The organism is Butyrivibrio sp. AC2005 (genome assembly GCF_000424145.1).
GTDB lineage: Bacteria > Bacillota > Clostridia > Lachnospirales > Lachnospiraceae > Butyrivibrio.
Window position 1 is genome coordinate 303534 of sequence record NZ_AUJI01000009.1, and the last position, 42802, is coordinate 346335.

Genomic DNA, 42802 nt, shown 5'->3' on the forward strand with positions numbered 1-42802 from the left:
AGGATGGCGTTTTTTACAGAAAGTATGGGATAAATATCGGTTATTATGAAGATTCAGTTGTAGAAGGCATTTTCTATGCTTATGTTAACGGCTTTGAAGATAATTCAGGTATTGACCTGGAAACCCTTGATAATACTGGTGTAGATATATCAGAGGAACAGAAAAAAGAATATGAGCTTCTCAATAAGTTTATAGAGATAACAGAGGATACGTATCCTGAGAAATTTCAACGTGGGCTTTATTGGCAGGAAAAAGACTGTGCAGACAACAGTATTGGTACCACGCAGGTTCCGATAATTGATGAAAATGGCACCCAGGATATGTCATGGTTCTGCGAAAATATCTGCGACTGGCTGAAAGAATGCCTTGAAGAAGTTCCGTACGAGGATGCACCATGGCTATATAAAGAGATATCCATTGCAATGCCATCTGTATCAGGATCATTTGATCCATCCCCTTATATAAGTGGAAAATATGACAGAGATGCTCTTTATGAAGCACTTTACGATTTTGTCGATGGTAAACTGACTTCTGCTGATTATCCTGTAAAAAATCAGAGCTATGGTATGCTGGAATTTGTAGATAATGGGGGAGATGAGTACCTGCAGAGTATAGAACCTGACTGTACATATACAACCAAGGATGGAATTATCTATGGAATGCTCCCTGTAGACAGAGCTGCTGGAAGTAACTATTACTGCCTGGTAGCTTATAAGAAAGCCGGCGACAAACCATCAGAAATAAACGAGAATCCTTTCAATGGAATGGGTGGAGAGGCAAAATGGATTGAGTTTATCAATGATACCAATCTTGGCTTTGCTTGCCTTACATACAGTGGTGGAGACGAGGGTATGCTATTTAGGACTGAAGATGGAGGTAAGTCTTTTGTCCAGGTTAATTATCCCTCTGCAAAAGTAAAGCTGTCTGATGGAACAATCTACAATCCATTTGTAATCCCGGAAAAGGTCTGGGTAGAGGATGGCAATCTATATCTGCTTGCAAGTCAGAGCCCATGGTCAGGGGACTATTACAACGAAGAACTGGATAAACACCCATCAGGATTATATGTTTCACACGATGACGGTATGAGTTTTGAATATGTTGGGGAACAGTAAAAAGAAATAGTTGATTTCGTTGTTTTGCGAACCAATTAGCTCGAACTTGCATAAATTGCTAAGGCACCGATTCATTGAGGGGAGTAGGCTGATTTTGATAGTAGAAATAATTTTCTCAGATTTCTATAGAACAATTTTGTTATGTATATTATCTGTTTGTATTGCATTTATGGCGCGGAATGCTACTAAAAGAAAAAGAGTATTAGCGTTTTTGGGGTACGAGGCAGTTATGCTGATGCCGTTCATTTGGATATTAGTATTAAGCATAGTTTTTACATACTATGGTGATGGCTCATGGATGTCTCTGGTTCCATGGGAATTAAAATGGATTATATATTTTACAGTTATTACGGTATTACAGTTTCTTTCATATCAATTATTGTGGAAAAAAAAGTAAAGCTCTTAAGGCTTTGGCATTGTTGATAAGCATTATTATTGTTGTGGCTCCATTGTATATACTTGATTTTCAAAAGCTAACTGGTATAAGGTGACTCATGAATATTGAAGATAAAGATATGAGTGAAATTATTGATAGCAATTTTGATGAGCCTGACAAGAAGAATTGGCTGGTCTGGGTATTTACCATTCTGTGCATTGCTATTGGTGCTGCTGTGCTTATTAAGTTCATTTATACGGGAAGAGAATTTTGCTACGGTTTGTGGAACGATGTTTTGATCTGTGTAAGGAATTTTTCAGCTATGGGAGTAAAAGAAGGATATTTATTCCATATCAGATACAACTCGGATGTCTGTTTAGGTGAAAGGGGACGAAAAACAAGCCCGCTCTCTTTGGAGCAGTCGATCAGATGCTCAAAGGTTAGCAGGATCCCAAGCCCTTCCTTTGCAAACATGGAACCGTTATAGGACAGACGGAAAGAGCCCTCAAGATGAAGCTTGTCAAAACTATCCTTTGCCCATTGAGGAATTTCGTTGTTCCAGCTTTGTTCAGAGCAGAATAATGGCCTACCGATAAGATCCTTTACTCTAACGGACTTCTTCTTGGCGAGAGGGTGATCAGCAGGCATGACAGCTCCCCAGACATCGGCTTCCGGAAATTTCAAGTAATCGTATTTTGCAGAGTTTGGCTTTTCACATAATACCGCAAAATCAAGCAGGCCTTTATCAAGTTTTTCCGTCACCTGCTCGGTATCTCCACTGGTGATATGGTAGGTAAAACCGGGATATCGGTTCTTTAACTTGTGGATTTCTTTTGCAAGATGCCGTATCTGAAAGCTTTCTGCCAATCCAAAATAGATATCCCCGCCGGTGATATCGTCAAGGGTGATGAATTCCTGTTCTATACGGTCGGCCATGGCGATGAGATCTTCCGCACGGTCGCGAAGAAGCATCCCCTCATCAGTCAGGGATATGCTAAAGCTGTGGCGTGTGAACAACTTCTTTCCCAGTTCATCTTCGAGTGATTTTAATGTTTTTGAAAGCGTAGGTTGTGTGACATGAAGCATGTCCGCAGCCTTTGTCATATTCTCTTCCCTTGCGACGGCAAGGAAGTATCGCAGGCTTTTGATCTCCATAAGCACCTCCTTGTGATATTCCATTTTGGAATATCACGGTATTCATTTTATTCATTAGCGAAGAATTCGTCAAGTAAATATAATGAGGATACGAGGTAGGACAGATGGAAGTAAAAGCCCTGATAGAAAATCTTACAGACAGTGGATGCTCTGCGGAAGGAACAAGAAGAGCAAAAGCACTTTACGAAGCAGGAGATATGGATGGGCTCGTAAAGTATCTTCGAAAATGTCGATGTGATCTGGTGGAGGAAATGCACGACAGTCAGAGGAAGGTTGATCGGATGGACTATCTGATCAGACAGACACAAAAAGAAGCGGATAAACAGTGATAAGAGAACGGAGGATGCAATCATGATCAAAAAGGAAGAACTGAAACTGGTAACTGAATGGGACAAAACATTCCCTATGAGCGATAAGGTAGACCACAGCAAGGTGACCTTTGTGAACCGATATGGGATAACACTTGCGGCAGATCTGTATGTACCCAAAGATAAAGAGGGCAGACTTCCCGCAATCGCAGTATGCGGTCCCTTTGGTGCAGTTAAGGAGCAGTGCAGTGGATTGTATGCGCAGACCATGGCAGAGAGAGGCTTTCTGACAATAGCGTTTGATCCTTCTTTTACCGGAGAAAGTGGCGGGAATGTAAGATATATGGCTTCCCCGGATATCAATACTGAGGATTTCATGGCGGCGGTTGACTTTCTTTCCCTGAATGACAGAGTTGATCCTGACAGGATAGGGATCATAGGTATCTGCGGCTGGGGCGGAATGGCGATCAATACGGCGGCACTTGATACGAGAATAAAGGCAACCGTGGCATCCACCATGTATGATATGACCAGGGTGAACGCAAAAGGTTACTTTGACAGTGAGGACAGTGAAGAGGCACGTTATGAGAAGAAGAAAGCTATGTGTGATCAGAGGTTGGAGGATTTAAAATCGGGTGATTATAAGCTTGGCGGTGGAGTTGTCGATCCGTTGCCTTCGGATGCACCTTTCTTTGTTAAGGATTACCATAGCTATTACAAGACCGATCGTGGATATCATGCAAGAAGTCTTAACTCTAATGGTGGTTGGAATGTGACCGGATGTGAGTCTTTCATAAACCAGCCCATCCTGAAATATTCAAACGAGATCAGAAGTGCCGTATTACTTGTTCATGGAGAAAAGGCGCACTCATGTTATTTCTCAAAGGATGCTTATGCAGATATGATTAAAGACAGCAAGTATGCTGATAATAAAGAACTTATGATAATCCCTGATGCGGTGCATACAGATCTATATGATGGCGGAGATAAGGATTATATTCCTTTTAACAAGTTGGAGAGCTTCTTTAAGGAGAATCTGAAGTAATGATAACGGTTGAAGAAATACTGGAATATCTTAATTCGAACAGAATAGAGGATATGACAGAGGAAGTGCATGAATGTTCCATGAGACAGAGCCAGGCTGCCATAAAGCAGACCATGGAATTAAATACCAAGTACCATACGCCAGAGGAAATCGTCAATATCATGACTGAACTGACAGGTGAGGAAGTGGATGAAAGCTTCAGATTGTTCCCACCTTTTTATACGGATTTTGGAAGAAACATTCACATCGGGAAAAATGTATTCATCAATTCCGGATGTAACTTCCAGGATCAGGGTGGTATCTATATTGGTGATAATACCTTGATAGGTCACAGAGTTGTCCTTGCCACTTTGGATCATGATTTGAATCCTTATGACAGGCACCTTCTGTGTGCACCGATACATATAGGAAAAAGAGTTTGGATTGGAGCAGGAGCGATAATTACAAGAGGTGTGACAATTGGTGATGGAGCTGTAATTGCAGCCGGAGCTGTTGTAACAAAAGACGTTGAGGAAAACACAATTGTAGGAGGTGTTCCTGCAAAATTTATCAAGAAGATAGAGAATGTTGAACCGATAGAAAAGAAATAGAGGATGGGATGATATGAGTAAAGTGTTAGTGATTTCTACAAGTCTTCGTGCAAAGAGTAATTCCGACATACTTACGGAAAAGCTTATAGAGGGAGCAAAAGCTTCAGGTCATGATGTGGAATATATAGGCCTAAAAGGGAAAAATATCGGTTTCTGTATAGGTTGTCTTGCCTGTCAGAATACCCAGCAATGTGTCATTAAGGATGATGCTGCTGAGATTGCAGAAAAAGTAAAGAATGCAGATACCCTTGTATTTGCAACTCCAATTTATTACTACGAGATGAGCGGTCAGATGAAGACTCTTTTGGACAGACTCAATCCACTGTATCCTTCAGACTATAAGTTCAGGAATGTATATATGCTCTCTGTTGCGGCTGAGGATGAAGAGTTTGTGCCTAAAAAAGCTGAAAGCGGACTTCAGGGATGGGTTGACTGCTTTGAAAAGGCTCAGTTTTCAGGCTCCTTATTCTGCGGAGGAATAGGTGATATGGGCGAAGCTTCAGGTAAAAAAGAGGAATTAAGTGAAGCCTATGAGTTTGGAAAAACATTAAAATAAAGGAAGTTTGCGATGAAAACGAAATTGATTATGATGACACTCTGTGTGTTCATGATGCTTTGTACCAGCGCATGCTCAGGTGATACTAAGACACCATATGAAAACTATGATTCGAGCGCTGCAATTTCTGAATCAGAAGATATAGAAGCAGAAAGTACAGAGGAAATCGTTTTATCAGAAGACGTAGAAACATATCACACAGAAGAAACTGATAATCAAGCTGTTGAGAGTGACACTTCTTCTGATGATACGGGTATTGGAGAAAAAACTATGATAATGAAAATTGGTGATATTAAAGTAAATGTAGATTGGGAAAATAATCAGGCAGTAGACGCACTGCGAAATATGGCTGAAAAAGGCGATGTCATAATTCAGATGTCAATGTATGGCGGATTTGAGCAGGTGGGATCTATAGGTCAGAGTCTTCCAAGAAATGACAAACAGACGACAGCATCATCAGGGGATATAGTTCTTTACTCAGGGAATCAAATGGTTGTGTTCTATGGGTCTAATAGCTGGTCATACACACGGTTAGGTCACATATCTGATAAGGATGAGGCTGGCATGACTGAGTTGCTTTCAAATGGCGATGTTACAATAACTATTAGCATGGGATAGGGATTATTAAAGTAGAAATATATTGGTACAAAAACGGTGGCTATAAGTCGAAAGATTAATAGTCACTATTTTTTTAAAAAATTATTTTGATGTAACTATTGACATTACATCTTGGGAGTGATATATTCGCACTATAAGATGAAACCACGGCGGTTACATCAATGGACTTTTTAACATTCGAGGATAATTACCTCGCAGGGCAGAGCCCGGAAAGGAAAATAATCATGACAAATAAGGAAAAAGCATTAGCACTCATCGGAACATTCACATCAGGAGACACAGCAAAGGCAAAGGAACTTTTTGGGATAGTATGAAACGGATCGGAAATGGAGACATAATAATGCAGATTTCAAGCAGATTTACAGTGGCATTACATATCTTTGCCTGTGTTGATACATTCAAGGATGAATATAAGGTGACCAGTGACTTTCTGGCATCGAGTATCAATACTAATCCCGTCATAATCAGAAAGATACTCACGCAGCTAAAGAGTGCCGGACTGATCAACGTAGCCCGTGGAACCGGCGGGATCGAACTTACAAGAGATTTATCGGAGATTACCTTCTTTGACGTATACGAAGCGATCGAACCTGTGGAGGACGGTGATCTGTTCCGATTCCATGAAGCACCAAATCCGGAATGCCCGGTTGGTAGGAACATTCATACGCTGCTGGATGATAAGCTTAAGAGCATTCAGGATGCGATGGAGACAGAAATGAAGAAGTACACGCTTATGGACATCCGAACAGGAATGCAGGAACTTCTGGCGAAGGAAGCTTAAGAGATTGGACTCCGGTAAACAGCCGGAGTCCATTTTTAAAGGAGCCTCAAATGGAGACCAAAGACTATCTGAATTATATTGTACATGAAATACACAGGACGATCGTAGCAACGGTTGATGATGAAGGTCTGCCTGTTACGGCGGCAATCGATATGATGGACTGCGATGATGTCAGCCTGTACTTCCTTACCGCAAAAGGAAAGGGGTTTTATGACAGACTGAAAAAAAGAGGATTCCTTGCTTTTACAGCCATGAAGGGCGAAGATACAATGTCAAGCATCGCAGTATCCATCAGAGGCAAGGTTCGTGAACTTGGCTACGACAGGATACCGGAACTGTTTGAGAAGAATCCTTATATGCATCAGATCTATCCGACGGAAGAATCTATGAAGGCACTTACGGTATTTCAGATATTTGAAGGAAACGGTGAGTGGTTTGATCTTTCAAAGAAGCCGATAGAGAGAGCTTCATTTACATTTGGTGGGTCAGAAAAGAAAACAGAAGGATATTATATTACGGACAGTTGTATCGGCTGTGGAAACTGCGTGTCGGTTTGTCCACAGAATTGCATCAGGAAGGACAAAGTTCCATTTCGGATTGAGCTGGATCATTGTCTGCACTGCGGTAATTGTATGAATGCCTGTTCGGTCGGAGCAGTGGTCAGGAGATGAAGGCTATGTCAAAGAATACTACACAGGAAGAACGTCTTGATTATCTTGTAGAAGGATTCAAGGCAGATTCTGATGAATATAAGGAATTACAGACTCCAAATAGTACGGAAGATAAAAGACGAATCTTAAGGTCGCTTATGAACATCCGTATGCCGAAAGAATTGTCCTCTGAAGTAATGAAAGTACAGGATGAATATTTATTAGAAAGAGCAGTCGAAAAGGGGATTGTGAATCTGCCGGACATCCCAGTGATCAGGGATGGTCTATCTATATGGCAGGGGGATATCACAAGACTTTCGGTGGATGCCATAGTAAATGCGGCTAATTCGCAGATGCTGGGCTGTTTTGTTCCGATGCACACCTGTATAGATAACTGCATCCATACTTTTGCAGGAGTGCAATTAAGAGCTGAGTGCTACAGGCAGATGAATGAACTTCGAATCAGATATGGAAGAGACTATGAACAGCCGACCGCCGTTCCAATGCTTACTGAAGCTTATAATCTTCCAGCAAAGAAAGTAATTCATATAGTAGGACCAATTGTTCAGTACAAACTTACTCCTGAATTGGAAAAGGATTTGGAGAATTGCTATAGAAACACTTTGGATATGTGTGCTGAAAATAGCTTGAAGAGCGTTGCTTTTTGCTGTATTTCAACAGGAGTATTTCATTTTCCTAACAAAAAAGCAGCTGAGATTGCCGTTGAGACTGTATCAGAATGGCTCAGTGATAATCCTGGTAAGGTAGAAAGGGTGATATTCAATGTTTTCAAAGATGAAGATAAGGCCATTTATGAAAAACTTATATGATGATATGCCTAATGGTTATCAGGAAACTATAGAGAAAGGAATGAATGCTGTGAGATACTTTACTACAAGCATGTCCTATGGTAAGGGAAGCAAAGAAGAGCAAATAAAAAGGCTTTTGCATGAAATCAAGGAAGCAGACGCAATTGTCATTGGAGCAGGAGCGGGACTATCAACATCTGCTGGCTTAACATATAGTGGCAAGCGCTTTGAAAAATACTTCTATGACTTTGCCAAAAGATTTGGAATAAGAGATATGTATTCAGGTGGTTTCTATCCGTTTCCGAGCGAAGAAATACGCTGGGCCTGGTGGGCGAGACATATTTATTTTAACAGATATATTGATGCTCCAAAGCCAGTGTATAGGGATCTTCTTAAGATGGTTTTCGATAAGGATTATTTTGTTATCACAACAAATGTAGATCACCAGTTTCAAAGAGCAGGTTTTGACAAGAAAAGACTGTTCTATACTCAGGGTGATTATGGTTTGTTTCAGAGCGTGAATCCTGCTATTCAGAAAACCTTTGATAATGAAGAGTGGGTAATGAAAGCTATGGAAGCACAAGGTTTTGTAAGAGATGATCAGGGAGTATTTCAGGTACCGATTGATGGTAAGCTACTGATGGAAATTCCTTCTGAGCTGATTCCAAAGTGTCCTGATGACGGCTCTGATATGACTATGAATTTGAGAGCTGATGATTCTTTTGTCGAAGATGAAGGATGGCATAGGGCATCTGCGGCATATTCTGATTTTATTCGCAGACATGAGAATCTTCACGTTCTTTATCTTGAACTTGGAGTGGGAGCCAACACCCCTGTTATAATAAAGTATCCATTCTGGCAGATGACGCTGGCAAATGAGAAAGCGGTATATGCCTGCTTAAATTATGGTGAATCATTCTGCCCAGAGGAAATTGCAGATAGAAGTATATGCATTGATGGTGATATAGGAGAAGTATTTGAGACGCAGATTTCTTAAATGTCTGCAAAATGTCCGCATAATGTCTGCAAAATGTCGGCTTGATGTCTGTTTTCAAGTAATTTTGGGTGTGTTATATTTACAATGGACAAAGAAATGAGGAAAACAAAAAGCACCTCACCTCCGAGTCCATTTCTTTTGCAAAAGAATATCGGCTGATTTAGCGTCAGCTCATGAGAATTAAAACTCATGGGTCTGGCGCTTTTCTTATGTCAGTAACCAGCCAGCGGATGACGATCCAAGGCTAAGCGCAAACAGAAAGAGAGTTTGACACCTGTAACGTTACAGGTTATAATAATAACATGATAAAATCGTTTGCACATAAAGGTTTAAAAGACTTCTATGAAACTGGTTCAAAGAAGGGAATTCAGCCAGATCATGCACCGAAATTAGCGAGAATGCTTGACCGATTGGATGCCAGCACCAGTGCTCAAGATATGAACTTGCCTGGGTATAGATTACATACACTTAAAGGTGATAAGCAGGATATGTGGTCTGTTACAGTAAATGGTAATTGGAGAATGACTTTTTACTTTGAGGGTCAGGATGCATTTCTTGTAGACTACATGGACTATCACTGAGGAAGGAGGAAAAATACATGACTAGAAGACCGACACATCCAGGAAATGTATTCTTGGAAGATGTAATGAAACCATTGAATCTCACAGTCACCGATGCAGCGAGAATGCTAGGAGTAAGTAGAAAAGCATTGTCAGAGTTTGTTAATGAGAAAGCTTCTCTTAGCCCGGAAATGGCCATAAGGATAAGCAAGGCAACTAATACATCTCCGGAAAGCTGGATGAATATGCAGCAGAAACTGACGCTATGGATAGCACAGCAAAATGAACCATCAAATGTAATACCCTTTCCTCTGGACGCAGTAAAAGAGGGATGATTGTAATAGCTCTGGAATCAAGATTTGATTAGTTGATGTCCGGAGCTATTTTATTTTTGTCTAAAAAAGGTATGATAATCCATAAGTTGTCGGAAAGCGCCGGTGGAATCAGGGGATTACATCTGAAGCATTAAAAGCAGTCATAGATTTCTTTTTTGACAAGGTGGAAGCAAATCGTATTGAATCAAGGCATGATGTTAATAATTCACACTCCGGTATGGTCATGAAAAAATGTGGAATGAAGTACGAAGGGACACTCCGTAGCTCAGATATTAACAACCAGGGACTTAATGATTCCAGTTGGTATGCAATTCTAGGATCAGATAGGTGAGATCCCGGGAATACAATCTATGAAAGAAGACAGCGCAAGAAGCTTGAAGAGAAAATAAGTAACTAATGATTTTAGAATATATTTATTGGTTCTTTAGGTTGGATTAAGTTAACTCGTCTATAATGAGACTGTAAGTTGAGAACAGGGCACGTTTTGATACAGTGAATATGCTTACTGCGAATGGTAGCTCGCAATATAAAATACTCCAAAACTTTTATGATGAACAGGAACAAATATATGGAGGATTTTTATAATGTTCAAGAAATTAGCAACTATTTTGACAACATGTGCGATAACCGTATCTGCAGTAGCTTGTGGAAGCCAGGCTCAGCAGGTAGACAGTATCCAGACCGATTCATCGGAAAGTACTCAGGAAGAAAGTGCTTCTTCTGAAGAGGTAAAAGAAGAAGCTTCAGATTCTGCTGCAGAAACTGAAACAACTACAGATACCGGTTCTGCTGTAGAGCTGGGACTTGTCAGTAACACACTTGCTGAAGATGAAGAGAGTCTAGTGGAAACATATACAGATCTTTTTGATCAGCTCACCTATACTGATGAAGAAACAGGTCTTTCTATTACATATAATCTGTACCTGCCTGAAGGATATGATGTAAATTCAGAATACCCCATGGTTGTGTTCATAGGTGATTCGACAACTGCAGGAACCGATGCTGAGTATTCGCTTACACAGGGGCTTGGCGGCCTTGTATGGGCGACCTCAGAGTGGCAGTCAGTATATCCGACCATAGTAGCTGTACCAACATATCCTGAAACAATTCTTGATGACCATGATGGATATAGTACAACAGAATATGTTGAGCTCACCAAGAGATTTATTGATTACATGTCAGATGAGTACGCAGTAGATACTGATAGAATCTATGGAACAGGTCAGTCCATGGGATGCATGACGACACTCATACTTGCATCGGAATACCCGGATTTATATGCTGCGTGTATGTTTGTTGATGGTCAGTGGGATACGGAACTTCTTTCAAATCTGGAGGGGCAGACCTTCGTTTATTTTGCAGCTGAAGATGATACAAGTGCATGGACCGGAGCGCAGGACCTTATGGCCAGATATGACGCAGATGGCGTCACCTACACATATGCACAATGGGACGGAACATGGTCGGCAGATGAGCTTTCAGCAGCTGCATCAGAATTACTCAGTGGAGAAGCTACAGGAGCATACTTCATATCCTGGAAAACAGGAACAATTGATGCAGGAACAGGCAATTCACCCATGGGCGGTGGAGATGGCAGCTTTGGCGAAAGAGGAAACGGCGGGCAGATGAGTTCTTCTGAAGAAGGAGGCCTTTCAAATCCCGAGGCTGCTACAGACGCTTCTTCAGATGTAAGTGAAGATAAGCCGGCAATGGAAATGACCGGCGAGAGGCCTGAAGGAATGATGGGCGGAAATGGTGGAGGCGCCGGAGGCGGAGCTACATACCATATGGCTTCATTTGATTACGCCTATAACTGTATAGCAGTTATGGAATGGTTGTTCCAGCAGTAAGAGAGCATAATATTTTAATACGGCACATTACAGCAGCTATGGAGAAATCTGTAGCTGCTTTTATTAAGTAAGGTAAATTGTGATATCATTTTAGTATGAGTCTACAGGTGTTAGGAGTGCTTTGCTATGAACAAGAATGAGAGCAAGTATTTTAAGTCAGCGGAAAAAATGCATACAGCGTTACTGACACTTCTTGACAGTAAAGATTTTGAACTTATTTCTGTTAAGGAGATATGTGAAACCGCTGGCGTTAACAGATCCACCTTTTATCTTCACTATGATAATGTAAATGATCTTCTGCATGAAACGGTGGAAGCTGTATATAAAGATTTCTTTGGGCGCTTTGGTGCTGTGGGGCCGGGAGCACTTGATGTTGATGAAAAAAATGAGGATGAGCTATTTCTTGTAACCCCCAAGTATCTGATGCCATATCTGGATTTTGTGGAAGAGAATCGCAAGCTCTTTTACCTGATGTATGAAAAGAATGAGATGATGGGCGCTGAAAAGACCTATGAAACATGGTTTAAAACTATATTTGGCCCCATTCTTACAAGGTTTGGAGTTCCCCAAAAAGAACAGCCACTTATCATGGTCTTTTATCTTAAGGGCATTATCGGAGTTGTCACTGAGTGGGTACGAGGTGGATGCACCGAGTCAAAAGATGAGATCATAAGCGTCATACAGAAGTGTATCATCAAGCCATAACGCAGTAAAAACACTATATCGAATTTACAAATCAACACTTTTTACAAAACGTGTCGGGACCTGTACTCCCGAAATCAACACATTTTGCAAAAAGTGTTGTTCTTTTTTGTGTGCTCATTTTCCTATAATGACTTCAAGCTCAAAGCAAAGAGCAAAAAAACAAATTGAGAACAAGAAAGGAAAAGATAAATGAGCAAAACAAATAAGATGTATCTGGTAACAGGAGCAGCAGGATTTCTTGGAAGCACAGTCTGCAGAAAGCTTGTTGAAAGAAATGAAAAAGTAAGGGCGTTTGTCCTTGAAGGCGACAAGTCAGCAAAATATCTTCCTGAGGAAGTTGAAATAGCATACGGCGATCTTTGTAACAAAGATGACCTGGAAAGATTCTTTGAGACACCTGAAGATACGGAAGTAATTGTGCTTCATATAGCGAGCATCGTAACAGTAAATCCTGATTATAGTCAGAAGGTTATGGATGTAAATGTCGGAGGAACAGAAAACATCATAGAGATGTGCAAAGAGCACAAAGTATCAAAGCTTGTCTATTGCTCATCAACAGGAGCAATACCTGAGGAAGAAAAAGGAACCATAAGAGAGTGCGAAGGATCTATTCCCCTTGATCCTGAGAGAATCAAAGGCTGCTACTCATTGTCAAAGGCTATGGCAACAAACGTGGTGCTCAAAGCTGCAAAGGAAGGCCTTAACGCCTGTGTGGTACACCCGTCAGGAATCCTTGGACCTGAGGATTTTGCAATGGGCGAGACCACCAAGACTTTAGTTGACATCATCAATGGCGAGATGCCTGCAGGAATCGATGGAAGCTTTAATCTGTGTGATGTAAGAGATTTGGCTGACGGACTCATTGGAGCAGCGGATAAGGGAAAAAGCGGAGAGTGCTACATTCTTGGGAATGAGCCTGTCAGCTTTAAGGATTTTACAAAGCTTGTTTCAGAGGAGAGCGGTTGCAAGCAGATGAAGTTCTTTTTACCAATATCAGTAGCAAACCTGATTGCCGGGGTACTTGAGAAAAAGGCTAAGAAGACTGGAGAAAAGCCTCTTATGACAACATTCTCCGTTTACAACCTTGCAAGAAACAACCGATTTGATTCAAGTAAAGCAAGTAAGGATCTGGGTTATACCACAAGGTCATATAGAGAGACCATACGTGACGAGATCAGATGGCTCAAAGAAACAGGAAAGATCGCATAAAAAGGACATTCAAGAGAAAAGAAGGAGAAGAATACGATGAACGATTTAGATAAGGTTTATGCAGAAAGTGTTGCAAAGGATTACATGCCAAAGGAAACAAATAAGGTAAGGCAGCTTAAAAAGCTTGATGAAAGAGCAAAGCTTCCGGCTTTCATTTCGGCAATGACACTGGGGATCATAGGAACTCTGATTTTTGGCACAGGAATGTGCTTTGGGCTGGGCGTCTTTGGAACAGGAGCAGTTTTCATGATCGTCGGAGTACTGCTGGGACTGGCAGGTGCTGCAATCTGCATCACTAACTATCCTTTATACAAGAAGCTTCTGAAAAAGGGCAAGGAAAAATATGCCTTTGAAATTCTGGAACTTGCCAAAGAGATAACAGGAGAAGCACAATGACTGAAAATAAGAATGTAGAAACAATACTTAAGAATGGTGACAAGGCTTTGTCTGGAATGCCTTGTAAAAAGAAGTACGAGCTAAATGGAAAAAGCATGAAGATTGAAGGCCTGTCCGACAAGGGATATAAGCTTCCTGAAACAAAGAATAAAGATGATCATAGGCGTTATGAGATCAGTTTTTCACAGAAGCAGTTTATGGATGCCTGCAAGAGCATCGGCGCATCTCCGATCACATATCTGAGCATACTGATGAGCAGAGGGATAAAAGAGATTTCTTTAGACTGTGATAAGACTATAGTAAGTAATTTCCCTATGGACGCAAGACATATATTAGGTTGTGATGACACCTTCAAAAACTGTGTTAAGAGTATGACTCTGCCTTACGGAAGAGAAGAGGAGAACCTTTCAGACAGTGAAATAGCTGCGAAATATAAAAGGCTTCTCAATGCTCAGAAAGAGCATGATCACTGTGCAAAGGAATTTAATAATATCAATATGCTTCTGAGTGTCATAGGACATTTTCATTCATTTGCAGGAAGACAGAAACTCCTTGGATTCATGGAAAATCTTGCGCTGGACACTTATCTTATAAGTTACATAGGTCAGTTTGATATGCCGGGTGAACTTGTGGATGAGGTACACCTGTATTCAAACTGTTCAAGCGGTCTTGTGCTCAATATGACATGTCAGAGTGGGAAATTTATCATTGATCTGACACAGGATTTTTCGACTGACAAATATGTAAATGCACTTAGGAAGCAGTTTGAAAAGGCAGGAATAGATCTGGTAGTATCTGATGAGATCATATTTGAAACGCCATTTGATGAACTCTCAGAAATCATAACATCACCGGCAGACACTGGGGAACAGGTAAGAGACTGGCTTGATAAGTTTGTTGCTGCTGCAAAGGCCTCATCGCAGGCTGCAAAGGAACGTGCAGAAGCTGCCAGAAATATGAGCCCTCAGATTACTGCGCTATATTATGATGCTGCATCAGGTACAATGAAGAGCTTTGATCCAACTAAGAATACTCAGGAAGAGATGCAGAAACTAGTGGAAAATGCCCCCTCATTATTTATTTCGTAAATATTCAATAAAATAAATTCAGGAGGATATATAAATGAGCGATGTCCTTTTATCTGCGATTTCGGGAACAGGGTGAAATTTGGAAAGGGCGTTTTCATAAATCATTCAGCAATACTGTCTGCATCCGGCGGTATTGAATTCGAAGACGGATCCATGGCGGCCCCCGGGCTTCGGATCGCAACTATTAATCATGATATGAATGAACGTCATGCGATCTATACCTACGGTAAAGTTACCATTAAGAAGAATGCCTGGATCGGGATGAATGTGACCATCTGCCCGGGCGTGACCATCGGTGACCTTGTTCTTAATTATTACGGTATTCACGAGGTGAACAGTGGAACAGTTCCTTAAATGATTTAGAGAAATAACTGTTGTTATCAAATCCACATAACTCATAAATTGTTTGAACTGAGTAAGTGCTGCTTTTAAGCATATATGCCGCATTTTGCAATCTGAAATTCTTAAGATATTTAATTGGTGAAATATTGATAATTGACTTAAAGCACCTAAGAACTTCACTTTTACTAACATTTGCAGCATTAGCCAGGTCATCTAACGTTATATTTTTAGAATAGTTTGAATGGATGTAGTTTAGGATTATCTGTACGCGCTCCTCTAACAGTGGATTTACTGTGTGGGTAAGCATACTTTCTGTTAGATTCATATGATTTAGTACAGCAAAAAAATCAGATAATTCATTTCTGACTGATATCTCGTAATCCTCTGGTTCATGATTTATTATTTCCCATACGGTTTTGATAATATTGTCCAATTTGCTAAAGAATATGGAATCTGACTTCAGTATAAAATCTCTAATACTTGCGCTATGGATGATAGGATGTAAATACTTTTTATAATAAATACTTTCTGTATTGCTGCTTATAACAGAGCTGTCAAATATGACAGATTTAAAAATTGCTGCATTGACGGGGGTATGATTACGCATGGAATGCAAAACATTGGTATTTATGAAAAATAAGTCTCCTTCTGAAAGTATATATTTTCTGTTACCGCATTCTAAAAGAATAACGCCCTTTTCGACATGGCCTATCTCAATTTCAGCGTGCCAGTGCCAGTTGACAAAATCTTCGGTGATATCATCTCTATATATGGCAACTGGAAACTCTACAGTTCCATGGGTTCCAGTTTCATCTATATTGAATGGAGTTGCTTGTTTTGATAATGATATACATGATGAGAGTGCCATAATTATTCCTTTTGGAGATATAGTTATACTATTTGACCATTTTATTCCTTTTATTATATTAACAATACGATATAATTACAATAATTTCTTTCGACTAACAAAAAGCACTAACAAAAAGAGGAGGCTGTAGATTATGTTTGATAATTTTAAATGGATCAATAAAGGTGAGATAAAAATTGAAGAGAATAAGGTTACAATAAAAGCACCGGCTTTGACAGATTTCTTCTGTGGTGGAAGTACAACAAGTGAAGAAGGAATTCTTCCTGAATCACTTTGTAATGCTCCATATTTCTACACAGATGTTAAGGGCGACTTCGTTCTTAATGTAAAGGTATCTCATGATTTTAAGGAAACTTATGATTCTGCATCTGTAATGGTTATGCAGGATATGGACAACTGGGCTAAATGCTGTTTTGAACTTACTGACTTTGGAACACACGCTGCTGTAGTGTTGTAACTAAAGATGGTGAATCCGATGATGCTAATGGATGCGATATTGAAGGACAGAATTTTGCATATCTTAGAGTTTGTCGCGTGGGCAGAGCATTTTCTTTTCATTACTCCCTGGATGGAGTGCATTTCCACATGACAAGATATTTCTTAATGAAAGATGCTGAGTCTGTGAAAGTAGGTTTACTTGCTCAGGCACCTACAGGCCAAGGTGGAGACAGAATATACGAGAATCTTTCTATTGAAAGCAAAACGGTAAAAAATATCAGGGCCGGGGAATAAAAATGGAAGTAGAAAAGAATTATAAAAAAACACAGCTTGCATGCTATCTGGGATTTGTAACACAGGCCATCTGCGCTAATTTTGTACCGCTATTGTTTATAACATTTCATAATACATACAATATATCATTTGGAAAGCTGGCCGCTATTTCAACAGTATTCTTTGTTACACAGCTTGTAGTTGATTTTTTATGTGCAGGTATAGTAGATAAACTGGGTTACAGAGTATGCGTAATAGCTGCAGAGATTACATCAGGATTAGGACTTGCAGGACTTGCTGTATTACCTGACTTATTGTCAGTACCATTTTGGGGAATCCTTGTGTGTGTATTTATATATGCTGTTGGAAGTGGATTGACAGAAGTGCTGGTAAGTCCAATTGTAGAAGCATGTCCATTTGAAAATAAGGATACAATGATGAGTCTTCTCCATTCCTTTTATTGCTGGGGATGGGTTGGAGTTGTCTTGGGCTCCACAGCCTTCTTTACGGTTTTTGGTATAGAAAAATGGAGAATAATGGCACTTATATGGTCGGTCATTCCGCTTTATAACATTTTCAATTTTGCAACCTGTCCAATTGAACCACTGGTAGAAGATGGTAAGAGCATGACAATGCCCCAACTGTTGAAAACAAAAGCATTTTGGATTTTTATTATACTCATGATCTGCGCAGGTTCTTCAGAAATAGCGATGGGACAGTGGGCATCCGCCTATGCTGAATCAGCACTACATGTTTCCAAAACAGTTGGAGATTTGGCTGGACCCTGCGGATTTGCAGTGTGCATGGGAATCAGTAGACTTCTTTATGGAAAGTTCGGTGAAAAAGTTGATCTGACAATTTTCATGATGGCATCCGGAGTAATGTGCCTTATGTGTTATCTGGTTGCCGGACTGGCAAATATACCATGGGTTGGATTGATTGGATGTGCATTATGCGGATTTTCTGTAGGTATAATGTGGCCAGGTTCAATTAGTATATCATCACAGATACTTCCAACTGGAGGTACAGCAATGTTTGCACTTCTAGCGCTCGCAGGAGATTTAGGGGGAGCAATGGGCCCTGCTATTATTGGAAGTATATCTGAAAAAGCGGCTAATAATTTGCAGGCAGGAGTATTGGCAGGGATAGGGTTTCCTATCATTTTAGTAATTTCAGTATTCTATATTCGAAATAAGTATCGATAGATATTCAAATTGGTGGAAGTAATATAGCAGGCAATATCGTCATATTATAAACTTTCGTTGCTAACAGCCTCGCACAGTAGCCCTGAGCTTTCTACCGTACGCAGCAGGTAGGATTATTGAATTGGCAACGTGATAGAAAGCATTCATGGGAGTTTATACTTGATAAGGATGTTGTTCTGGCGGATAAAATTGTCAGATGTCTTTTTTTATTGTTTAAAAACGGATATAGTAGAAGATAAATATCGTTCTATAGAACCTGAAGGGGACGGCTCTTCTTGAAAAGATCCTAGAGGTTGCAGATAAAAGTGGAGCCAGGATGGCGGTGCTTGGGACATAGAGCTACAATTCCAAGGCTATTTCTTTTTACAAGGGAGGTATTATTTGAAAAAAGCAATTCGCAGTATTTTCATTTTTATAACGCTGATTATTGTTGTGCTGGTGGGACTTTTGATAAAGCTACGGATTCAGACAGAAAGAATTCTAACTGAATATTCGTCTATATATAAAGATGATAAATATAGCACTCCGGTATATGTTGATGGAGTAGAGGTAATAATTCAGGATGTTTCCTGTGGTTATGCTTGTATTGAGATGTTTTCTGCATGGAATGAGGGGCATCTGACAGAAGAGGATCTGTACAATGAATATGGCAAGGTCATAACCTCAACAGGAGATAAGTTTTGCGAAGAAATGAACAAGCGCTTTCCGGAGTATACTACGTCCATCCATAAATACATGGCAAATACGGAACTGATAGATGTAGCTTATGAAAACCTGGCAAGAGGAATCCCTGTGCCATTTGAGTGGGCAGCTAAGTATGGTGATGTGTGGACGCTACATTATTCGTTGCTTATAGGAATGGATATTCCAAATAACAAAATTACTGTAGCCAATCCATATGGCTACATTGAGGAGATATCCATTGAGGAGTTTTTAAAGCGAACCAGTTTCGAAGCCTATGAGAATATGCCTTTTTATTTTAAATTGGCATTTGCTGTAGGGATGTTTGAGAAAAATACAATCTTTACTGTTTACTGATTGAACGATAAAATTTCAGAACCGCTTTTAGTTTGTCAGAGTGACTTAGTTCAACAAATAAGGCACATTCACTTCATTAATCGTTCTCAAAGAGATAATCAATCTGCACCGCAGATTTCATAACCCCAGAGTTTATCTGGGGTTCTTTTTTGTCCCGAATTGTTTATAAATAATTTATACTTTTTTTGAAAAATGGGGTTAACATTATGATAGCATGTCCGATATAATGTATGTAAGAACACAAAGCTCGCTTAATTGTGGCACGGAACACAAGGGAGCGTGCTTGTGATATAGTAGGATACCAGGGAGAGAGCAGCCTAGGAACTCCGCTCACCGGATATCCGAATCTATGACACACAATTCAAAATTTTTAACTACGGCAAAAGGATTTGCCGCGTACACAAACAAGGAGGTATATTATGGTAGTACAACACAACGTCACAGCGATGAACGCTAACAGAAATCTTGGAGTAACAACTGGTTCACAGTCAAAGTCAGCCGAGAAACTCTCATCAGGTTATCAGATTAACCGTGCAGCAGATGATGCAGCAGGTCTTTCAATTTCCGAAAAGATGAGAAAGCAGATCAGAGGTCTGGATCGTGCTTCAACTAACGCCGATGATGGTGTAAGTTCCGTACAGACAGCAGAAGGTGCACTCACAGAAGTACACGATATGCTGCAGAGAATGAATGAACTTGCAGTTCAGGCAGCTAACGGAACAAACAGTGCTAATGATCGTACATCAATCCAGAACGAGATTGATCAGCTGACAACCGAGATCGATCGTGTTGCTGAGACAACCAAGTTCAACGAGACATACTTGCTGAAAGGCCAGACAGGTTTCAGACAGAAAGTTATGGCAGCTCATGATGCAGGTCTTGAAGGAACACTTTCTGACAATCTTACTGAAAAAGGCGGAATAGCTGGTGGTGCAGCTACATTTACTGCTGAGGTTAAAACTGATACTGATAAGACTATTGCTGGTAAGACATATCATATTTATGATAAGTCAAAAGATACCATCGACAAGATGCAGGGTGATTTAGATACAGAGTTTAACAAGATTAAGAATACAGATGGAAAACTTAGTGCTAATCTTAGTATTACCATTAATGGAGCTTCCTATCAGGCAGCAGCAGCTTCTCAGGATAAGACACAGACTGTATTCAAACTTGGAGAAGAAGAGTTTACACTTGATCAGATTAAAGCTAAGATCGTTGATGGTGCTAAAGTTGATATTAGTGTAGATGGTAAGGCATCAGCAAATGGTACAAGAACAGCGGTTGACACAAGTCTCGACAAGAATATCTCTGTTGCTACAGCTGTAAACAAGATGGCTGCAGCACTTCTTCAGGCCAACAGAATTGGTGTTGACCAGACTGAATCCGGAGATAATTCCGTACCTCAGAACAAGGTTGAAGTAAGAGCATATAACACAAGTGATAAAGATGGTAAAGGCAAGCAGATAAGTAAGAATGGTGCAGATGGCAAAGATGTAAAAGATGCTTTGGAAGGAACATACACCTTCTCAATCAGCAAAGGTACTGCACAGGTTGCTAAGGATCTTGGTCTCCAGCTCCATGTTGGTGCTGATGCAGACATGACAAACAAGATCACTATCGGTGTAGAAGCTATGACAGCTAAGAACCTCGGCGTTCAGAATCTGAACGTAGTAGATAACACTGGTATGGCAGCTACATACGCAATCGATGCTATCGAGGATGCTATTAAGACAGTATCTTCTCAGAGATCCGCACTCGGTGCTGTTCAGAACCGCTTAGAGCACACAATTAAGAACCTGGATAACGTTGTTGAGAATACCACAGCAGCTGAGTCCCGTATCCGTGATACAGACATGGCTGATGAGATGGTTACATACAGCAAGAATAACATTCTTGCTCAGGCTGGTCAGTCTATGCTTGCACAGGCTAATCAGAGTAACCAGGGCGTTCTTTCACTCCTCGGCTAATCCAGTTAGCGATACTAGAGTACATTACGTACAACCATAGAAAGAGCTCTCCCCGAAAGGGGAGGGCTCTTTTCGTGAAAGTGATATATTAAGTTTTTTTATGTGACGCCCGATAACCATATTGTAGCAACAGATGATTTGCAAACAGAATGATGAGATTACTATATGGTTATTCAGCACAACTTACAGTCATTAAATGCAAACAGACAGACCGGGATGGTTACAGGCAGCAGGCAGAAGTCTGCGGAGAAACTGTCATCCGGTTATAAGATAAATCGTGCAGCGGACGATGCGGCAGGACTTTCTATTTCCGAGAAGATGCGTCGTCAAATGCGAGGACTTGGACGCTCTGTGAAAAATGGTAAGGATGGAATATCCTTTGTTCAGATAGCTGATGGTGCACTTCACGAAGTACATGACATGCTCCAGCGTGGCAACGTACTTGCTATTCAGGCTGCAAACGGAACATTGTCTGAGGGCGACAGAATAGCCATAAATAATGAGATTGTTGCTCTGAAAAAAGAGATTGATTCTATTACTTCCAGGACAAAGTTTAATGAGACCAGCGTTTTTGTTAAGGGTGGAGTAGTCCCTGAAAAACCTACTTCAAATATTCCTGAAAAAGTAAAGACATCATTGGAACTACTTGCAAATAAGGTTACAAATGAGTATTATCCCAACGCCATTGAGCAGATAATGAATAGCTTTTCTTCAATCGGGAATAAGCTAAGTGAACTTGCCAAGGGTGATACCAGTAAATATAATACAAAGCTTAAGGTTGACTATATTGATGGTGTTGGTAACACGCTTGCCCGTATGTGGGCAGCCTTCTCGATACCCGGACAGGGATTCTATTCCGGATCACTTCAGATGGATGTGGATAATGATGATTTTCCATCGCTTGACCTTGGTTCATATAAGATGCAGCAGCTTGAATCTACTATCGCACATGAGACAATGCATGGTGTAATGGACGTAGTTTTTCCTTCCAGAATGCATAGCGATAGTGGAGCTGAGGATTTTCCTAAATGGTTTAAAGAGGGGACCGCTCAGCTTGTAGGTGGCGGATATACAACAGGTTGGAATGATGAGTTGTCAGGAATCGTCAAAGGACTGGAAGGCGAAGATGATAATAGTAAGGATAGTGAGATAGTTAATTATCTGGGCCAATATACAGTTGATGACAGAGAATACGGACATGGCTATCTTGCAGCAGCCTATGCCAGCTACCTGGCAGCAGATGGAAATGAGGTAACAACAGCCAATCTTCAAAATGGCGCAAGTAAAATGTTCCAAGGGTTTATAGATGGCGACTCGAATGGAAGAAACGACAGTTTTGATGATGTAATTAAGGCAACGACAGGGCTTACAGAGGCTCAGCTTAAGGCTGAGATAAATGGCGGGAGCACGACTTCTCCTATCGCAGGAAAATACAGCGCTGTTGAATTTGTAAGAAGACTTACATACAACAGTCTTGGTGGTGCAGGTTCACTTATTACACCAAGCCTTAGCACCGGAGGAACAAGCATACTTGCTGATACAGCAGATAAGGACGCCCAGCCTTTCAAGATAACCAGTCAGTCTGTAAAATATGTGGAAGCTACGGAAGAGGTCGATGAAGAGGAAAAGGCGAGAGGCCACTATTATACTGTGGATCTGCATGTTGGTACTGATGCTGATATGAATAATAAAGTGTCTATAAAGAGATATGATATGAGTACCAAAGCGCTTTTCCTTGAGGATACGAATGTGCTTAACGAAGAAAGAGCGACTGATGCAATAGATGCTTTCGGAGATGCGATCATTATGGTCAGCTCAGTGCGCAGCTACTTTGGTGCAATTCAGAACAGACTTGAACATACACTACTTAATCTGGATAATGTTGTGGAAAATACCACAGCATCCGAATCGCGTCTTAGAGACACAGACATGGCTTCTGAGATGGTAAGGTTGTCTACGTTGAATATCCTTTCCCAGGCCGGTAATTCAGTACTTGCGCAGGCAAATCAGAGTGCTCAAGGTGTGATGTCACTCCTACAAGGATAACAAAAAGCCTTCCCCCACAGGGGGCGCTAATCGTCCGGGGGACGATTGTTCAGCGCGGACCGAAGCGGAGCGAAGACAGGTGGCACGAAGTGCCGGATGAGGGGGCAGAAAATGGCGAGATTGCAAAGGTTCTTCAGCAAGGAGAGCCTTTTCTATTGCTTAATCAATATGGTATAATTTTCAGTATATTAGATAAAATGTGTGACGATTTATTCCGGAGGTGATAGATATGCCATTACCTATTGAACATAAAGATTATTATACTGTTAATGAGTTCTATAATTCTGTCGAAGGGGAATTTGTGGAACTCATAGATGGCCACATATATAATATGACACCTCCTAATAGGTTACATCAAAGGATCGCTTTTAATCTATCAAGAAATATAGCTGATTACATTGATTCAAAGAATGGAGATTGCGAAGTATATCCTGCTCCATTTGCGGTTCTTTTGGATGAGACGAAAGACACTATCGTAGAGCCGGATATAAGCGTTATCTGTGATAAAGAAAAGCTGACAGACAGGGGATGCACAGGAGCGCCTGATTGGATTATAGAAGTAGTATCACCAAGCAATTATTCACATGATTATATTGATAAGCTTAATCTATACCACCAAGCTGGAGTAAGAGAATATTGGATAGTTAATCCTATGGATGAAAAAACTACAGTATATAATTTGCAGGAAGAAGTTAGTCCGAAGGTTTGTGACTTTGATGAAGTTATACCCGTTGGTATATATGATGATTTGAAGATTCGAGTAAAAGATTTTGTATAAGCTTTAACTGGTTTAAAGAAGGTGCAATTATGGAGAGCATAAAAGATTTAGGGAAGCAAGTCATTAGAAATAACGAGAAAGCTGCAGACACAATATACCAACGTAAACCCGGTGGGGCAGAGATGATTGCGCCTGTTATGAAGCAGCTTGTTACCTTCACTGAACTTCTGGTACAGAGCGGAAAAGCTGATGCAAATCATACTAAGCTGCTCCAGAGATGGCAAACGGATTTTGCCAGGCTGGCAGCAGCAAATGATGCAGGGGATCTGATACTTGCTGCGGATATTATCCATCATGATCTGAATGGTGAAATTGCAGAATGGATTAAATAATACATGGGTTTTCTTTATGGGGGATACAATGCTTCAGAAAAGTGAAGAAATAAGAGAAAAGAATTTTTCTGCATTTGAAAAGCGCTATGGATTCAGACCACATATTAATGCAGATGAAGATGAGATTTACAGGATGGATATCGCAAAAAACGGCGACCCCATCCTTTTTATTAAGGGAGCTGGTTACAATGGAACCGACCTTCGTTTGAACAGTGAGTATGATCCGGAGTATGAGGCTGAGCGCTGGGCAGAAAAGTATGAGAGTAAGAACAGAAGAACTACCATCACACTCCTTGGCTTTGAAGCAGGGTATCATCTTGCTGCGCTGATTAAAAAATTCAGGCCTGATACCATGTTCTATGTGTATGAGCCTCAGGAATCACTTTTTTCTTTTGTTTGCGGATGCGTTGATATAACCGGATTCATTAATCATCCGAGAGTTTTTTTGTTTGTGAATGATGAGCAAAAAGGGCTCTATGTCAATGAGTCCATGCAGGATATGGTGACATTCAATTCCGAAACGGTAGGAATATACACGCCATTTTATGCAATTGATGTCACTTTTGATGAATGTTGCACAGCGCTTGCGGGAATAATGAACGGACAGAAGAATTATCAGAAAGAACGCGGAAGAGCCAGTTTACGTTGCAGACTCTATGCATGGAACCATATGAGAGAAGCATCCCTTCTAAAGGATCTTTGTAGCGCACTTCCTGAAGGAATACCTGCAGTTATAGTTTCTGCGGGACCATCTCTAAATAAAAACGTAGATGTATTAAAGAAAATAAAAGGACACGCATTCATCATGTGCAGTGACAGAGCATTAAATGTTCTGGATGCGCATGGTATTGAACCCGATGTAGTTCTTTCAGCAGAACCTGTAAAGGATCCGTCATTTCTGCAATACAAGGTGGCAGAAAAAATACCACTCTTATGCTCCATGCAGACCAACTGGCAGTCACAGAAACTTTTTGAGGGAAGGTGCATATACTTTCATGCACTCCATTATGAGGACACATTATTTGGTGACAGGGTAGAGGCAGACTTTGGAGCCCTTGATCTTGGAGGTAATGTCTCAGGAGCCTGCTTTGTAGTGTGCGAAAAACTGGGAATAAACAATATTATTCTCATAGGTCAGGATATGGCTTATCTTGACAGAAAACATCATGCGGATAATTCTGATTCAGGCGGAGACGATGCCAGAAATCTTAGGACTATAGAACTTCCCGGCGCTCTTGGCGGAACAGTTCAGTCCTGCGGAATGTGGAGAGAGTTCAGGGACTTCTTCGAAAGAAGAATTAAGCTTAATCCCGCCCTTAAAGTAATAGATGCTACTGAAGGCGGTGCACTGATTCATGGCTCTGAAGTAAAGACTTTGGAGGAGGTTGCTGAGGAATTAAGTGAAAACAGTTACGACTTAGGTGAGACACTTCTGAATCTTCCCAAGGCACAGACAGATTCTGAACATCAGGAAATGGTTACTAAGCTAAAGAGCTGGTGCGATGATCTTGATATGATAGCAAAGAATTCTGAGGAAGTGTCCGGAATTTGCTCTCAGCTCCTTAATGTATGTAAATATCAGGATATCAGGGATAAAAAGAATAATAACAAATTAAAGAAACTGGATAATCTCAGAGCAGAGATTTATAGGACAACAGCCAATGCACTGCTTGAGGAATACTGGGTTGAGGACCTCTATTCCATTCCTGATTATCAGTTTATGATTAGAAATAACGAGGAAGCAATTCCGGTGTTTGAGAGTGCTATACTATATTATTCACATTTACCACAGGACTGTGCCAGCCTTAAGGAGGCTATTCTTGAATCGATTGCAGAATAGAATTATTGCCTTCCCCTTTGGGGGCGCTAATCGTCCGGGGGACGATTGTTCAGCGCGGACCGAAGCGGAGCGAAGACAGGTGGCACGAAGTGCCGGATGAGGGGATTTTTTTCAAATTTGTGAAATTTTTCAAACACATTCAAAAGCTCGAAATGCAGATAAATACTGCGTTTGCGGGCTTTTAATTTTGCTCTGAAATCATTTTTGAAATAAAAAATCAAAAAAAATTCAAAAAAGGGGTTAAGTAATCGAAAATCCGAACGATATATAGAGTGTAAAACAAATAAAAACATCGTCAAGGATGATCGATGTGGGAGCGCACTCAACTTAATAAGAAACTTTTGGATTTGAATTTTTTTATCAAGCAGGCAGTCTCTGACTATACGGATTATAGGATGAACTGCACCCACATGGAGGTATAATATGGTTATCCAGCATAATTTGACGGCGATGAATTCTAATAGAATGCTTGGCATTACAACAAGTGGTCAGGCAAAATCTTCTGAAAAACTTTCCTCAGGATATCAGATCAATAGAGCAGCAGACGATGCAGCAGGACTTTCAATTTCAGAAAAAATGAGAAAGCAGATGAGAGGTCTTGACAGAGCATCAACAAACGCAGACGATGGCGTAAGTTCCGTACAGACAGCAGAAGGTGCACTTACAGAAGTACACGATATGCTTCAGAGAATGAACGAGCTGGCAGTACAGGCAGCAAACGGAACCAACAGTGAGTCAGATCGTACAGCTATCCAGAATGAGATCAAACAGCTCACAACAGAAATCGACCGCGTAGCAGAGACAACAAAATTCAATGAAACCTATCTCCTTAAAGGATCAACAGGTTATCATAATGTATATATGAAGGCACACGACGCAGGTCTCGAAGGTGTTCTTGGAGACGCAGGCGTAAAGGCATCCTTCAGAATGGATCTTAAGGACGATTCAGACGTTAAGATCGCAGGAAAAGAATATCACATCTACACAGATGATGACAGCATAGCAAGTATTCAGCAGGCAATCCAGAGAGTAGCAAACCTTGCAAAAGAGCCTCTGGAGAAGATCAGAGACAATGGTAAAGAAATAGATGGTGCTACAGTTCAGGCAACAGAGCAGGATCGCAAAGACGCTGTGCAGAAGGTTGTTATAGATGGAACAGAATATGTTACAGCACTGGATTCTTCATCTCAGACAGAAGTAGTATTCAGATTCGGTGAGCAGGAGTTCTCTGTAGAAGAGATTAAGGCTAAGGTTAAGGATGGAACAATAGTATCCGTATCCGATGGTGATGACGAGTGGCCCAGAACTGCAGTAGATACGACACTTGATAAGAATATACATGTAAGTACTGCAGTTGCAAAGGTTATGGATGCACTTATCCAGGCTAACAGAGTTGGTGTAGATTCCAATAATCTCGAGAAGGTAAAGGTAACATTAAAGCCTACATTGTCCGGTACAAATGCTAATAAGACAGGTAAATATACCGATGGCGACACGACAGAAAAAGATGCGGTTAATGGTGTTGACGACAGATTTAATAGAGACCCTGATGAGAACAGCACAGAGACATGGACAGAAAAAGAAGGAGCAAGAGTAAAGGGCTACGTTGGAGCAAAAGGTGGCACATACGTATTCAGTATCCAGAAGAGCACAGCACAGGTTCCTAAGGATCTCGCAGTAAGTCTCCATGTAGGATCTGACGCAGACATGAACAACAAGATCAGCGTTCTGATCAAGCCTATGACAACAGCTTACCTCGGAATCCAGAATCTGACAGTAGCAGACAGCACAGGTATCTCCGCAACATACGCAATCGACGCAATAGAAGATGCTATCAGACAGGTATCAGAGCAGAGATCAGAACTCGGTGCAGTACAGAACAGACTTGAGCACACAATCAAGAACCTGGATAACGTAGTAGAGAATACAACAGCAGCTGAGTCCAGAATCCGTGACACAGATATGGCAGACGAGATGGTTACCTACAGCAAGAACAACATCCTCGCACAGGCAGGACAGTCCATGCTGGCTCAGGCAAACCAGAGTACACAGGGTGTTATGTCACTCCTTCAGGGCTAATAAGCTCAGTAAAAATAAAATCCAAAAATTATCAAAATCAATTATGCTGGGGCGCTTTCCAGGAGGGAAGGCGCCTCTTTTATAGCATATTTTCGCTAATAGTTGGCACTGGAACAGAATTTTGATTATAATAGTATTTAACAACATTTCAATGATTAGCTTTTTTCTTGTGAGGGATAGAAATGAAGAAAATCATTACTTACGGGTCATTCGACTTATTCCACGAAGGCCACTACCGAATCCTGGAGCGTGCAAAGGCGCTGGGGGATTATCTTATTGTGGGTGTCACCACAGAATACTACGACAGACAGAGAGGAAAACTGAACCTTGTCGATCCCATAATGACGCGCATTCAGAACGTTAAGGATACTGGATTTGCTGATGAAATAATTGTTGAGGATCACGTTGGACAGAAGATAGAAGATGTCCAGAAGTATGGTATTGATACCTTTGTCCTTGGGTCTGACTGGACTGGAAAATTTGATTATCTTAAGCAGTATTGTAATGTGGTATACCTGGAAAGAACTCCTAATATATCATCTACTATTATTCGTGAAGACAGGGTAAAGCTTATTAAGCTTGGCATTGTTGGTACAGGAAGAATAGCAAGACGATTTTTCGCTGAGCTTAAGTATGTATCCGGTATCGAGGCAATAGCAGCTTATAATCCCGACACAGAAAGCTTAAAGAGATTTAAAAAGGATTTTCCGATATTAGCATATAGTAATGATTATGTGAAGTTTCTTGATAAGGTCGATGCTGTTTATGTTGCATCCCCCAACGAAACACATGCAGCATATGTAAGACAAGCCATCATGGCAGGAAAACATGTGATCTGCGAAAAACCCATGACATTTACATATGATGAGGCTGTTGAACTGTACGCCCTTGCAAAGGAACATCAGGTAGTTTTGATGGAAGGTATCAGAGCTGCTTATCTTCCGGGATTCCAGCAGCTACTCTCAGTTGCCAGAAACGGAACCATCGGAGAAATCTGTGATGTTGAGGCATGCTTCACAAGACTTGGAGATCCTAAATCACGAGAAATGGCTGACGCTAAGTATGGCGGAGCCTTTATGGAATATGGTAGCTATACCATGCTGCCTATATTTAAGCTATTTGGGACGGAATACGTTCAGTTCAGCATAGACTCTATATTGGGCAAGGATGGAATAGATAAGTTTACTAAAGTTCAGTTCAGGTACAAGGATGGACTTGCTACATCCAAGACCGGTGCCGGAGTAAAATCCGAAGGACAACTGGTTATCTCAGGGACCAAAGGATATATTCTTGCAAAATCTCCCTGGTGGCTGATCAAGGAATTTGATGTCAGATTTGAGGATCCAAACAAGGTTGAGCATTATGATGCACCCTTTGTTGGAAGTGATGGATTTAGATATGAGATAGCAGAGTTTTTAGGAAAAGTAAATGGAACAGGTGGTAACGACTATAAGCTTACCTCTCAGGAGTCCATTGCTATGGCGAAGGTTGTTGAGAAATTTATGGGACTTCGAAGAACACAGCAAGGATGGTAATGCTGTGGGAATCAATAGGCTAAGGGCTCAGGCTATTAAAGATGCTGAAGAATGTGCTACTGGCAAGTACTTAGACAAATACACCCTATAGGATATAAAATGATAAGAAATATTATCTTATATACCCTATAGGGTGTAATTGTTCAAGTTTAAACGGAAATATACCCTATAGGGTGTAAATATTAGCGCTGAGATTGAAATTATACCTTATAGGGTGTAGTATTATTATATGAATACAATAGCTGAATTTGTAAAAACTGAACGGAAAAAGGCTGGACTTACACAGGAAGAATTTGCCCTACGCTCAGGTTTAGGGCTTCGTTTTGTGCGTGAACTTGAGCAGGGGAAGGAAACAGTCCGCATGGATAAGGTCAATCAGGCCCTTTCTATGTTCGGAATGCAGGCAGTTCCCGGTAGTATCGACAGAGAGGTTGATCTTTAATGGCCAGAGCAGGAAAAGTTTACATACAAAATATATATGCCGGCAGAATATATGAAACTGATGAGGGGTATGGATTTTCTTATGACAAAGAATATCTTGAAAGAGAGGGAGCACTTCCTGTTAGTCTAACCATGCCGCTTACCTCTGATGAATATAAATCAAAGTTTCTTTTTCCTTTTTTTGATGGCTTAATTCCTGAAGGCTGGCTTCTTGGAGTGGTTGAAAGAAACTGGAAAATAGATGGCAAGGACAGGTTTGGTCTTATGCTGTCGTCTTGCAGGGATTGTATTGGAGATGTTTGGATAGAGGCTGATATATGAGATGTCTATGCTGCGATAAAGAAATGGTAAATCCAACTGAATATGAAGTTGAAAGTCAGTGGCATAGTAAATGCATAAAAAAGTTTTTTGACACCGCAGCTTTACCTGATTTGGATATTAGCCATGATGAGATTGAGAAAATAGCGAACGAAGCAGTTAATAAAAAGCTTACGGTTCCCGGAGTTCAGAAGAAACTATCTCTTCATTTAAGTAAGGATGATGGAAAACAAAGGCTAACCATAGTGGATTATCCAACAGACTACATATTAAAGCCACAGTCGCAGGAGTATGAAGCGCTCCCGGAAGCAGAGTTTTTAGTTATGAAAATGGCGGAGGTTGCAAAAATAAAAACCGTGCCAAATGCGCTTATTATGAAAAATGGCGAGTTTTCATATATAACTAAACGAGTTGATCGCATAAAAAACGGGATGCTTGCTATGGAGGATTTTTGTCAGCTGTCAGGACGTGTCACAGCTGATAAGTACAAGAGCTCATACGAAAATTGCGGAAAGGTGGTTAAGAGCTTTTCCAAGAATACCGGATTGGATATGGCGGATATTTATTATAGAATTCTCTTCAGCTTTGCTACGGGCAATTCGGACATGCATCTTAAAAATTTTTCGCTGATAGAAGATAAACCGGGCAGCAGAATCTACGGACTATCGCCGGCGTATGACTTGCTTCCTGTTAATGTCATAGTTCCTGCTGATAAGGAACAGATGGCACTTACGATTAATGGAAAAAAGCGCAATATTAGGAAAAAGGATTTTATTGCACTAGCTTCAAGCATGGGACTTGCTGATAAAACAGCATTGGGATTTATGAAAAGAATTGCAGGATTGGAAAAAACATATTTGCAGATGATTGAAGATTCATATCTCCCTGAAAATATGAAGAAAGCATTTATGGAGTTGGCCATGGAAAGGATAGCTGTTTTTGAATAAGAATAGATAGGTTGTTAAAAGTGGAGTGTTCTTATGATCAGATTGGGAATAATCGGAACCGGGAGAATAGCAAAGAGAGCGGTAAAAGAGATTAGGACTGTAGGTGGGCTAGAAGTTATTGCAGTACTGAATCCTAATCTGGAGCATGCTGAAAATTTTGCAAGGGAGAATGGGATTCCGGAGTATACGGGTAATACGGATGGCTTTATTGAGATACTTGCCCAAAATACTGAAATATATTCGGATAGTAAGAGCGTGGGAAACATTAATGATAGGTTGAATGGCGCTACTGACGCATGTGCTGTATATATCGCCACTCCTCACGGAACCCATTATGATTATGCCAAAAAGATGCTGGAAGCAGGTATTCATGTAATATGTGAGAAACCTCTATGCTTTTCTGCTGAACAGGCAGAAGAACTTTTCAGGATTGCAGATGAAAAGAATCTGGTTTTAATGGAGGCAATAAAAACAGCCTATTGTCCAGGATTTAAGAAGTTATGCGAAGTAGTGGGGAGTGGAATAATAGGTGATGTTGTTGATGTGGAAGCTGCATTTACAAGGCTGACGCCACCTGGATGCAGAGAGTTTACAGATAAGAAGTATGGCGGGAGTTTTACTGAATTTGGCAGTTATACTATGCTTCCGATATTTAGATTTTTGGGGACCGAGTATAAGTCTATAAATGCTTATGTGCGTCTTGCGATATATGAGGGGGCTCCTAATAATGTAAGTGGTTATATTTTTCATGATAATAAGCGGATGGACGATGCCTCTAATGTTGTTAGGGATAACTTAGAATTATCTGCTGTCGATGGCTATACCAAAATCCACTTTGAGTATGATAATAATAAATTTGCAACCGCGAAAACCGGTCTTACAGTAAAGAGCGAAGGTCAGCTCCTTATCTCAGGCTCAAAGGGATATATCCTTGTTCCTTCACCCTGGTGGTTAACTAAATATTTTGAAGTGAGATTTGAAGATCCGAAATGTATAGATAAGTATGAGTGTGAATTTGAGGGTGATGGCCTTAGGTATGAGTTTGCTGAATTTGTGAGCAGAGTAGGCAGTATGCTGACGGCAGATGCACCAGCTGTAGACAAAAAGGAACAAGAGGAAGCGGTAGCAAGAGCTGGGAGTTATGAGTGTTTTTTTAGAACAAAGAATAACAAATAATATAAAGCATAACAAATAATAAAACCATAACAAGCATTAACGAATTATAGCAAGAATGATAGAACAATAAAAATGTCACTTACGAAATATAAATTTGCGGAGTAAGAATATATGTCACTTTGGCAGATTATGCACGGGGACAAGTTAATAGCGGATATTTCAGATAAGGGTACATCAAAACTCTATAATTCTGCCTTTTTGCCCTACGATTTATGGCTAGAAGAAGGGCAAGATGTTGATACGCTTGTAAATAATCTGACCAATTTTTACTACTGGTGTGCAAGCAGAGTTCTTACACTTGATAGGAAATATGCAAAGGAAATATTGAATAGTATCGGTGCAGGACAGGGGACGACTGATAGAGACAGGGCAAAGGTTTCGTTATCTTATCACTGCCTGACGCTGAAGGATATATATTGGGTAAAAGAAGAACAAGAAAATACTTCGTTTAATGAGATCAATATATATGACAATCATCTTGATAATGCCTTTGTGGACCTTTCGCTTCGTGGTAAGAACATGACAGTAGAGAATGCCCATCTGATAGCGGATGATATATCTACAAGTGGAGTTTTTCCAAAGGCATGGGTCAGAAAGGAAGATGGCTTCTGGCTCTATAAGGATGGAGACATAGTAAATGTAAAAAATGAAATCCTTGCAAGTAAAATATGTCGTTGCTTTAAATGTAATCAGGTACTTTATGAAGAGGATGTGTTCGAAGGTACGCCGGTTTCTGTAAGTAAGCTTATGACAGGTAAAGACATGAGTATTGCAACCCGGGCTGCATATGACATCTATGCGGTTAATCACGATTTAAATCCGTTGGATTCAATAATAGAGCTTGATGAACAAGGATACTATATGATGAATATCCTGGATTACCTTGTGGGGAATACCGACAGGCACTGGGAAAACTGGGGAATTCTGATTGATAATGAAACCGGAAAGGCATTAAGACTTCATGACCTGATGGATTTTAATCAATCATTTAAGGCATACGACAATCTTGAAGGCGCATTATGTCAGACGGCGCTTCCAAGACATATTTCTCAAAAAGAGGCAGCGATAGAGGCGGTTAAAAAAGTTGGATTAAATCAGGTAGCAGATGTAGAAAAAGACTGGTTTGAGGGTAGAGATGCCGAGTGGGAGATGTTTAATAGCAGACTGGACCTCTTGAGAGAGTATTAGCGTGTCTGGAAGTTGATGGCATGATTTTATAACATACTTATTGTTGGGGGATTACTCATGTGGTACGTATTACAGACAAAAAGTGGGGATGAGCATGATTTAAAGCTTCTCCTTGATAGGATAGCAGAAAAAGGTGTATACAAGGATAGCTTTATTCCGCTATATGAAGAGGTAAGAAGACGCGATGATAAATGCCGAATAATTTTTCGAAGAATGTTTCCGGGATATATTTTTATTGATATGGATGAACCGGAAAAACTTATACCTACGCTTAAAAAAATTCCTGAATTTACAAGGATCCTTGGCACAGAGGATGATGAAGGAAAAAAGATGTTTATCCCTGTGAGCGAAGAGGATGAGGGGTTCCTAAGGACACTAATCGAAGATGGTGTTATGCATGTCAGCTTCGTCGATGTTACCAAGAATAACAGAATTATTGACGTGGTAGGGCCGCTCGCCAGATACAGAAATCGCATAACCAAGCTAAAGCTTAGGAACCGCGAAGCAATAGTTGAAGTTAATGCTTTCGGAAAAGAGCGAAGAATACGCTTCGGTCTCTGGGAGGAAGGAGATCCAAGACTCCCCTGGCTAGACGACAGACGTAAGGAGCATAAGCTGGGACAGGGCAGTCAAAATGGCGATATTCAAGGACAAGGCGATACAGCAATAGATCCGATTATTGACATAGGAATACACCCCGGAGATAAGGTGACCTATGAAGAGGTTTACGGCGAGTATATTTTTACTGTTGAAAAAGTGGATGTAAAAAAGCGCGTGGTTTATGCTGCTATGGAACTTCTTGGGGCAGTGAGAATGATTGAACTTTATGCGGATGATGTTCAGCTTGTGACTGAAAGAGAAGAATAAAAGTTGATATTAGAGATCCATATATGCTAGAGGGTAATGCACTCTCTATCATTTTTTTGATAAATGGAAATAAGCACTACTAAATCGATAAAATTAGATGAGATTAAGTAGAGTTGAAATATATATTTCGTTGAAAAAGGAGGAAAAATGATTTAGAATTTACTTAATCACTATAAAAAATTGAGATTAAGTAGAGATGAGGCACATATGTTAATAGGAAGAAAAAATGAGATTGCAGTTTTACAAAATGCGATTCAGGATGACTATTCACATTTTATAGCAGTATATGGGAGACGCAGAATAGGCAAAACCTTTCTTGTCAGGGAGGCTTATAATTACAGATTCACATTTCAGTATGCCGGGCTATCCGAAGGGGGATTGAAGGAGCAGATTTTTGCCTTTGAAGCATCCATAAAGGATGCAGGCGGAATATCTTCTTCAAAGAGAAAGAATTGGATGGAAGCCTTTGAGGATTTGAAGGATCTTATCAGAGTATCACAGGAAAAGAAAAAAATAATCTTCATAGATGAGTTGTCCTGGATGGATACACAAAATGGAGATTTGTTGATTGCTTTAGAGAATTTCTGGAATGGATGGGCTTCTGCAAGACGTGATATTGTCCTGATTGTATGCGCAAGTGCTACCTCATGGATGCTTTCCAAGGTTATACATAATAAGGGGGGATTGTACAACCGATTAACAGAACAAATTGGCCTGTCGCAGTTTTCGCTTGCAGAATGCGAGGAATATATTAAAGCAAATGGACTGGCACTGACACGAAATCAGATAATGCAATATTACATGATATTTGGTGGCGTTCCGTTTTATTGGGGATTCTTGGAAAAAGGTCTTAGCTTATCTCAGAATATTGATCGGATATTATTTTCTAAAAATGCTCCATTGAAGCAGGAATTTAAATATCTATATGCTTCTGTATTCAAGAACCCCAGAGTCTACCTAAGTATTATCGAGGCACTTGGTAAAAAGAAAATAGGGATGACCAGGGAAGAGATAATAGAAAAATCCGGAGTTGGAAATTCGGGTGACCTTTCAACAAAGCTGGAAGAATTGGAGAGCTGTGGTTTCATAAGAAAATATGATGCTTACGGTAATAAAAAGAAAAATGCGATTTATCAGTTGATTGATAATTTTACACTGTTTCATTATCAGTTCTTGGAGGATGAGCCAACTGACGAACATTTTTGGACGAATCAGATAAATACTCCAAGAATAAATACCTGGCAGGGGCTTGCCTTTGAGAGAGTCTGTATGGAGCATGTAAAAGAAATAAAGAATAAGCTTGGAATATCAGGTGTTCAGACAGATGTTAACTCCTGGTGCTGCAAGGCAGACCCGGATAAGGGGGTAAGAGGCTCTCAGATTGATCTTTTGATAGTACGAAAGGACCAGGTTATCAATCTATGTGAAATGAAATATTCGGATTTCGAATACACTATTACAGAAAGCGTTGATGGGGATATTCGGAGGAAAATCTCAGATTTTAAACTTATGACAAAAACGAAATATGCTATTTACCCAACTCTTGTTACAACTTATGGAATGACGAATAATTCTTATTCAGGGAATATACAATCGCTTATTACGATGGATGATCTTTTTGGTTGAGGAAAGGGTAAATAATATAATTGATTCTACCGATATATGATAGAGGCTTTTGTGGTCTCTATCATTTTTTATACATTTTATTACGCTCTAAAGAAATATTGTTATCGAAATATTATTATGATAAAATGTTATTGTGTAAACAATTTCGACAACAATTGAGAACAATTTAAATTTTGCTTACAATTTGTGCTAAGGCACAATATTAGTTATAGAAATTCTTATGGGTAGTTAGTTCAGAAAGCAGATATGCGTATCATATACGGCGACGGGGGCGCGGATGGTTGCATATTGATTATAGCGGGAGTCTATCCACATTGAAAAATATGTGGGATGGCGAAGCATGGCGTAAAATTCAATCAAAACAATAGTTGACAAGCACAAAAGATGACTTCTATAAACTTTAGGATATGCATGCTTATACAAAGGCTATGCTGAAAAAGTAAATCAAATTGATGTTTCAGAAATGTCGATATCCATTTTTAGAGATAAAAATCCTCATAAACTTATGAAGCACCTTCATAAACTTGGGGCTGAGGTTGATGAGAAATATAAAGGCGTGTATTATGTTAATAGAATAGTAAATATCCCTACTCAGATTGTGGTTATTGATGAACTGGAAGATGAAACTTTTTCTGCGTTAAAGATAATGTCAAAAAATGCAGATGAAGCTATTATTAGGAAGTTTATCAATGATTCAACTGCAATCAATAATAAGGCAGATCAGATGAACGTGGATGCAATATTACAGGTTAGCGTATCTGCCAATTATGAGTTATATGAAAAAATAAGGAGGGAATCGACTATGTGTGAAGCTTTAAGAGAGTTAATGAAGGATGATATAGAACAAAGCAAAGAACAGGGAATAGAACAGGGAATAGAACAGGGAATACGGATATTCATCGAAGATAAGCTTGAAGATGGTATAGCAGAGGATATCATATTATCAAAACTTCAAAAACTATATAAGTTAACAGAAGAGAAAGCAAAACAGTATTATGACCAGTGTTTGAAAAATGCAGTAATAAATTGAACAGATATAAAAGCGCAGCGAAAACTGCGCTTTTATAATACCCAATTGACAACGATGACAATTTCGTAAAGGTGGCAAGCATTATAATAGCAGAAAAAAAATACAAACTCGGCTACACACAAGGCGTATATGATATGTTCCACATAGGGCATTTGCGCCTCATTAATAACGCAGCAAAATACTGTGAGAGGCTCATAGTTGGAGTTAACGCAGATTCACTTGTAGAAGTATATAAGCACAAGAAAACCGTAATCTCCCAGGAAGATCGCGCGGAGATTATAAGAAATCTTAAAAGCGTCGATGAATGTGTGATTGTTGCTACCCTTGATAAGGTCGAGCTGTATAAGCAATACAAATTTGATGCTGTATTTATCGGCGATGACTGGAAGGGCGATGAGAGGTGGACGCGTACGGAAATTGACTTGGAACCATATGGAGTTGATGTGATATATCTTCCGCATACTCCGAATATATCATCTACACTACTCAGAGTGGAGATACCTATGAGGGTAGATGAAATCTGACATTTTAGATAACAGATTAACAAATAGAAATATTGTTAATGCAATAAGTTATTATTAATTGTAAATTCGAATAATAAATGGATAGTAACGACGAAAAATATATAGAAATGAGGAAAAGGAAAGCAAGCCGATTAAGCTTGCTTTTTCACATACTGTGGGTATTACCCGTAAAGGAAAACAAGATAGTATTTTCGTCGTATGAAGGAGACGGCGGATTCTGCTGTAATCCTAGGTATATTGCAGAAGAGTTGCACAGAAGAAGACCGGAGCTGGAGATGGTATGGCTTCTTCATGATACCTCGAAAGAGTTTCCTTCTTATATAAAGAAAGTTAAGGATACACCATTCAATACGGTATATCATCTTGCTACTTCAAAGGTGTGGATAGATAATTACAGGAAACCCTTTGGGACACTTAAAAGAAATAGCCAGTTATACATTCAGACCTGGCATGCGACCATAGGCTTCAAAGCGGTCGGACTATTTAGAGGAAATGCATTTCCTAAAATAGCAAGACTGGTTAGTGAATGGGATTCAGGACTTGCGGATTATTTTTTGTCAAATTCGCAGTATTGTGATGACGTATATCCTAAAAAACTCTTATATACAGGACCTACACTTAGAGTAGGATCTCCAAGAGTAGATCCACTTGTTAATAATAGGGATGAGCTATACAAATCTATTAGAGAAAAGCTCGACATAGATAAAAATTGTAAGCTCCTCTTATTTGCTCCAACCTTCCGTGGTGGGACCCAGCAGGGAAAAAAGCAGGTCATAGCTGAGACTCCCCAAATAGATTTTGATAGGCTTATAAAAGCGTTATCAGAAAAATATGGCTGCGAGTGGAGAGTATTATTAAGATTGCATCCTCAATTATCAGCAAAGCTAGATAAGATGCCGCTGCTATCAGAGGATGACAGGCTTATAGATGTAAGCCAATGGCCAGATATAAGCGAAATTATGGGTGGTTGCGATATGGTTATTACAGACTATAGCAGCTGTGCTTTTGATGCAGCATTTGCTCATATACCGGTACTTCTCTATGCGGATGATGTTCAGGAATACATTAAAAATCGCGGACAGTTCATGTGGAAAAGAGAAGAGCTTCCATTTGATATTGCGGAGGAAAATGAAACACTAATTCAGAATGTAGAGGCATTCAATGAAAAGAAATATGAAGAAAACATAAGTGCCTTTATGAATAGATATGATGTCATCGAAGATGGACATGCCAGCGAAAGGGTGGTGGATCTGATATTGCAGAATTGAAAATGGCATAATTGACAATATGGCGAGGGTGATATAATATGTAATTGCGGAAACGCAATATAAATGCTATTAAATATTCCAAGATAAAGCGAAGCCCTCGATGCTGCTACATCGAGGGCTTCTTGCTATTTAGAGATAGCTATTCTCAGGCTGTAACCGTGTTACTCATCTCTGTCCAGCCATTTGCAGATATAGTTGGCAACTATACCTGCCACAACAGAGATAGCAAATGCTATTAAGTACTCCAAAGACTACCACCTCCTTTCTGCTGGAGGTACACGGCTCAATCAAGATATCATAATTCCACCACAAAAACAATCATTTATATAACGATAACTTAATTATATTGAAACAAAAAATAGTTTATGGAATATGTAAAACTAAGAAATAACAATACTATACCTACCGTAGGTCTTGGAACATGGCAAATCACAGATAGAGATCAGATGATCGATGTGATTTCTAATGCATACGATGAAGGCTATAGACTTATAGATACGGCAGCAGCATATAGTGTTGTCCGGCACATTAAATGAGTCCTCAATCTTCACTTTAAATGAGGCTGCATAGGGTGTCAGACAAAGGGTACAGTTAGATTGTTTGACACCTGATTTTCAGATTATATAAATGAAATCATCCCTCACGCACTTTAAATGAGTGAGGGATGTAATCCTAACCAAGTTCGCAGTCATTGACTGCCTGCATGACGATGTCGGTTGTAATGAGATCAGCTTTGGCGCTGTCACCTATAAGGAGGCTGGCGTTACAGTACTTGTTTATGAGACGCGGAGTTCCATCAGCTGCGTTGAGTATTGCTTCTATTGCTGCACCATCAAAGATGGTCTGATTACAGCCAGCACCTTTGAGCTTTTCAGAGATATAGCTGCGGCCTTCTTCCTTTGTCACACCATCAAGGTTGTAGTTCATGACGATTCTCTGCCTGAGGGGTTCATGAATACCAAGCCCGAGTGTGGAATTAAGGTTCGGAAGTCCGGCAAGCAGAATGACTGCTCTGTCCCTGGAATCCATCTCAAAGTTAAAAAGAATCTTGAGATCGTTAAGGATGGTATTGTTGATATAGTTCGCTTCATCAATGATGATCACAGGCGTTTTCCTCTTTTCAACGGACAGGCGTGTGACTTCTTCCTGGATGATCTTGAAATTACTTGGTTTCTTGAATGCAGGCTGGGCGCCAAACTCTGAAACAAGATTTCTGTAGAAATCATTCGGGGTCAGGGTGGAAAGACTTGAATATATAACTTTATACAGCGAGGGATTCAGCGATGATGACCAGTGCCTTATGACAGTTGTCTTGCCTCTACCGGGACTTCCGGTGAGCAGGCCGAATCCTTTGGTCTTGGCCAGGTAGTCAAGGCGGAACAGGGCTTCCCTGTGTTCTGCGGTATCAACGATTATCTCCCTTGAGTTCTTGATAAATGGGTTAAACTCAAGCCCGTAGCGTGTAAAGTATTCCATCAGTCTTCTCCTCTGCAGATATGTACCTTGTCTCTCTTAACTTTGGAATTCTCCACTTTGTTTAGGAGACGGATTGGCGTAAGTGTTCCATCGGCTTCAACAATGTAAATTTCGTCAAGCCCTGGAGAATAGCGGAGCTTGATATGCTGCTTTGAAAAACGGCAGTCCACTTCGTATTCAACCTGGTCTATGGTGATGACATTATCAGCCGAGACTCTTCTCTCGATTTCGAGGAGGAAGGAGTGGTCTATCTCTTCATCGCTGAGGCGGTGGAAAAGATTTGGTTCTGAGAAGTATCTGTCCTGCGGTGATCTTCCGTTTAAGGAAGAATGTACGGTCTGATTGTACTTCTGCACATAGGCAAAGAGATTACCTCTGAGTTCATCGAGGGAATGGAAATCCCTGATGTCGAGGCCTGACATCCACTGATCTTTCATGGTGCGGAACCAGCGCTCGATCTTTGCTTTCTGTGTAGGCGTGTAAGGCTGGTCATAATGGATGACTGAGCCGATGCGGGCGGCAAGGAGTTCCATCTGCTTGTTCTTGTAGGAACTGCCATTGTCAAAGTTGAACATCTGTGGACGTCCATACTTTGCAACTGCTGATTTTATGACAGACATGAGGTTCACAAAGTTGTCATTGAAGAAAACATCTATGCCAACAATGAACCTGCTTGCATCATCGATAAGGGCAATGATATAGACTTTATGCTTCTTACCATCATCGGTCTTGAGATAAGGGCCAACGCTTGAATCTCCGCACCATACCTCGTTGATGTGTGGGCGCTCGTAACGTCGCATGTCAGGGTTTGTGGTGGTCTTCATTTCAAGTGAGAGCTGATTGACGTAGCGGTTGACTGTTGATTCTGAAACAGTGCCTACTTTTATGCTTCCGTTATCCTGAAGCTGTCTGTGGATAGATGCTGCGGACATGCGGGGGTAGTTGGTTTTGAGATATCTGATCTGTTCCTGAAGATCTGCATCCAGCTTTCGGGGCAGACCCTGATCCACACGGCCTGTAGGGATGAGAGCATCAAAACCGCCTTTCTTGTAGTTACGGTACCAGCGCTCAATGGTCTGTGGTGCAAAGTGCTTGACCGAGCCATCAGGAGCTAAAACTCCCTTGGCTGAGGCGTCATTAAAGAAAGCCGTAAGGGATGAGTAGTCTTCCCAGAGACCTGAAATGATTGGAGAGATAACAGAGTATCTCATAAGAGCAATGTTTTGTTGTTTTTCCTGATCCATGGCGGATCCTCCTTTCGTTTTTTCTTAAGTATATGGAGGATCAGGAGAGAGTTCGTGCCAGGTTATGTGGTATTTAGGAAAAGGATATTTGGAGTACATTTAATCTGCATGAACTGACGCTTGAAGTATTGAAAACAGCTGCTTATAAGGCTTTCGCCATCAACAGAAATACGTTCGGAGATAAGCCGTTGTTTCCAGTGCTTCAGGTACATCCTGATGATGTATCTAAAGTTGCTCTCGTCAAAAGACAGAGCTGAGGAAAGAGTGATGTTTGAAGGCGTCTCTTTTTCATGAGCTGTGATTATCTGAAGGTGATCCTGGAATGATATCTGGGAATAAGGAACCATTGATGACAGAAGGAGAGCGTGAGTGCGTCCACACTGATCGCATTTCACACGGCAGATCCTGAACATTACTTTTCCATCCTCGGTTTTAACATATCTGTTGTAATAACCATGGACGGATAGGCAGCCTGACTGACCACAAGGGCATTTGAGCTGATGGAACTGGAGATTGTTTAGGACAGAGTTGTAGAAACCTGGTGTAATCGGATTGTTTTCTTCGACGTAAAGGGTTATCATTGTCTTGCATGTTTTCGTACACTTCTGTGTACGGAGTTGCTAAGGCAGGATACCAAACTTTGGTCGGGGAGGGATCCTGCCTTTTATTGTCAGTAACTTTCCCATGATAACACAAAAGGCATGGCATTAAATAATCTGGTGTATTATGCACCTGAATAAATAAGTCCACACCTTTAAATAAAGTGATTCAAAAACAGAATTTAGAACGCAGGTAAAGTAACAAACAACA

General features: G+C 40.4%; 46 protein-coding genes and 1 pseudogene (1 of these 47 running past the window's edge). 42 read left to right on the plus strand and 5 right to left on the minus strand.

What is annotated here, in order from left to right; all coding sequences use genetic code 11:
- A protein-coding gene (locus G602_RS28455; RefSeq protein WP_026657274.1) for a hypothetical protein crosses the window boundary here: on the plus strand, positions 1-1115 show its 3' portion. 400 nt of this gene lie to the left of the window's left edge; 1115 of the gene's 1515 nt are visible here — the last part of the coding sequence; its start codon lies off the left edge, out of view; its stop codon occupies positions 1113-1115.
- A 649-nt stretch (positions 1116-1764) separates the two neighbouring features.
- On the opposite strand, the gene G602_RS0101330 is transcribed toward G602_RS28455, so the two are convergent.
- On the minus strand, positions 1765-2646 hold the full coding sequence (locus tag G602_RS0101330) for a LysR family transcriptional regulator (protein ID WP_026657276.1): 882 nt from the start codon (positions 2644-2646) through the stop codon (positions 1765-1767).
- 104 nt (positions 2647-2750) lie between these two features.
- Here G602_RS0101330 and G602_RS0101335 point away from each other — a divergent pair, with 104 nt between their 5' ends.
- From G602_RS0101335 to G602_RS29635, 19 genes and pseudogenes are all read left to right on the plus strand, one after another.
- On the plus strand, positions 2751-2975 hold the full coding sequence (locus tag G602_RS0101335) for a hypothetical protein (RefSeq protein WP_022779700.1): 225 nt from the start codon (positions 2751-2753) through the stop codon (positions 2973-2975).
- A 22-nt stretch (positions 2976-2997) separates the two neighbouring features.
- A complete protein-coding gene (locus G602_RS0101340) occupies positions 2998-3999 on the plus strand; it encodes an alpha/beta hydrolase (RefSeq protein WP_026657277.1) in 1002 nt (333 codons plus the stop codon).
- A 2-nt stretch (positions 4000-4001) separates the two neighbouring features.
- Complete coding sequence (locus G602_RS31970) at positions 4002-4589, plus strand: DapH/DapD/GlmU-related protein (protein ID WP_026657278.1); 588 nt, start codon at positions 4002-4004, stop codon at positions 4587-4589.
- Between the two features lie 13 nt (positions 4590-4602).
- Positions 4603-5145, plus strand: a complete 543-nt coding sequence (locus G602_RS0101350; RefSeq protein WP_026657280.1) for a flavodoxin family protein — start codon at positions 4603-4605, stop codon at positions 5143-5145.
- Positions 5146-5157: 12 nt separating this feature from the next.
- Positions 5158-5763, plus strand: a complete 606-nt coding sequence (locus G602_RS31275; RefSeq protein WP_026657281.1) for a cyclophilin-like fold protein — start codon at positions 5158-5160, stop codon at positions 5761-5763.
- 161 nt (positions 5764-5924) lie between these two features.
- Positions 5925-6077 carry a hypothetical protein gene (locus tag G602_RS30090; protein ID WP_155829654.1) on the plus strand — a complete coding sequence of 51 codons (153 nt, stop codon included), beginning with the start codon at positions 5925-5927 and terminating at the stop codon, positions 6075-6077.
- Between the two features lie 26 nt (positions 6078-6103).
- Positions 6104-6544 (plus strand): Rrf2 family transcriptional regulator, encoded by a 441-nt coding sequence (locus tag G602_RS0101365; RefSeq protein ID WP_026657282.1) that lies wholly within the window; start codon positions 6104-6106, stop codon positions 6542-6544.
- 50 nt (positions 6545-6594) lie between these two features.
- A complete protein-coding gene (locus G602_RS0101370) occupies positions 6595-7215 on the plus strand; it encodes a 4Fe-4S binding protein (RefSeq protein WP_026657283.1) in 621 nt (206 codons plus the stop codon).
- Positions 7216-7220: 5 nt separating this feature from the next.
- Positions 7221-8024 (plus strand): protein-ADP-ribose hydrolase, encoded by an 804-nt coding sequence (locus G602_RS0101375; RefSeq protein ID WP_026657285.1) that lies wholly within the window; start codon positions 7221-7223, stop codon positions 8022-8024.
- The gene (locus G602_RS0101380) at positions 8008-9000 is read left to right on the plus strand and encodes an SIR2 family NAD-dependent protein deacylase (protein ID WP_026657286.1); all 993 of its coding nucleotides are present in this window, start codon (positions 8008-8010) and stop codon (positions 8998-9000) included. Before G602_RS0101375 ends, G602_RS0101380 begins: the two co-directional genes overlap by 17 nt.
- A 302-nt stretch (positions 9001-9302) precedes the next feature.
- Positions 9303-9581, plus strand: coding sequence for a type II toxin-antitoxin system RelE/ParE family toxin (locus G602_RS0101385; RefSeq protein ID WP_026657287.1), 279 nt, complete (start codon positions 9303-9305; stop codon positions 9579-9581).
- Positions 9582-9598: 17 nt separating this feature from the next.
- Positions 9599-9895, plus strand: a complete 297-nt coding sequence (locus tag G602_RS0101390) for a HigA family addiction module antitoxin (RefSeq protein WP_026499360.1) — start codon at positions 9599-9601, stop codon at positions 9893-9895.
- Positions 9896-9998: 103 nt separating this feature from the next.
- Positions 9999-10226 (plus strand): annotated as a pseudogene (locus tag G602_RS29630) (GNAT family N-acetyltransferase); the annotation flags it as partial.
- 253 nt (positions 10227-10479) lie between these two features.
- The gene (locus tag G602_RS28465) at positions 10480-11745 is read left to right on the plus strand and encodes an alpha/beta hydrolase-fold protein (RefSeq protein ID WP_049944994.1); all 1266 of its coding nucleotides are present in this window, start codon (positions 10480-10482) and stop codon (positions 11743-11745) included.
- 126 nt (positions 11746-11871) lie between these two features.
- Positions 11872-12450: a TetR/AcrR family transcriptional regulator gene (locus G602_RS0101400; protein WP_026657288.1), complete on the plus strand. Its 579-nt coding sequence runs from the start codon at positions 11872-11874 to the stop codon at positions 12448-12450.
- Between the two features lie 189 nt (positions 12451-12639).
- Positions 12640-13659 (plus strand): NAD-dependent epimerase/dehydratase family protein, encoded by a 1020-nt coding sequence (locus tag G602_RS0101405; protein ID WP_026525878.1) that lies wholly within the window; start codon positions 12640-12642, stop codon positions 13657-13659.
- A gap of 36 nt (positions 13660-13695) precedes the next feature.
- Positions 13696-14055: an AtpZ/AtpI family protein gene (locus tag G602_RS0101410; RefSeq protein ID WP_026657289.1), complete on the plus strand. Its 360-nt coding sequence runs from the start codon at positions 13696-13698 to the stop codon at positions 14053-14055.
- Entirely contained in the window at positions 14052-15143 is a 1092-nt protein-coding gene (locus G602_RS28470) for a hypothetical protein (protein WP_049944995.1), read from the plus strand. The genes G602_RS0101410 and G602_RS28470 overlap by 4 nt, the downstream gene beginning before the upstream one ends.
- A gap of 153 nt (positions 15144-15296) precedes the next feature.
- The gene (locus tag G602_RS29635) at positions 15297-15497 is read left to right on the plus strand and encodes a hypothetical protein (RefSeq protein WP_242835470.1); all 201 of its coding nucleotides are present in this window, start codon (positions 15297-15299) and stop codon (positions 15495-15497) included.
- Here G602_RS29635 and G602_RS0101420 read toward each other — a convergent pair.
- The gene (locus G602_RS0101420) at positions 15451-16353 is read right to left on the minus strand and encodes an AraC family transcriptional regulator (RefSeq protein WP_026504513.1); all 903 of its coding nucleotides are present in this window, start codon (positions 16351-16353) and stop codon (positions 15451-15453) included. The two genes, G602_RS29635 and G602_RS0101420, sit on opposite strands and share 47 nt — an antisense overlap.
- 133 nt (positions 16354-16486) lie before the next feature.
- Between G602_RS0101420 and G602_RS31690 the strand changes: the two genes are divergently transcribed.
- From G602_RS31690 to G602_RS32160, 22 genes are all read left to right on the plus strand, one after another.
- Positions 16487-16810, plus strand: coding sequence for a DUF1349 domain-containing protein (locus G602_RS31690; protein WP_256374952.1), 324 nt, complete (start codon positions 16487-16489; stop codon positions 16808-16810).
- A gap of 38 nt (positions 16811-16848) precedes the next feature.
- Entirely contained in the window at positions 16849-17085 is a 237-nt protein-coding gene (locus G602_RS31695; RefSeq protein WP_256374953.1) for a DUF1349 domain-containing protein, read from the plus strand.
- Between the two features lie 2 nt (positions 17086-17087).
- The gene (locus G602_RS0101430) at positions 17088-18269 is read left to right on the plus strand and encodes an MFS transporter (RefSeq protein ID WP_026504514.1); all 1182 of its coding nucleotides are present in this window, start codon (positions 17088-17090) and stop codon (positions 18267-18269) included.
- A 381-nt stretch (positions 18270-18650) separates the two neighbouring features.
- Positions 18651-19307 (plus strand): hypothetical protein, encoded by a 657-nt coding sequence (locus tag G602_RS0101435; protein WP_026657291.1) that lies wholly within the window; start codon positions 18651-18653, stop codon positions 19305-19307.
- A gap of 419 nt (positions 19308-19726) precedes the next feature.
- A complete protein-coding gene (locus tag G602_RS0101440; RefSeq protein ID WP_026657292.1) occupies positions 19727-21277 on the plus strand; it encodes a flagellin N-terminal helical domain-containing protein in 1551 nt (516 codons plus the stop codon).
- Between the two features lie 165 nt (positions 21278-21442).
- Positions 21443-23323, plus strand: a complete 1881-nt coding sequence (locus tag G602_RS28475) for a flagellinolysin (RefSeq protein WP_026657293.1) — start codon at positions 21443-21445, stop codon at positions 23321-23323.
- 229 nt (positions 23324-23552) lie between these two features.
- Positions 23553-24101, plus strand: a complete 549-nt coding sequence (locus G602_RS0101455; protein ID WP_026657294.1) for a Uma2 family endonuclease — start codon at positions 23553-23555, stop codon at positions 24099-24101.
- A gap of 29 nt (positions 24102-24130) precedes the next feature.
- A complete protein-coding gene (locus G602_RS0101460) occupies positions 24131-24433 on the plus strand; it encodes a hypothetical protein (protein ID WP_026657295.1) in 303 nt (100 codons plus the stop codon).
- A gap of 28 nt (positions 24434-24461) precedes the next feature.
- Positions 24462-26273 (plus strand): motility associated factor glycosyltransferase family protein, encoded by a 1812-nt coding sequence (locus tag G602_RS0101465; RefSeq protein WP_026657296.1) that lies wholly within the window; start codon positions 24462-24464, stop codon positions 26271-26273.
- Positions 26274-26696: 423 nt separating this feature from the next.
- Positions 26697-28352 carry a flagellin N-terminal helical domain-containing protein gene (locus G602_RS0101475; protein ID WP_026657299.1) on the plus strand — a complete coding sequence of 552 codons (1656 nt, stop codon included), beginning with the start codon at positions 26697-26699 and terminating at the stop codon, positions 28350-28352.
- 182 nt (positions 28353-28534) lie between these two features.
- Positions 28535-29887: a Gfo/Idh/MocA family oxidoreductase gene (locus G602_RS0101480; RefSeq protein ID WP_026657300.1), complete on the plus strand. Its 1353-nt coding sequence runs from the start codon at positions 28535-28537 to the stop codon at positions 29885-29887.
- A gap of 229 nt (positions 29888-30116) precedes the next feature.
- Entirely contained in the window at positions 30117-30329 is a 213-nt protein-coding gene (locus tag G602_RS0101485) for a type II toxin-antitoxin system Y4mF family antitoxin (RefSeq protein ID WP_026657301.1), read from the plus strand.
- Entirely contained in the window at positions 30329-30649 is a 321-nt protein-coding gene (locus tag G602_RS0101490) for a HipA N-terminal domain-containing protein (protein ID WP_026657302.1), read from the plus strand. Before G602_RS0101485 ends, G602_RS0101490 begins: the two co-directional genes overlap by 1 nt.
- Positions 30646-31593: a type II toxin-antitoxin system HipA family toxin gene (locus G602_RS0101495; RefSeq protein ID WP_026657303.1), complete on the plus strand. Its 948-nt coding sequence runs from the start codon at positions 30646-30648 to the stop codon at positions 31591-31593. The genes G602_RS0101490 and G602_RS0101495 overlap by 4 nt, the downstream gene beginning before the upstream one ends.
- Before the next feature lie 33 nt (positions 31594-31626).
- Positions 31627-32769 carry a Gfo/Idh/MocA family protein gene (locus tag G602_RS31280; protein ID WP_044930732.1) on the plus strand — a complete coding sequence of 381 codons (1143 nt, stop codon included), beginning with the start codon at positions 31627-31629 and terminating at the stop codon, positions 32767-32769.
- Positions 32770-32880: 111 nt separating this feature from the next.
- Positions 32881-33957: a hypothetical protein gene (locus G602_RS0101505; protein WP_026657305.1), complete on the plus strand. Its 1077-nt coding sequence runs from the start codon at positions 32881-32883 to the stop codon at positions 33955-33957.
- Positions 33958-34014: 57 nt separating this feature from the next.
- Entirely contained in the window at positions 34015-34824 is an 810-nt protein-coding gene (locus G602_RS0101510; protein ID WP_026657306.1) for a transcription termination/antitermination NusG family protein, read from the plus strand.
- Between the two features lie 207 nt (positions 34825-35031).
- The gene (locus G602_RS0101515; RefSeq protein ID WP_026657307.1) at positions 35032-36450 is read left to right on the plus strand and encodes an AAA family ATPase; all 1419 of its coding nucleotides are present in this window, start codon (positions 35032-35034) and stop codon (positions 36448-36450) included.
- A 463-nt stretch (positions 36451-36913) separates the two neighbouring features.
- Complete coding sequence (locus G602_RS24780) at positions 36914-37480, plus strand: hypothetical protein (protein WP_049944996.1); 567 nt, start codon at positions 36914-36916, stop codon at positions 37478-37480.
- Positions 37481-37551: 71 nt separating this feature from the next.
- Positions 37552-38004, plus strand: a complete 453-nt coding sequence (locus tag G602_RS0101525; protein ID WP_242835471.1) for an adenylyltransferase/cytidyltransferase family protein — start codon at positions 37552-37554, stop codon at positions 38002-38004.
- A gap of 107 nt (positions 38005-38111) precedes the next feature.
- A complete protein-coding gene (locus G602_RS0101530; RefSeq protein WP_242835473.1) occupies positions 38112-39272 on the plus strand; it encodes a CDP-glycerol glycerophosphotransferase family protein in 1161 nt (386 codons plus the stop codon).
- A gap of 365 nt (positions 39273-39637) precedes the next feature.
- The gene (locus tag G602_RS32160) at positions 39638-39808 is read left to right on the plus strand and encodes an aldo/keto reductase (RefSeq protein WP_155829655.1); all 171 of its coding nucleotides are present in this window, start codon (positions 39638-39640) and stop codon (positions 39806-39808) included.
- A 136-nt stretch (positions 39809-39944) separates the two neighbouring features.
- Here G602_RS32160 and G602_RS0101540 read toward each other — a convergent pair whose 3' ends face one another.
- From G602_RS0101540 to G602_RS24785, 3 genes are all read right to left on the minus strand, one after another.
- Positions 39945-40748 (minus strand): ExeA family protein, encoded by an 804-nt coding sequence (locus G602_RS0101540; RefSeq protein ID WP_026657311.1) that lies wholly within the window; start codon positions 40746-40748, stop codon positions 39945-39947.
- Positions 40748-41992 carry a DDE-type integrase/transposase/recombinase gene (locus tag G602_RS0101545; protein ID WP_026512086.1) on the minus strand — a complete coding sequence of 415 codons (1245 nt, stop codon included), beginning with the start codon at positions 41990-41992 and terminating at the stop codon, positions 40748-40750. Before G602_RS0101545 ends, G602_RS0101540 begins: the two co-directional genes overlap by 1 nt.
- Positions 41993-42054: 62 nt before the next feature.
- Complete coding sequence (locus G602_RS24785) at positions 42055-42573, minus strand: DUF6431 domain-containing protein (RefSeq protein ID WP_155829656.1); 519 nt, start codon at positions 42571-42573, stop codon at positions 42055-42057.
- Positions 42574-42802 lie beyond the last annotated feature (229 nt).

Excerpts from the sequence above, each read along its gene's own strand:
- G602_RS0101330 (WP_026657276.1), bottom strand. The coding sequence starts at position 2,646 with ATGGAGATCAAAAGCCTGCGATACTTCCTTGCCGTCGCAAGGGAAGAG.
- G602_RS0101400 (WP_026657288.1), top strand. The coding sequence starts at position 11,872 with ATGAACAAGAATGAGAGCAAGTATTTTAAGTCAGCGGAAAAAATGCAT.
- G602_RS0101490 (WP_026657302.1), top strand. The coding sequence starts at position 30,329 with ATGGCCAGAGCAGGAAAAGTTTACATACAAAATATATATGCCGGCAGA.
- G602_RS0101380 (WP_026657286.1), top strand. The coding sequence starts at position 8,008 with ATGAAAAACTTATATGATGATATGCCTAATGGTTATCAGGAAACTATA.
- G602_RS0101455 (WP_026657294.1), top strand. The coding sequence starts at position 23,553 with ATGCCATTACCTATTGAACATAAAGATTATTATACTGTTAATGAGTTC.
- G602_RS0101475 (WP_026657299.1), top strand. The coding sequence starts at position 26,697 with ATGGTTATCCAGCATAATTTGACGGCGATGAATTCTAATAGAATGCTT.
- G602_RS28475 (WP_026657293.1), top strand. The coding sequence starts at position 21,443 with ATGGTTATTCAGCACAACTTACAGTCATTAAATGCAAACAGACAGACC.
- G602_RS0101545 (WP_026512086.1), bottom strand. The coding sequence starts at position 41,992 with ATGGATCAGGAAAAACAACAAAACATTGCTCTTATGAGATACTCTGTT.
- G602_RS0101505 (WP_026657305.1), top strand. The coding sequence starts at position 32,881 with ATGTCACTTTGGCAGATTATGCACGGGGACAAGTTAATAGCGGATATT.
- G602_RS31275 (WP_026657281.1), top strand. The coding sequence starts at position 5,158 with ATGAAAACGAAATTGATTATGATGACACTCTGTGTGTTCATGATGCTT.
- G602_RS0101340 (WP_026657277.1), top strand. The coding sequence starts at position 2,998 with ATGATCAAAAAGGAAGAACTGAAACTGGTAACTGAATGGGACAAAACA.
- G602_RS30090 (WP_155829654.1), top strand. The coding sequence starts at position 5,925 with ATGGACTTTTTAACATTCGAGGATAATTACCTCGCAGGGCAGAGCCCG.
- G602_RS0101385 (WP_026657287.1), top strand. The coding sequence starts at position 9,303 with ATGATAAAATCGTTTGCACATAAAGGTTTAAAAGACTTCTATGAAACT.
- G602_RS32160 (WP_155829655.1), top strand. The coding sequence starts at position 39,638 with ATGGAATATGTAAAACTAAGAAATAACAATACTATACCTACCGTAGGT.
- G602_RS24780 (WP_049944996.1), top strand. The coding sequence starts at position 36,914 with ATGTCGATATCCATTTTTAGAGATAAAAATCCTCATAAACTTATGAAG.
- G602_RS0101510 (WP_026657306.1), top strand. The coding sequence starts at position 34,015 with ATGTGGTACGTATTACAGACAAAAAGTGGGGATGAGCATGATTTAAAG.
- G602_RS0101480 (WP_026657300.1), top strand. The coding sequence starts at position 28,535 with ATGAAGAAAATCATTACTTACGGGTCATTCGACTTATTCCACGAAGGC.
- G602_RS24785 (WP_155829656.1), bottom strand. The coding sequence starts at position 42,573 with ATGATAACCCTTTACGTCGAAGAAAACAATCCGATTACACCAGGTTTC.
- G602_RS0101530 (WP_242835473.1), top strand. The coding sequence starts at position 38,112 with ATGAGGAAAAGGAAAGCAAGCCGATTAAGCTTGCTTTTTCACATACTG.
- G602_RS31690 (WP_256374952.1), top strand. The coding sequence starts at position 16,487 with ATGTTTGATAATTTTAAATGGATCAATAAAGGTGAGATAAAAATTGAA.
- G602_RS0101460 (WP_026657295.1), top strand. The coding sequence starts at position 24,131 with ATGGAGAGCATAAAAGATTTAGGGAAGCAAGTCATTAGAAATAACGAG.
- G602_RS0101420 (WP_026504513.1), bottom strand. The coding sequence starts at position 16,353 with ATGGCACTCTCATCATGTATATCATTATCAAAACAAGCAACTCCATTC.
- G602_RS0101515 (WP_026657307.1), top strand. The coding sequence starts at position 35,032 with ATGTTAATAGGAAGAAAAAATGAGATTGCAGTTTTACAAAATGCGATT.
- G602_RS0101365 (WP_026657282.1), top strand. The coding sequence starts at position 6,104 with ATGCAGATTTCAAGCAGATTTACAGTGGCATTACATATCTTTGCCTGT.
- G602_RS28470 (WP_049944995.1), top strand. The coding sequence starts at position 14,052 with ATGACTGAAAATAAGAATGTAGAAACAATACTTAAGAATGGTGACAAG.
- G602_RS0101370 (WP_026657283.1), top strand. The coding sequence starts at position 6,595 with ATGGAGACCAAAGACTATCTGAATTATATTGTACATGAAATACACAGG.
- G602_RS0101350 (WP_026657280.1), top strand. The coding sequence starts at position 4,603 with ATGAGTAAAGTGTTAGTGATTTCTACAAGTCTTCGTGCAAAGAGTAAT.
- G602_RS0101375 (WP_026657285.1), top strand. The coding sequence starts at position 7,221 with ATGTCAAAGAATACTACACAGGAAGAACGTCTTGATTATCTTGTAGAA.
- G602_RS31280 (WP_044930732.1), top strand. The coding sequence starts at position 31,627 with ATGATCAGATTGGGAATAATCGGAACCGGGAGAATAGCAAAGAGAGCG.
- G602_RS0101440 (WP_026657292.1), top strand. The coding sequence starts at position 19,727 with ATGGTAGTACAACACAACGTCACAGCGATGAACGCTAACAGAAATCTT.
- G602_RS29635 (WP_242835470.1), top strand. The coding sequence starts at position 15,297 with ATGGCGGCCCCCGGGCTTCGGATCGCAACTATTAATCATGATATGAAT.
- G602_RS0101430 (WP_026504514.1), top strand. The coding sequence starts at position 17,088 with ATGGAAGTAGAAAAGAATTATAAAAAAACACAGCTTGCATGCTATCTG.
- G602_RS0101390 (WP_026499360.1), top strand. The coding sequence starts at position 9,599 with ATGACTAGAAGACCGACACATCCAGGAAATGTATTCTTGGAAGATGTA.
- G602_RS28465 (WP_049944994.1), top strand. The coding sequence starts at position 10,480 with ATGTTCAAGAAATTAGCAACTATTTTGACAACATGTGCGATAACCGTA.
- G602_RS0101465 (WP_026657296.1), top strand. The coding sequence starts at position 24,462 with ATGCTTCAGAAAAGTGAAGAAATAAGAGAAAAGAATTTTTCTGCATTT.
- G602_RS0101485 (WP_026657301.1), top strand. The coding sequence starts at position 30,117 with ATGAATACAATAGCTGAATTTGTAAAAACTGAACGGAAAAAGGCTGGA.
- G602_RS0101410 (WP_026657289.1), top strand. The coding sequence starts at position 13,696 with ATGAACGATTTAGATAAGGTTTATGCAGAAAGTGTTGCAAAGGATTAC.
- G602_RS0101405 (WP_026525878.1), top strand. The coding sequence starts at position 12,640 with ATGAGCAAAACAAATAAGATGTATCTGGTAACAGGAGCAGCAGGATTT.
- G602_RS0101335 (WP_022779700.1), top strand. The coding sequence starts at position 2,751 with ATGGAAGTAAAAGCCCTGATAGAAAATCTTACAGACAGTGGATGCTCT.
- G602_RS0101540 (WP_026657311.1), bottom strand. The coding sequence starts at position 40,748 with ATGGAATACTTTACACGCTACGGGCTTGAGTTTAACCCATTTATCAAG.
- G602_RS0101495 (WP_026657303.1), top strand. The coding sequence starts at position 30,646 with ATGAGATGTCTATGCTGCGATAAAGAAATGGTAAATCCAACTGAATAT.